Origin of the sequence: Shewanella sp. YQ_9, assembly GCF_043103185.1 — a bacterium.
Classification (GTDB): domain Bacteria; phylum Pseudomonadota; class Gammaproteobacteria; order Enterobacterales; family Shewanellaceae; genus Shewanella; species Shewanella algae.
In genome coordinates this window covers 228,772-284,914 of record NZ_JBICJO010000033.1, presented here as the reverse complement: position 1 = coordinate 284,914, position 56,143 = coordinate 228,772, and the positions used below count along the sequence as shown (strand labels likewise).

The window sequence follows — 56,143 nt, the reverse complement described above, 5'->3', positions numbered from 1 at the left end:
CCTGGGACGCAATGCCTATCTGACCGGAGTGACCCGTTACGACAATAAGCTGGTACAACTGCTGGATGTTGAGTTGCTGCTGTCGAAGATTTTCCCGATTGCGGCCCAGAGTGTGGCCATGCTGACCGATGTGCAAAGGGAAAGGTTGAAACCGCTGCGGATCTTGCTGGTGGACGACTCCAAGGTGGCCAGAAAGCAACTGTCCGATGCGCTGGATTCCATAAATATCCCCTATGAAGTCACCTCAAACGGTGCTCAGGCTTTGGCCATCATGGAAAAGGCCGCGGCCGAAAAACGCCCTGTGGATCTCCTGGTGAGCGACATCGAAATGCCGGGTCTGGATGGTTATGAACTCGCCTTTGAGGTGAGAGACAAACCGGCACTCGCCGGAGCTTATATTATTCTGCATACCTCGCTTTCCAGTGAGATCAGTGTCAGCCAGGCGCACCAGGTAGGTGCCAACGAAGCCCTCACCAAGTTCGATGCCCATGAACTCATCGAAGCTATGCTCAGAGGCGCCCAAATTGCACAAGATAGTCAAAAATGACATCACTGTTGCCAAAATGCGTGCTCAGGGTTATCCAGACGACACAAATAGGCTTCAAAGCTAGACATTAGCGGTTTCATCCGCTAAAAACGTAACTCCTGTGGCACTGGTGCCAGAAAGATAATAACGACAGGTCAGGCAATGAACCAATCTTCTTTACTTTTGGCCCGATTGGCCAAGAGCAGTCTTGTACTGCAAATCCTTTTGGGGATCATCGCGGGCATGGGGCTCGCACACTTTGCTCCGGAATGGGCAAAGAGCGTTTCTTTCCTTGGAGATCTTTTTGTCGGCGCGCTTAAGGCGATAGCGCCGATCCTGGTATTTCTGCTGGTGGCGGCATCGATTGCCAATCAGAAGAAAAATACCAAGAGCAATATGCGGCCAATTATCGCCTTGTACCTGTTCGGTACTTTTGCCTCGGCACTTACAGCTGTGGTAATGAGCTTTATGTTTCCCACCACACTCAAGCTCAGGGCGCCTGAACAGTTATTGTCGCCGCCGCAAGGTATTCTGGAAGTTCTCAATACTCTGTTGTTCAAATTGGTCGACAACCCAGTCAATGCTCTGATGAATGCCAACTATATCGGTATTCTGGCTTGGGGTATTGGTCTTGGATTGGCACTGCATCATTCCAGTGATTCGACCAAACAGGTATTTGCCGATGTCAGTCATGGGATCTCACAGATGGTGCGCTTTATTATCCGCTTGGCGCCGATAGGCATTTTCGGTCTGGTGGCCGTGACCTTTGCCGAGAGCGGTTTTGAGGAAGTGTACAATTATGGCCGTCTGCTCGGCGTCTTGCTGGGAAGCATGGCTATCATAGCCCTGGTCGTGAATCCGCTCTTGGTGTTCTACAAGACAAGACGCAATCCTTACCCGCTGGTGTTCGCTTGTCTGAGAGAGAGCGGCGTAACCGCCTTCTTTACCCGTTCGAGCGCCGCCAATATTCCGGTGAACATGGCCTTGTGTGAGCGCCTCAAACTGCATAAAGACACCTATTCGGTTTCTATTCCTCTGGGGGCCACTATCAACATGGGCGGCGCGGCAATTACCATTACCGTACTGACCCTGGCTGCTGTGCATACCACAGGCACCAGTGTCGACCTGCCTACCGCTTTGCTGTTGAGCCTGGTGGCCGCTGTGTCGGCTTGTGGTGCCTCCGGGGTAGCCGGTGGTTCACTGCTGCTGATCCCTCTGGCTTGTAGCTTGTTTGGCATCAGCGACAGCATCGCCATTCAGGTGGTGGCTGTTGGCTTTGTTATCGGGGTCATTCAGGATGCGGCCGAAACTGCACTGAACTCTTCTACCGATGTGTTGTTTACCGCGGCAGTCTGCCAGGCCGAAGAGCGCAAGCTAAGCTAAGGAAGGTGCGAACAAGCCCCATGTGTGCTCTGCGTCGACTTACAGGCCTGGATGCAAGGCGTGGTTCGCAGCAAATGGCCCTAGTCCTTTGCAAGAAGCACAACACAGCAGGCAGGCCTGTAAGCCACGCCCTTCGGGGCTTTCACAGCAACCGGCTCTCTGCGTTATCCGACTTCGACAGGCCCCGGCATGCCTTCAGTCAGATGCCTTGAACGCCAATTGCTGTGCAAGCCAGAGTGCCACGAGGACTTATTCGCACCTTCCCTAAGAAATATTGTTGAAGATAAAGGGCGGCCTCGGGGCCGCCCTTTGTTTTTGGCCCCATTTGCCATGGTGTGACCGTTTAAACGGCCGACGGGAAGGGCATTGTGTGAGTCATTTCATAAATTGCTTAAATTAGCTGCAATAAGTGATCTTGATCACACTTTTATTTTTTCACTGGGCTACACTGCGCACATTAGAGAGATTTCATTCTAACTTATTGGTTTTTAATGATTTGGAATCAAATTTTTCACTTTTATGTTACTTTTGGCCGGGTAAAGGGGCACTATGAGTTCTATGCTTAATGTCATGCATTTGGGGTCAGCTAAAGAGGCTGGGCTGACATGGTTTAAAGGTATGGATATGTCTGGAGTAGAAAAGCGCAAGCGTCTGCACCGACAGAACGAACAACAGCGAGAATTTCTTGGTTGTTGGCAGGATAGTCGCCCCGGCAGTGGTGAAGAGCTGACTCTGTATCGTGAAGGTGGCAAGCTGTTTCTGGAAACCTGGTTCAGCGATGGTTGCCACAGCGTGGATGAGATGAAGTCCAAACAGACCAATGCCGGTTTATGTCTTGAAGATATGGGTGGTAACCTGTTTGGTGAGTACTTTATTTTAACCGCAGAGGGCAAGCTGCAGTTTTGCACAGAAGGAGGCGATAGCTTCAGTCTGGAACCCAAATCTGTGATGAGTGCCTGATAGCAGTCTGACTAAGTCTTGAAAAGAAAACGCCTGCTTAGCGGGCGTTTTCTTTAGCTGTTTTTTCTAAGGCTGTCTTGTAAGGGTCAGAAAGGTGACAGGCTGACAAAGTGCATCTCGGCGCCCGAGTAAGGGTGGCAAAATGCCAGGCTGGCAGCATGCAGACAGAGCCGCGGACGGGCATTTTCAATCTCACACCCACCATAGAAATCATCCCCTAAAATAGGATGCCCCAATGCGAGCATGTGGACTCTGAGCTGGTGAGTCCGGCCGGTTTCCGGTTGCAATGCCACCAGGCTGGAATCTTCACGGTGCTCAAGTACCTTGTAGTGAGTGACCGCTCTCTTACCTTGCTCCGAGACTTGCTGCAGAGGTGGATTGGCCTTGTCCGCTGCCAGTGGCAAGTCAATGACACCGGCTGGCTGTTCAAGATATCCTGCCACCTCGGCCACATATAGCTTATCGCTTTGCCGCTCCTGAAACTGAGTCTTGAGGCTGGACTCGGCGGCCTTGTTGCGGGCGAAAACCATGATCCCTGAAGTGGCGCAGTCCAGCCTGTGCACCAATATGGTTTCCGGATACAGGCGTTGCAAGCGGGTGAGGGCGCAGTCATGGGTTACGGCGGCGCGACCAGGGTTGGACAATAGCCCGGATGGCTTGTTGATGATAATAATATCGCGATCCAGATAGCGGATATCGAGCCAGGGCAGGGCCGGTGGGCGGTACTCAAAAACTTGCATGAACTCTCCTTCGTGAAGGCGCAATTCTAACAAAGCCATAGGCCCGGCAAAAGTGGCTTTGTGGGTTCACCGAACGTGGCAGTTGGCACTTTGCCTCAATCAGAGAAATTCTGCCGGGGTCTTTCTGGCCCATATCCGGCTGTAAGCCATCAATTGTGGGTAAAAGGTTCGAAAGGCGATTTCAATTTCGGTATCGAGTTTTTGCAGCGCCTGTTGGGCGCCGTTGAACAGCTCAGGTTTTGAAAGGCGACGACTCACACCTGTCACCGCACTGTTGAGTCCCTGGCGGCTTTGATAACTCAATAGCCAATTCTGCTGTTCCATCACAGGCGCCAGTTTGGTTAAGCCTTCGGGTAGGGAGGGAGTTTGCCTTAGGCTCTCGTACGCCTTGTTGCAAAAGGCAGCTAAAGGTTGATGATGATATTCCTCCCAGTATTTGGCCAGCATATGGTCAAAGGCCAAATCCATCAGTACAGGCGCCACTCTGGCAAGCGGCTTGGGGAAAGTACGCACTAACTCGCGGGTTAACTCGTGGCTATCGGTCAACTTGTCTATCTGTCTGTGGAGCCAGAGCCCTTGTTGCAAATGTTTGGGAAACTGTTGGATATTGCCTTTGGCAAAGTCGCCGGCGAGATTGGCGCCGAGAGAGGTTTGGCTGATATCGGCCAGATGCAGGTGTGCAAGGAAGTTCATATTGGCTACTGGGTGTCGAATTCGCCCTCAAGTTACCATGACAAGCCGGCAAATGAAAACAGTCTCTGGCGCCTCGATGAATGTTCTCTTTTTGCTCAGTGAAATAAGATGCTACGCTTAGCGTTCGGTGACGCAGAGGATCAAGGATGATTTGGGACTGGTTCAATAAACTTATCAACAAAACGCCACGGCCCCAGAGACGCAGGGTCGAGGTGGACATTCCGTTCGAGCAACTCGAATATCGGCGCGAGCCCTTCGATGACAACAAGCCCCTTGCCGAAACGGCAAACGAACCGCTGGAGCCTTGATCTTAACGCCTCAAATCCCTAGACTAGCCGCCGTTTCCAGCTAAGCCGAGGCCCATTCATGCGTGTAGCAGACTTTTCTTTCGATCTTCCAGAGGAACTGATTGCCAAGTTCCCTATGGAGAAACGCAGTGCGTCCAGATTATTGACTCTGGATGGTAACAGCGGGGCCCTTAGCGACTGCCGCTTCACCGAATTGTTGAACCTGGTTCAGCCCGGCGATCTCATGGTCTTCAACAATACCCGGGTTATTCCGGCGCGCCTGTTCGGGCAGAAGGCAACCGGCGGTAAGCTGGAAATCCTGGTGGAGCGGATGCTGGATGATAAGCGGGTGCTTGCCCATGTGCGCAGCTCCAAGTCGCCGAAAGAAGGCAGTGAAATTTCACTCGATGGCGGCTTCAAGATGTTGATGAGAGCGCGTCACGATGCGCTGTTTGAACTTGAACTGGTATCCGGTTCGAGTGTGCTCGAAGTGCTTGAGCAGGTGGGCCATATGCCGTTGCCACCCTATATCGACCGTCCCGATGAAGATGCCGACAAAGAGCGCTATCAAACAGTTTATAACCAAACCCCGGGCGCGGTTGCGGCGCCGACAGCCGGTTTGCACTTTGATGACAATATGTTGGCCGAGCTGAAAGCCAAAGGCGTGGATATTGCCTTTGTGACCCTGCATGTTGGCGCCGGTACTTTTCAGCCGGTGAGGGTCGATAACGTACTGGAACACAAGATGCATTCTGAGTGGGCCGAAGTGCCGGCCGAGGTGGTGACAAAAATCCACAACACCAAGGCGGCAGGGAAACGGGTGATCGCGGTTGGCACCACTTCGGTGCGCTCGCTCGAGAGCGCAGCCCGCGCCAGTGAAGGCGAACTGCAGGCCTTCAAAGGGGATACAGATATTTTCATCTATCCCGGATATGAGTTTCAGGTAGTGGATGCCATGGTCACCAATTTCCACCTGCCGGAGTCGACGCTCATCATGTTGGTCAGTGCTTTTGCCGGCTTTGATGAGGTGATGAACGCCTATCGGCACGCTATTGCCGAAAAATACCGCTTTTTCAGTTACGGTGATGCCATGTTTGTGACTAAAAAAGCTCACTGATTACGACTTTTGTTTTAAAATACCCGCCTCAATGAGCGGGTATTTTGTCTTAAGGGTGAACCTTTTGCCTTTTTGACCCTCTGTTGTCTATACGCTGCGGCCTAAGTCCGCGTAATTAAGGTCAGACTGTTTCTCTGACGAGGTAAATCATGAAATTTGAATTGGATACTACTGATGGCCGCGCACGCCGGGGCCGATTGATTTTTGACCGTGGCACAGTCGAGACCCCGGCTTTTATGCCGGTTGGAACTTACGGCACTGTGAAGGGGATGACTCCGGAAGAAGTGCGCGCCACCGGAGCCGATATTCTACTGGGAAACACTTTCCACCTCTGGCTGCGCCCAGGTGAAGAGATCATGCGTAAGCATGGTGACCTGCACGATTTCATGAACTGGCAGCGGCCGATTCTCACCGACTCGGGTGGTTTCCAGGTTTTCAGCCTCGGTGATATCCGCAAGATCACCGAAGAAGGAGTGCATTTCCGCTCGCCCATTAACGGCGAAAAGATTTTCATGGATGCCGAGAAGTCGATGCAGATCCAATATTCGCTCGGCTCGGATGTGGTGATGATTTTCGATGAGTGCACGCCGTATCCGGCCACTCATGACGAAGCCCGCAAGTCGATGCAGATGTCACTGCGCTGGGCAAAACGTTCACGGGACGAGTTCGACCGCCTGGAAAACCCCAACTCACTGTTCGGGATTATCCAGGGCAGTGTCTATGAAGATCTGCGTGATGAAAGCCTCAAGGGCTTGTTGGAAATAGGTTTTGACGGTTATGCCGTCGGCGGCTTGGCTGTAGGGGAACCCAAGGCGGACATGCACAGAGTACTGGAGCATGTTTGTCCGCAGATCCCAACAGACAAGCCCCGTTATTTGATGGGGGTAGGCAAACCGGAGGATCTGGTTGAAGGCGTACGTCGCGGTATCGACATGTTTGACTGTGTGATGCCAACCCGTAATGCCCGCAACGGCCACCTGTTTGTCACAGAAGGTGTTATCAAGATCCGCAACGCGCGGCATCGTGACGACACATCACCGCTGGATCCGGAATGTGACTGCTATACCTGTAAGAACTACTCACGGGCGTATCTGTACCATCTGGACCGCTGTAATGAAATTCTCGGGGCCCGTCTCAATACCATACATAACCTGCGTTACTACCAAAGGTTAATGGAAGGTTTGCGCGGCGCCATTGAGACAGGTACATTAGACGCCTTTGTGAAGGACTTCTATGGTCGTCAAGGCCGTGAAGTACCTGAATTGGTGGATTGATTTTATTTGCTGATAAGAAGAGAAAAATATGTTTATTTCAAATGCTTACGCTAGTGCGGCCGGTGCTCCTCAGTCTGGCGGCACCATGGAATTGGTGTTCATGCTGGTGATCTTCGGTCTGATCTTCTATTTCATGATCTTCCGTCCTCAGTCCAAGCGTGTTAAAGAGCACAAAAATCTGATGGCGTCCCTGGGTAAGGGCGACGAAGTCCTGACCAGCGGTGGCATCATAGGCAAAATTGCCAAGATCAGCGACGAGAATGATTATGTTCTGCTGAGCCTGAACGACAGCACCCAGATCACCATCAAAAAAGATTATATCGCGGCGGTATTGCCAAAAGGCTCTATCCAGTCGCTATAAGCCAAGGGGGCTGAGGCGTGTTAAATAAGTATCCTTTATGGAAGAACCTGATGGTGGTGATTATCATCGCCATCGGGGCTTTCTATGCCGTACCTAACCTCTTTGGTGAGGATCACGCGGTACAAGTGGTGGGCACCCGCGGTGCGGATGTGACTGTCACTACCCAGACACAGGTTAACGACTTGCTGCAAAGCAAGGGGATAGGTGTCAAGCGTTCCGAGTTGGAAAACGGTCAGTTACTCGTCAGAGTCAACAATGCCGAACAGCAGTTGTTGGCCAAAGAAGCGATAGCCGAAGCCTTGGGTGACAAGTTCAGCGTGGCGTTGAACCTGGCACCGGCCACACCGGCTTGGCTCGAGTCTCTCGGTGGTTCACCGATGAAACTGGGTCTTGACCTTCGTGGTGGTGTGCACTTCCTGATGGAAGTGGACATGGGCGAAGCCATTCGCAAGATGGAAGAAGCCAAGATCGCCGATTTCCGCAGTCAGCTGCGGGAAGAGGGGATCCGCTACTCGGGTGTCAAGGCTACGGCCAAAGGTATTGAGATCAAGTTCCGCGATGCCGAGAACCTGGCCAAGGCCGAGAGTTTCCTCAAAAGTCGCTCCAACGATATGGTATTCAGCGATGCCAGCGAGGGCAGCAACTTTGCCCTGATGGCCACCATGAGCGAAGTCTACCTCAAGCAGGTGAAAGAAGACGCTCTGTCGCAGAACATCACCACTATTCGTAACCGGGTGAACGAACTTGGGGTTGCTGAACCCGTAGTACAACGTCAAGGCGCCGAGCGCATTATCGTTGAACTGCCTGGGGTACAGGATACGGCTCGCGCCAAAGAGATCCTCGGGGCGACCGCTTCCATTGAATTCCATATGGTCGATGAGAAAGCCGACATGAACGCGGCGCAATCGGGACGGGTACCACCCGGTTCCGAGGTGTATCCTCGTCGTGAAGGCGGTATTGCCGTATTGAAGAAAGAAGTGATGCTGACCGGTGATCATATTACCGGCGCTCAGCCAAGCTTTGACCAATACAGCCGGCCTCAGGTGAGTATCAGCCTAGACGCCAAGGGCGGCAGTATCTTCTCCAACGTGACCAAGGACAACATCGGCAAACCGATGGCGACCCTGTTCATCGAGTATAAGGACAGCGGCAAGCGTAACCCTGACGGAAGCGTGAAGATGGATAAGATAGAGGAAGTGATCTCTGTCGCAACCATTCAGGCTCGCCTCGGCCGTAACTTTGTTATCACGGGTCTGTCTCATGGTGAAGCCCAGAACCTGGCGTTGCTGCTGCGTGCCGGCGCGCTGATTGCACCTGTATCCATAGTGGAAGAACGCACCATAGGCCCAAGCCTGGGTGCCGAAAACATTGAAAATGGGATGCAGGCGATGCTCTGGGGTATGGCAGTGGTATTGATCTTCATGCTGATCTACTACCGCGCCTTTGGTGTTATTGCCAACCTGGCGCTGTGTGCCAACCTGATCATGGTTGTTGGTGTGATGTCGATGATCCCGGGCGCAGTACTGACTCTGCCGGGTATCGCCGGTATGGTGCTGACAGTGGGTATGGCGGTGGATGGCAACGTGCTTATCTATGAGCGTATCCGTGAGGAGCTTCGCGCAGGTCGCAGTGTTCAGCAGGCTATTCATGAAGGTTATGGCAACGCGTTCTCCACCATTGCCGATGCCAACATTACCACCTTCATCACCGCACTTATCCTGTTCGCAGTGGGCAGCGGCGCCATCAAAGGCTTCGCCGTGACCCTGATGATAGGTATCGCGACATCCATGTTTACCGCTATTGTCGGCACCCGGGCGATTGTAAACGCCATGTGGGGCGGCAAGCGCGTGAAGAAACTGTCGATCTGAGGAAGCTGATTATGTTGCAGATTTTATCATTTAAAGGCTCTATCAACTTCCTGCGTCACGCTCTGCCCATCAGTATTATGTCGGCAGTGCTGGTAGTGGCTTCCCTGGCTTCCCTGGCAACCAAGGGGATCAACTGGGGACTGGATTTCACCGGTGGCACCTCTGTCATCATGGAATTCAGTAAACCCGCTAACCTGGACGAGCTGCGTCTTGCCTTGGACACTGAGCTGACCTCGGGCGCCGTGGTACAGAACTTCGGTTCCAGCCGCGATGTGGTAGTGCGCCTGCAGGTGCGAGAAGGCATCAAGAGCGACCTTCAGGTCAAGGAAGTCTTCGCCGCTGCAGCCAAACAAGACCCGGCTGTGCAGCAAAAGAGCGTAGAGTTTGTTGGCCCTCAGGTCGGTAAGGAATTGGCTGAGCAGGGTGGCCTGGCGGTATTGGTTGCGCTTATCTGTATTCTTATCTACGTCTCTTTCCGGTTCGAGTGGCGTCTGGCCATGGGCTCGGTTGCCGCGCTGGCGCACGACGTGATAGTGACACTGGGCTTGTTCTCCTTCCTGCAGTTGGAGTTTGACCTGACGGTACTGGCAGGCTTGCTGACCGTGGTGGGTTACTCGCTCAACGATACTATCGTGGTGTTTGACCGTATCCGTGAGAACTTCCTCAAGATGCGTAAGGCAACACCTGTGGAAGTGGTGAATACCTCAATCACCCAGACCATGAGCCGTACCATTATCACCACCGGAACCACGCTTATTACTGTGGTTGCGCTGTTCCTCAAGGGCGGCACTCTGATCCACGGCTTTGCCACGGCATTGCTGATGGGGATTTTGGTGGGTACTTACTCCTCCATCTATGTGGCGAGCTTCCTGGCAATTAAGCTTGGGATCAATCGTGAGCATATGATGCCGGTGGAAGTAGAGAAAGAAGGCGCCGATCAGCCCTCGCTGATGCCCTGATAAACCCAAGTTGAAAAAGCCACCTGCGGGTGGCTTTTTTGTGTCTGGATAGCTGGAAACGATTTTGAAGTCAGGCTCCCCAATCAGTTTTTGGTGTAGATTTGCGGTTTTGTTATCAAAAAGTAAATTCACTTAATTCTGTCACTCGACAGTCCAGGCGTTTATCAGTAGCATGGGCAGCGGATCCTTCCACAGGATCCATTCCTTAATTTCTCTGCTGCGGTAGAGCCTAAAGTTGTAGGAAGAAACATGGAAGAACGAAAAGTCATGGTAGCCGGTGGTAATCTGCTGCAGGCTCATACCTGGAAGGGAATGCTTGAGACCTCAGGATTGAGGGTCGAACTGCGTGGTGAAGCTCTGCTGGGCGGTGTGGGAGAGTTGCCGGTTGATATGCAAACCGTTGAACTTTGGGTCCCGGAATCTCAGCGGGAACAGGCTCAATCGCAGCTGGCCAGTCTCAATGCCGATAGACCCCAGTGGCAGTGTCTGCAATGTCATGAATTCAACGACGCCAGTTTTGAGCTCTGTTGGCAGTGCAGCGCCGAACGCAGCGAGTGCCATAATTAAGTTATCGCTGGCACAGCCGGAGAGTGGCAAATGACAAACAGCCTTGATTTTATGGTCTTGGTCGAACAGGCAAGAGGTCAGGTCCGTGAGCTGAGCATTGAAGAGTATCAGCTGGACGACGGTTGGCAACTCATCGATGTACGTGAAGATCATGAGTGGCTCAAAGATCGTCTGCCGCTGGCCAAACACTTGTCCCGCGGCATACTGGAGCGTGATATTGCCAAGCGATTTCCCGACAAGTCGGCCGTACTGTTACTCTATAGTGCCGGTGGGCAACGCGCCTTATTGGCAGCACTGAGCCTGCAACAGCTGGGATACCGAAATGTGGCCTCGCTTGCCGGTGGTTATCGAGCCTGGTGCGCCCACGAACTGCCTTTGGTACAGGATTAATGCAATATTTTCCCCTTTTTGTTGATACATCGCGGATAAGAGTGCTGCTGGTCGGTGCCGGTGAAGTGGCCAGCCGCAAACTGGATCTCTTGGCCAGAACCGAAGCCGAAATTCACGTTGTGGCGCCCAAGGTGAGCGCCGAGGTGGAAGCCTATGCGGCCAGTGGCCGAATTTGGCTGTCGCGCCGATGCGCAGAGGAGCGGGATCTTGCCGAGCGGGAGCTGGTTTATCTGGCTACAGCCGACAGTCATCTGAACCAAACACTGGCGTCCAAGGCGCGCGAGCTTGGTGTATGGGTCAATGTGGTCGATACCCCATCCGAGTGTGATTTTATCACCCCCTCAATCGTCGATAGAGGGCGACTGGTAATGGCTATCAGCACAGCAGGCGCCGCGCCTGTGTTTGCAAGAGACTTGCGAGCCAAACTTGAAACTCTGCTGCCACCAAGCCTTAGCCCTTTGCTGGATTTTATCGCCGAGCACAGAGAGGAAGTGCAGCAGCGCCTGCCTTCGGTGGATGCCAGGCGGCGCTTCTGGGAGCATTTCTTTAAGCTCAATGGTGACAGGTTTGACGCCAGCACCCGGGAGAATTTCGAGCTGAGCTTTGCCTCAGGTGAAGCCCAAGGGGAGTTACTGCTGTTGGCAGATGATTGTCATCTGCAGTTGTTGCCGCTGGCCGCGATGCCTATGCTGCAACGGATAGACAGCCTGATAACAGATGCTGCCCCTACGGCTGAGTTGCTGGAGCTTATCCGCCGGGACGCGTCACGTACTGCGCCCATGGCAGACAGCGGCCTGTTGGCATCCTATCAAGCCGGTATGCGGATGTTGCGTCTTGCCGACGCAAACGAAGTCGCCAGGCTCAAGGCGGCGTTTCCGTTCGCCAAACATTTGCGCCCCGGCGCTATTTAACCCCTTTATTTCCTTATTGAGGCAGCATCAGCCTCCTTATCACAGAGAAGTTATCATGGCCTTGAAGGCGAGTATTTTTAAAGTTCAGCTCAGTATTGCTGACATGGACAGGCATTATTATCAGGATCATCAACTGACCATTGCCCAGCATCCGTCGGAAACCGACGAGCGTATGATGGTGCGCTTGCTGGCTTTTGCGCTCAATGCCACTGACAGTTTGGCCTTCAGCAAGGGCTTGTGTGTCGATGATGAGCCTGAACTGTGGGATCGCGAGCTCAACGGTGATATTCGTTTGTGGGTCGAGTTTGGCCAGAGCGATGAAAAATGGCTGCGCAAGGCCAGCGGCCGCGCCGGCGAAGTGCAGCTGTTTACCTATGGTGGCCGTAGCGTGCCTATATGGTGGCAACAGAATCAGCATGCCTTTAACCGTTATGGCAACCTCAAGGTTTGGGAGATACCCGAAGAGCAGGTGAAGGAGATGGCGCAATTGGTCAGCCGCTCAATGAAACTGGGCTGCAATATCAGCGATGGGATTATTTACCTGAGCAGCGACAGTGCCAGTGTGATGGTGGAGCCCAAGGTGTTGAAGCCCTTGGCGCTGTGATTGTTTCGGTTGCTGCGAGTTGTTTTAAATAACAAGAGCCGCCTCAAAAGGGCGGCTCTTGGGTTATGCAGGTTTCCTGAGCTTAACCCTCTTCAGGGATCACCTCATCGACCTCGTTACGGCCTTTGGTCTTTATTATCACCAGGGCGGTTACCAGCAGGGTCACCACTATGCCGCTGATGGTGGATACTGTCATTGGCAGACCGGCACCCAGGGTACTGGAGTTGAGCAGGAAGCTTATCACTACCGTGGTCATAAACATCGCCGGAATGGTACAGATCCAGTGCAGCTTGTTGTGGCGCAACAGGTAGGCCGAGGCTGTCCACAGCATCATTACCGCTGTTGCCTGGTTGGCGACCCCGAAGTAGCGCCAAATTACACCGAAGTCCACCTGGGTCAGTATCGCCCCTATGACGAACAGCGGAATTGCCAGCATCAATCGCTTGGGCATCTCTGTTTGAGGCATATTGAAGTACTCAGACAAGATCAGCCTGGCGGAGCGGAAGGCAGTATCGCCGGAAGTGATAGGCAGAATGATGACTCCAAGCACCGCCATAAAACCACCGACAGCACCGAGAAGACCGGTTGAAGCACCGTAAACCACGTTGGCAGGGTTGCCGTCCATACCGGCTTTAAGCCCTTCGACGCCGTCGAAGAAAGACAGGGCCACCGCACACCAGATAAGGGCAATGATACCTTCGCCTATCATGGCGCCGTAGAACACGAAGCGACCATTGGATTCATTTTCAACGCAGCGGGCCATCAAGGGAGACTGGGTTGCATGGAAACCTGAAACGGCACCACAGGCGATGGTGATGAAGAGCGCCGGCCACAGTGGGGCATTGTCCGGATTCAGGTTCTGCAGGAAGTCACCGGCTTCAAAGCCCGGCAGCAGAGTATGCTCACTGGACAGCACTATGGCTATGGTCAAACCGACAGACATGAACAGCAGCAAGGCGCCGAAGAAGGGATAAAGGCGACCGATAATTTTGTCTACCGGCACTATGGTGGCAATCAGGTAGTAAACAAAGATGATGCCGACAAACAGGCCGACGCTGCCGCCGGTGAGTTTACCGAGCAAGCCGGCCGGAGCTGAGATAAACACCACACCCACCAACAACAGCAGTATGATGGCGAAGATGTTCATAAAATTCTTGGCACCTTTGCCAAGGTATTTACCCGCCAGGTTAGGCACTGACTGACCGCCGTTACGTACCGACAGCATGCCGGAGAAGTAGTCATGCACGGCACCGGCAAAGATACAGCCGATAACAATCCACAACATGGCCGCCGGGCCGTAAAGGGCCCCCAGAATAGGGCCGAAAATAGGGCCCACACCGGCTATGTTCAGCAGTTGGATAAGGTAGACTTTGCCCTTGGACATGGGCACATAGTCGACACCATCTGTTTGGGCGTAGGCGGGTGTTTGTCTTTTATTGTTAATCCCGAATATTTTTTCTACAAAAGTACCGTAGATGAAGTAGCCGCCGATCAACAGACCGACACACAGCAAAAACCACATCATAGTTGTTATCTCCCCGATTTGAGTTGACGCAATTGTAAACACTTTGGTTACAAGGCCCAGCGGGAACTGGGTTAGCGGTCAAAAGTCGGGGGTGAGCGGTTATCTAGGGTGCCGAGCGGTTGTTAGCTTGTGCTTTACTGGTAACCAAACAGCTGTTTCAGCGGCTTGAGAAAGCGTCTCGATACCGGGATCTTGGCGCCGCTGCGAGTGGTGACCTCGGCGCCTGTTTCCAACAGTTCTATCTCGGCAATGGCGGTGGGCGCCACTAGATACTGGCGATGGCATCTGAGCAGCGGGGTTTTTTCTTCCAGCCGCTTCAGTGTTAACTGGGTATGAACCTTCTCCCTGGCGGTCGCTACATGCACCCCACCGAGATCGCTGAAGACAAACTCCACCTCGGTGACAGGGACCACCTTGAGACGGTTGCCGCTGAAGCAGGGCAGGTGTTGCAGTTGTTGCGGCGCTATGGCCGACAGCGACTGAGGCCTGAGATCCCGGCGAAGCTTATCCAGGGTCTGGCTGAGGCGCTTCTCATCCAGGGGTTTGAGCAGATAGTCGAAGGCATGGTTATCGAAGGCCTTGACGGCAAATTCATCGTAGGCGGTAACAAACACTACTCTGGGCATATTATCGGGATCCAGCATGGCGATAAGCTCCATGCCGCTGATCCTTGGCATTTGAATATCCAGGAACAGCAATTGAGGCTTGAGCTTGGCTATCGCTTGCATGGCCTCTATGGCGTTGCCACATTGGCCGAGAATTTCAATGTCGCCGGCCTGAAGCAGCAGCTCTGCCAACTCTTCTCGGGCAAAAGGTTCGTCATCGACAATAAGACAAGTGATCACAGGGCTGTTTCCGTTATGGGTAAATGTATGCTGACTCTAGTGTAACTGTCGCGCCGGCATTCGACACTGACACCGTAATCTGTGCCGAAGAGATTCTGTATTCTTTTGTGCACCAGGTTCATCCCCAGGCCGTCAGATTCTTCGGCGGGTTGATAGAGCCCTGCGTTATCCGTGACTTCCAGTATGAGCCTGTCATCGGTGCAGCGGCCTTCTACCTGAATACGGCCAGTGTCTATCAGATGCGAAGTGCCGTGTTTGACCGCGTTTTCTATGATGGGTTGCAGGGTAAAGGCCGGCACTCTGATCGCCAGCAGAGATTCGGGAATGGCGATATCTACCTCGAGCTTATCAATGAAGCGGGCCTTTTCTATGGTGAGATAGGCTTCGATATGCTCGAGTTCATCTCCCAGGGTCACCAGGCCCGCAGTACGCTTGAGGTTAATCCGTAAAAACTGACTCAGCTGTTGCAGCAAGGTTCTGGCCATGGGCGGATCGCGACGAATGATTGCCCCTATGGTATTGAGCGCGTTGAACAGGAAATGCGGGTTGACCTGAGCTTGCAACAGTTTGAGCTCAGCCTGGGTCAGCAGGTTTTGCTGCTGCTCGAAACGGCCGTAGAGAATCTGATTCGACAGCAGGCGGGCGATACCTTCCCCCAGAGTACGGTTGATATTGAGAAACAGCTTGTTCTTGGGTTCATACAGTTTAATGGTCCCTATGACCTCGTTGTCGCTGCGAAGCGGGATCACCAAACTGGAGCCCAATTTACAACCGGGGGAGATGGAGCAGGCATAGGGAACCTCTACTCCGTCGGCAAACATCACCTTATTCTGCTGTATGGCATCCAGGGTTATTTGGGACGATATCAGGGTGCCGGGCAAGTGGTGATCGGCTCCAATGCCGATAAAGGCCAGGAGTTTTTCCCTGTCTGTGATGGCCACGGCGCCAACACTGGTTTCCTCTATGACTATCTTGGCAACCTGGGTGCTGGTTTCCTCGTTGAAGCCGGAGCTCAAGAGGCCCACACTGCGCTCGGCGATTTTCAGTGCCTTGGTAGAGAAACTGGACGAGAGCTTATCGAACATGGTTTTTTGGTCCCGCACCATGCTCATAAACAGGGCTGCGCCTATGGAGTTGACCAGCAACATAGGCGGGGCTATTTGGCGCACCAAATCCCAGGCTTCATCAAAAGGCTCTGCCAGTAGCAGGATAATGCTCATCTGCATCATCTCGGCATAAAAGGTGATAAGACACACCAGAATGGGATTGAATACCAACTCGGCCTTGCCCTGACGGCGCAGATAATAGCTGATCATCCCGGCGGATAAACCTTCCAGGGTGGTGGAAACCGCGCAGGCCAGATCGGTAAAACCACCCAAGCTATACCTGTGTAAACCTCCCGTCAGGCCGACCAGCAAACCTGTTGTCGGGCCGCCGAGCAGGCCACCGAGTACGGCGCCCATGGCGCGGGTATTGGCGATGGCACCATGGGTCTGCTCACCAAAGTAAGTGGCCATGATGCAAAAGCTGGAAAATACCAGATAGAGAAAGATCTTATGGGGCAGCCGGGTCGATGCCTCAGTAAACAGCTTGAACAAAGGGGTCTTGCTGACCAGATAAACAATCACCAAATACAGGCTCATCTGTTGTGTCAGCAATAGAATAAGGGACATGAAAACTCCTCTTGCACAAGCAAACCGCCGCCATAATGACAAACAAGTTGCGCAAAATCAGGGAATGCTGCAGCAAAATCCGTTAAAAATCGGCAGCGACTCATTATTTTGTGGAGGATACATGAATTCTTCGGTACATGGCCATCAGGTGCTGCAGTTGTTGCTGGAACAAACCGCTCCCATTCAGAGGAACAATCTCAAGGCACTGATGCAGGAGCGTTTCGGTAAAGACGCCCGTTATCATACCTGCAGCGCAGAGGGAATGGATGCCGACGCCTTGCTCAACTTCCTGGCCGCCAAGGGCAAATTTATCGAATCACCTCAGGGGCTGCGCACCCTTGAGAGCAAAATTTGCCGTCACTGAGTTTCGCCTGCCTCATCTCGGGCGATCATTTCGGCCTGGGCTTTATCGCTCAGGTTATGAAAGTCGCGAATGAAGATCCGCAGTAGCCTGGATTTGGCAATACCTGTCTTACGGGCGATGCTGTCCAGCTGGCTGATGCTGGCTTCGGTCAAGGTAAAAGTGGCATGGCGATAGAGACGGGTGGATTTTTTATCCAGACCCGTTTGGGATTTGGCGGCCGCTATCCCGGTTAAGCGGCTGGGTTTCCCATGAGCATAGTTGTTGGCATCTTCGATAAAATCCTCGACAGAGACCTTCTTTGCCTTGGGTTTGATCTTTTGGCGTTTGAGATCAGTTAAGCTCATAAGAGTTTTCCGGCGGAATGGCTAACAGCTCGTCGGCGATATTGCGAATTTCCTCGGCGGCTTTTCCATCGGGCTCAATTTCGATGACCGAGGAGCCTTTTTCTTCGCTGTCATCATAAATGTTACGGCTGAAGGTCACTGAATCCAGCACCCTGAGACCGAATGAGTTGACCACATCCTTGGCTTCAAGAATGCGTTTGAACTGTGAGGGCAGGGCCGGGCATTGGGTCAGTACAATTGTCGCCACCATCTTGGGATTGACCATCTTACAGGTGCTGAGCATATCTTCCATATGGGGCAAGGTCTTCAAATCGCGCCGCTTGGGCCTCAAGGGGATCACCACATAGCTGGCAACCGACATGGCGGCGCGCATTGCCAGGTTGTCCTGACCGCCACAGTCGACTATCACATAGTCGAAACGTTCATCGAGACTCAGGAGATCGTTGCGGATCTTGCCGTAGAGCTGAATACAGTTGATGGCCGGCAGGGAAGGGTCATTGTTACGGGCCTGGATCCAGTCGGATGTGGTGCGCTGTGGGTCACAGTCGACCATCAGTACATTGGCCTGATATTTCTGGGTAATGTGTACAGCCAAATTCTGGGCCAGGCAGCTCTTGCCACTACCACCTTTCTCCCCACCTACGAGCAGTATCATGAATTTTCTCCCCGTGTCCTCGGTACTTATGTTGAATTAAAGTATAGAACACCCCGGATACTGCGTCGGAGTCTAGATAAGTTGCATAGCGATGTGAAAACTCTTTGGATGACTCTCGCTGCAACGGCACACCTGTCCTTTTACAGTGTTTTGGGCATCGGTTCCGGCATGGAAGGTCACGGATACCAGTTCTCCCAAGGCAAAAGGCTGACTGTATTCAAACAAAATTCCCCGTCTGGACAGATCGATACAGACACCATCGTCATTGTGCTCATTGCCCGCTTTATCCAACCAATGAAGCCTGATCCGCTCCGCCTCCAGATCGACCCGCAGTGACCTGCGTCTTTCGATAAAGTCATCCAGATTTTCATCCATGTCGGTCCCCTTTAATTCAATGGATAGTCGGCAGTTTCCCATGCATTATCTAAGTTAGAGTCACTCGTTGCCGTGTATGCATCCAAGGCCAAGGTCGAACTACCCTGATAAACCTTCCTTGCCCTATTTGCCACCACAGCTTTTATTCTTGCTGAGTGAGTCAACTCTCATGTGCAATGGTATAAGTGTTTTAAAAATAGCATAGATTTGTCGGTAACTGCGGCCGGTTATCTCGAGCCGATAAAAAAGAACCCGGCGTTTGCCGGGCTCATCGAATTCAGTTGTCATACTCTTGATTCTTGGGGTAGGGCATCTTCAACTGCCCCCAGCGGATCACTATTACGGTTGCCGCCAGTACCAGGGTCGAGATTGAAATGGCGACTATGCGCCAATCCTCCATCGACTTCATATCCAAAATTAAGTAACGGGCCAAAGCTACAATCGCGATATAGAGTGGCATACGTACAGGCAACTTGCCGGACTCGGCATAATTGGCCACCATTGCCAACACTTCCAGATAGATAAACAGCAACAGCAGATCGGCAAGGGCCACAGCCCCCATTTTGAAGATATGCACTATCTCCTGGCCAATGGCGACGACTGTGGCAATGGCAATAACAATCAACACCAGATGTTCGACGGCTTTAAGGCTCTTAGAGCCGTATTTGCGATACAGTTCCATGAAAACTCCCTGAAATCATTTCCTAAATAGTATCAGCAAATTTTCTGCCTGCCGCGAAATCTGTGTGATAGCTTTCACAGAACCTTTAACCGGGGCGGCCATCCAGCCTCGCTCGGCAAAGGATTGGTGCGTAAAGCAAAACAAAAGTGGCAAATGCCATCAGCCAGCAGATAATCGCGCCCATCAGCAAGATTTGGCTTACCTGGGGCACAATAGCTGCCGTAACCCGCAATATTGCAGCCAGTAATATCAAGCTAAAGGCGGGTATCATGGGCCAAGCAATCTGCAGCGGTCTGCCGGAATGCCCCAAAGATACCCTCGCCATCATAGCCAGGATCATTCCGCCCATACCGCCAACGGTCAGGGCATGAAACCCCAACATCATCTGGCCACTGACACCGATAATCAACAGTCCGAGCGGAATAAACAAATAACTTAAATGCAGTGACCACAGCAGTGGTACCTTGAGACTGGCGCGCCAGCCCCAACGCGCCCAGCGCAGTAGCAATGAGACACCTGCCAGCAAGGCCAATGCTTGTGTTAGCCAAGGGTAGGGTAAAAATAGACTGATAAGCATCAGGGGTAAGGAGGCGAAGCTGAGCGCTTCGAGTAAAGGGTTTGGCGCCTTGCGGTTAAAGTCGGTGGCGCGCTCGGTAAAGAAGGGGATCACCCTGCCACCGAGTAATGCTACCAGGAGAACGATCAGCAGCGCCGCGGCTTGCAGTGCTTTTTGTGCCAATCCGGGCTGTTCAAGGCCGATATAAGAGAGGAGGTTGGCACCGAAGAGCAATAGCAGCAGAGGCACAAACACCAGGTTGCGCCACTGTTTGACCCGAATAACGGCTAAACCGAGCAACAGCGCCGTGACTGGGAAGAAGGCCAGATCCAGCAGCATGACCAAAGTAAAAGGGGCTATGCCGGCATCGAGCAAGAGTAGTCTGGGAGCCAGCCATAGACACCAGAGCAGCAGCAATGGCCAGCCTCTTATACCTGGAACCCCTGTCCAGTTTTGAACTGCTGTTAACAAAAAGCCCGCGATAACAGCGCCTGTGAAGCCGAACAGCATTTCGTGACCATGCCACCACAGAGGATTGGCGTGGGGCGTCAGTGGTACTTGACCACTGAGTAACGCTCCCCAAAGTAAGAGTGACAACAAGCCGAACAGGCTGGCGCCGAGAAAAAAAGGTCTGAAGCCCAAACGAAAGAGCGCCAGCGGAAACTGCTTGTTGGACGGTTCATCGATGTTGAGGATGCCGCCCCGGGTGTTGCGAGTGCCGGATTTGCTCATAATCTTGCCTTAAATACCCAAACAAAATACTCGGGTATTTTAAGGTGCAATATAAATGCATGTAAATATATCCAAAGAGTTATCTGTATGAGAGGCAGAGCGAAGAGCCCTCATCCTTGGTTATTCCGGCCTGGCTCGGCCAGAGCCTTATTGATTTAATCCTGTTTGATTCAATCTGATTTACTCGAACGGATTGAAGTCCGCTCTATCTTCTTGGCGTTCAGGCATAAAAAAACCGCCATAAGGCGGTTTTTACCAACTGACTTCAGTACTTTAGTAGGTTATTTCAATGTTTACTCAAGTACTTGTCTGATAACTTACTTCAGAGCGTCGCTCAACAGGGGACGGAAGCGTTTGACCAGCAGGCTGGTGGCTTTAGGCGCACCGGCAACGATATGGCCAGAGAGCAGATAGTTGTGACCACCACTGAAGTCGGTAACTGTACCACCGGCTTCACGAACAATCAGATCGCCGGCAGCGATATCCCAAGGCTTGAGGCCCAGTTCGAAGAAGGCGTCTACACGACCGGCGGCCACATAGGCCAGATCCAGCGCAGCTGAGCCGGCGCGGCGCAAGTCAGCACACAGAGAGAAAGTCTCGCCGAACAGCTTCATATAAGTTTCAGTATGCTGGCGGGCCTTGAAAGGGAAGCCAGTGGCAACCAGACTAGCGCCCAGATCGCTGACATTGTTTACACGGATACGGAAATCATTCAGCTTGGCCCCTTTACCACGTGCGGCGCTGAACAGTTCATCGCGAACAGGATCATAAACAACGGCAACTTCAGTCTTGCCTTTGTACTGCATGGCGATGGAAACGGCGAAGTGAGGTACACCATTAACAAAGTTATTGGTGCCGTCCAGAGGATCAACAATCCACAGATAATCTTGGTTGGTGCCGCGGTTTTCGCCATTTTCCTCACCCACTATGCTGTGGTCGGGATAGGACTTGCGGATCTGATAGATAATTGCTGCTTCTGCTTCCTTGTCTACACTGGTCACAAAATCGTTGACACCTTTGGCATCGACTTCAATACGGTCGAGTTCGGTGTAGGCACGCATAATAGTTTGGCCCGCAGCGCGAGCAGCGCGCACGGCAATAGTCAGCATCGGATGCATTGCAATCCCCTGGATGTTAAAGAACGGACAAAAATTCGGCGCAGATTATACCCTAGTTGTCAGTTATATCAAATGGCGATTTTTCTATAAGCAAAAAAATGTGCCTGTGGTACCATCCGCCTCCTGATTTTTTTATTTTTGAAGTTGTTCCATGCTCTCCAATATTCGTGTCGTCCTGGTAGGTACCACGCATCCCGGAAATATAGGTTCTGTGGCCAGGGCCATGAAAACAATGGGATTATCCAACCTTTATCTGGCGGAGCCCAAAGTTGAGCCAGATGGCCAGTCCATTGCGCTTGCCGCCGGTGCCTCCGACATTCTCAAACATCTGGTCAAGGTCGATAGCCTGGAAGAGGCGATTAAAGACTGCAGCTTGGTGATTGCCACCAGTGCCCGCAGCCGCACTCTCGACTGGCCCGTGCTCGAACCTCGTGAAGCGGGCAGTAAATTGGCGCTTGAGAGCAGTCAGGGCCCGGTCGCCATTGTCTTTGGCCGTGAAAGCCATGGCCTGAGCAACGAAGAGTTGCAGAAATGCCACTATCATGTGTGTATCCCCGCCAACCCGGAATACAGCTCACTCAACCTGGCCCAGGCGGTGCAGCTTATCTGTTATGAAACGCGGGTGGCTTGGCTCGAGAAGCATCAGCAGGCCGAGCAGGAGCTGGTTGAGTATCCCAGCAGTGAAGATCATGAGCGTTTCTTTGAACATCTGGAACGGACACTGCAAAAAACCGGCTTTATTATCAAGAATCATCCGGGACAGGTGATGATCAAGCTGCGGCGCCTGTTCACCCGTGCCAGAATCGAAACGCAGGAGATGAACATACTGCGCGGGATCCTGACATCGGTAGAGAAAAAGGTCGACAGTAAAGAAGAGTAATCCGAGGAATCAAGATGGGTGTGATAGCCAGACTGAAAGAGGACATAGGGTCCATTTACCATAGGGATCCGGCGGCGCGCGGTGCGCTGGAAATATTGCTCAACTACCCGGGTATGCAGGCCATTTGGCTGCACCGTATCAGTCATAAGCTGTGGAAGGCCAATTGGTGTTTTCTGGCGCGCTGTTTGTCCACCTTTTCCCGTTGGCTTACCGGGGTGGAAATACACCCGGGCGCAACCATAGGCCGGCGATTCTTTATCGACCACGGCATGGGGGTTGTAATAGGGGAAACCGCCGAGATTGGCGATGATTGTACCCTTTATCACGGCGTGACTCTGGGCGGCACCACCTGGCAAGCCGGTAAACGTCATCCGACCCTTGGCAATAACGTGGTCATAGGAGCGGGGGCCAAGGTGCTGGGCCCCATTACCATGCATGATGGTGCCCGGGTTGGTTCCAACTCTGTGGTGGTCAAAGACGTGCCCAAGGACACTACCGTTGTGGGTATTCCTGGCCGGGCTGTCACAGTGGCGTCGGCTCAGTCCAAGGAAACCAGCGAGCGTCGCAGCGCCATGGCCAAGAAATATGGTTTTGACGCCTACGCCGTGTCACCCGACAACCCCGACCCTGTTGCCAATGCCATAGGCCAGATGCTGGACCATATGCATCTGATGGACTCCAAAGTACAGGAAGTCTGTCAGGCGGTTCAGAAAATGGGCGGTAGTGTTTGCACCGAGCGCCTGCCTGAGTTGGATGTGGGCGAGTTCAGCGAGGCCGAAACCGCTGCGGCGGAAAAGCGCCAGCAGGCAATGGATGAGTTTGATCCCATAATCTGATACTTAATGGCTATTTTGTGGGCTTTTGCCATTGAATAATCGCGGCGAAAAAGGTTAAATACCCCACCAAGCAGACAGGGTATTCAACCTGATTTATGAACCACTAATACCCGAGTAAACAAGTAGGATTTATACTTGACTAAATTGCTCGGGTATGTTGAAATTCCCACATACCTGTTTGGGAGCCGTGGTCGTTTTATGAAACTTACATCTAAGGGTCGCTACGCAGTGACAGCCATGCTGGACGTGGCCATACATTCGGCGCAGGGGCCGGTACCGCTGGCAGATATTTCCGAGCGCCAGGGGATTTCCCTTTCTTACCTAGAACAACTCTTTGCCAAACTGAGAAAACAAGGCTTGGTCGCCAGTGTGCGCGGTCCCGGTGGTGGTTATCGCCTCGGACTGGAAGCCAACGATATCTCGGTGGGCATGGTGGTACATGCGGTGGATGAATCTGTCGATGCCACCCGTTGTCAGGGACAGGGGAATTGCCAGAGTGGCACCCGCTGTCTGACGCATTCGCTCTGGGGTGACCTGAGCAAACAGATTTCTGACTTTTTAAATGGCATCAGCCTTGCTGCACTGATGCAGAAACGGGATGTACAGTTCATCTCGGTAAAGCAAGATAAGATGCAGCAGGAGCAGAGAGTCAGCGCTTGAGCTGATCCTCTGGTGGATATAAAAACGAATAATGTACGTTGTATGTAGCCTCGGCCGAGACTGCGAAGTACGGAGTGTGTAATGAAGCTTCCTATCTATTTGGATTATGCCGCAACAACGCCTGTAGACCCCCGGGTTGCAGACAAAATGGTACAGTACATGACAATGGACGGTGTATTCGGTAACCCCGCATCCCGTTCACACCGCTACGGCTGGCAGGCCGAAGAAGCAGTGGATATTGCCCGCAACCAGGTCGCGGAGCTGATCAATGCCGATCCCCGTGAAATCGTGTTCACTTCCGGCGCCACTGAATCTGACAACCTGGCTATCAAAGGTGTTGCCCACTTCTACCAGAAGAAGGGTAAGCACATCATCACCAGCAAGACAGAGCATAAGGCCGTACTGGATACCTGCCGTCAGCTGGAGCGTGAAGGTTTTGAGGTCACTTACCTGGAACCTGCGGCCAACGGTATTATTCCCATGGAGCGCCTGGAAGCGGCCATGCGCGACGACACCATTCTTGTCAGCATCATGCATGTCAACAACGAGATTGGCGTGATCCACGATATTGATGCCATCGGCGAACTGTGTCGTAGCAAAGGCATCATCTTCCATGTGGATGCTGCCCAGAGTGCCGGTAAACTGCCTATCGATATTCAAAAGACCAAGGTCGACCTCATGTCTATCTCGGGTCACAAGATGTATGGCCCCAAAGGCATAGGTGCCCTGTATGTGCGCCGTAAGCCTCGTATTCGTCTGGAAGCCCAGATGCACGGCGGTGGTCATGAGCGTGGTATGCGCAGCGGCACCCTGGCGACTCACCAAATTGTGGGTATGGGCGAAGCGGCAGCCATTGCCAAAGCCGATATGGAAAAAGATAACGAACGTATTCGCTATCTGCGCGACAAGCTGTGGAACGGTATCAAAGATATCGAAGAAACCTATCTCAATGGCGATATGGAGCAACGTGCCTGCGGCAGCTTGAACGTCAGCTTTAACTATGTGGAAGGCGAGTCACTGATGATGGCGCTCAAGGACTTGGCCGTATCTTCCGGCTCGGCCTGTACTTCTGCCAGTCTGGAGCCCAGCTATGTGCTGCGTGCTCTGGGGCTGAACGACGAGATGGCGCACAGCTCAATTCGTTTCTCCATCGGTCGTTTCACTTCCGAGGAAGAGATCGACTACGCAATCGAAACCATTAAAAACTCTATTGGCAAACTGAGAGAAATGTCACCACTTTGGGAAATGTTCAAAGATGGTGTGGACCTCAACCAGGTGCAGTGGGCACACCACTGATCCCCGCGGATAGATGAATTTGGAGCAGTATCATGGCTTACAGTGAAAAAGTGATAGATCATTACGAGAACCCGCGTAACGTAGGTTCTTTCGACAAGAACGACCCCTCCGTAGTGACCGGCATGGTGGGTGCGCCTGCCTGTGGTGACGTGATGAAACTGCAGCTCAAGATTGACGACCAGGGCATCATTGAAGATGCTCGCTTCAAGACTTACGGCTGTGGCAGCGCCATCGCATCAAGCTCTTTGGTGACCGAATGGGTTAAAGGTAAGTCCATCGAGGAAGCGGCTGCCATCAAGAACACGGATATTGCAGAAGAGCTGGCTCTGCCACCTGTGAAGATCCACTGTTCTATTCTGGCCGAAGACGCCATCAAGGCGGCTCTGGAAGAGTACAAGTCCAAGCAAGCTAAATAACGCCAGGAGTTAAGATGGCTATTACTATGACGCCTGCCGCCGCCGAGCGTGTCCGTGCCTTTCTGAGCAACAGAGGAAAAGGCATAGGTTTGCGCTTGGGGCTTAAGACTTCAGGCTGCAGCGGGATGGCTTACGTTCTGGAATTTGTCGACGAACTCAATGAAGATGATGAGGTTTACAACATAGATGGTGTCAACATCATCATAGATGCCAAGAGCTTCATCTATCTTCAGGGGATCGAGCTGGACTTTGTCAAGGAAGGACTCAACGAAGGCTTTAAATTCAATAACCCTAACGCCAAAGGTGAGTGTGGTTGCGGTGAGAGCTTCACGGTTTGAGTTTCACCGCTGCCTGAGAGTATATGAATTATTTCGAGCTGTTTGATTTAACTCCCTCCTTTGATGTGGACACCGCCGAGCTGGCCAGTCGCTATCGCGATCTGCAGCGGGCGGTGCATCCTGACAAGTTTGCCAACGCCAGTGAACAGCAAAAACTGCTGGCCATTTCCCGCACTGCCCAGATAAACGACGCCTTTCAGACCCTGAAAGATCCTATCCGTCGGGCCGAACATATGTTGGCGCTCAAAGGTGTGGATATCAGTCACGAGACCACCACGGTTAAAGACACCGCCTTTTTGATGCAGCAGATGGAATGGCGTGAAGCGCTGGAAGAGATAGGCCAGAGCGGCGATGCCCAGAGCGATATCGATGAGCTCGATGTTTCATTTGCGGCTTACCGTAAGCAGGTGACAGAGCTGCTGCGTAACCAACTTCACAGTTCCAAAGAGGCCGACGCAATAGCCGCGGCAGATCAAGTCCGCAAGTTGAAGTTTATGGCAAAATTGCAGGATGAACTGCAGCGGGCCCAGGATGCGCTGTTCGACTGACGTCGCCTTCGGCCTTCAAGCATATTCCTACGGTTGGCTCAATTTTTGATTGGGCCAACTTTTTAAACACAAGATGGAAGACTATGGCACTTTTGCAGATTGCTGAACCCGGCCAAATGGCCGCTCCTCACCAACACAGATTGGCCGCAGGGATAGATTTGGGTACTACCAACTCCCTGGTTGCTGCGGTTCGCAGCGGCGAGGCGAGCACGCTGGCCGACGAGCAAGGCCGGCATTCATTACCATCTGTGGTGCACTATGGCGAGCAGGGTGTTCGTGTGGGTCACGATGCCCTGGCCGATTCGGCCAAGGATCCTGAAAACACCATAGTGTCGGTGAAGCGTTTCATGGGCCGCTCTTTGGCCGATGTGCAAAGCGGTGAGCAAGCTTTCCCCTATCAGTTTGAAGCCAGTGAAAACGGTCTGCCTCTGTTTGTGACCCGCGCCGGTAAAATGAATCCGGTTCAGGTGTCTGCAGAGGTATTGCGCCCCCTGATTGCCCGCGCCGAGTCTACCCTGGGCGGGCCTTTGGAAGGCGTGGTTATCACAGTGCCTGCTTATTTTGATGATGCCCAGCGTCAGGGAACCAAAGATGCGGCAGCTTTGCTTGGTATCAAGGTGTTACGCCTGCTCAACGAGCCGACTGCGGCCGCGATTGCCTATGGCCTGGACTCGGGTCAGGAAGGCGTCATTGCCGTCTATGACTTGGGCGGCGGCACCTTTGATATCTCTATTTTGCGCCTCAACCGCGGCGTGTTTGAGGTACTTGCAACCGGTGGCGATTCTCGCCTTGGTGGTGATGACTTTGATGAACTGCTGCAAGGCTTACTGCGTGAACGCATGGCGCTGAAGTCGCTTTCAAGCCAGGAAGCGCGGCAGTTGCTGATGGAAGCCCGGCGGGTAAAAGAAGCGTTGACCGATAGCGACAGCACTATTGCTAAGCTGACACTGAAAGATGGCAGTGAGTGTGAAGCCGAGGTGAGTCGCAGTGAGTTTGACCAGTTGATAAACACGCTGGTGAAGAAAACCATTCAGGGTTGCCGCAAGGCCCTACGTGATGCCGGAGTGGATACTGATGAGGTACTGGAAACCGTGATGGTTGGCGGCTCTACCCGGGTGCCTCTGGTGCGGGAAATGGTCGGTGACTTCTTTGGCAAGACGCCGCTGACGTCCATCGACCCTGATCGAGTGGTCGCCATAGGCGCTGCGGTACAGGCCGATATCCTGGTGGGTAACAAGCCTGACTCGGATCTCTTGCTGCTGGATGTGATCCCGTTGTCGCTCGGCATTGAAACCATGGGCGGTTTGGTGGAGAAGGTGATCCCGCGCAATACCACCATTCCGGTGGCCAGAGCCCAGGAATTCACCACCTTCAAAGACGGTCAGAGCGCCATGGCGTTTCATGTGGTGCAAGGTGAACGTGAACTGGTGGCCGATTGCCGCTCTCTGGCACGCTTTACCCTCAAGGGCATTCCACCATTGGCCGCTGGTGCAGCGCATATTCGGGTGACCTTCCAGGTCGATGCCGATGGTTTGCTCAGCGTCACCGCCATGGAGAAGTCGACCGGGGTGCAATCCAGCATCCAGGTTAAACCTTCCTTCGGTCTGAGTGATACTGAAATTGCCGGAATGCTCAAAGATTCGATGCAGAACGCCAAAGAGGATATTGAGCTGAGAATGCTCACAGAGCAGCGAGTGGAAGCGGCCAGGGTACTGGAATCGCTGCACTCGGCGCTGGCGAAAGATGGCGAGCTGCTCAGCCAGGAGGAGCGCGCTCTGGTTGACCGCGCCATGGCTGACTTGAGTGAAACCGCTGCCAATGGCGATGTTGATGCCATCAAGGCGGCGATAGAAGCGGTGGATGCGCAGACCCAGGAGTTTGCCGCCAGACGCATGGACAATTCGATTCGGGCCGCACTGAAGGGTCAGTCGGTCGATAACATATAGGTGAGACTATGCCACAGATAGTATTTTTGCCCCATGAAGAACTGTGTCCTGAAGGCGCCGTGGTGGAGGCAGAGGTGGGTGAATCCATTTTGGATGTCGCGCTGAAAAACGGCATCAACATAGAGCATGCCTGCGAGAAATCCTGTGCCTGTACCACCTGCCATGTGATAGTGCGTGAAGGCTTCGATGAGCTTGAGCCAAGCGATGATCTGGAAGACGACATGCTGGACAAAGCTTGGGGCCTGGAGCCTGAAAGTCGTCTGTCCTGTCAGGCCAAGGTGGTTGAAGGTGATATGGTTGTTGAAATCCCTAAATACACAGTCAACATGGTCAGTGAAGGTTAAGTGCTGACATCTTTTGAAAACCGGCCCCAAGTGGCCGGTTTTTTATTGCTATGCTTGGCGTGCAGAGATTGATTTCCAACACGGCAGGCGTATGATGCGCTGTCTTTTTCACTCTTAGGGACACTGACCTGGATGCAGATTGCAATTTTGTCACAGAACAAAACCTTATATTCCACACGCCGTTTGGTGGAGGCCGCCCAGGAACGGGGTTATCAGGTGCAGGTGATCAATCCGCTGGAATGCTATATGAATATCAGTATGCAGCAGTCCAGTATTCATATCGGGGGCGTCGAGTTGCCGTCCTTCGATGCGGTGATCCCGAGAATAGGTGCCGGCATTACTTTCTACGGCACGGCTGTGGTGCGTCAGTTTGAGATGATGGCTACCTATACACTCAATAGCTCCATGGGGATCTCCCGCTCAAGGGATAAGCTGCGCTCCATGCAGTTACTGTCCCGCAAAGGCATAGGATTGCCAGTGACAGGTTTTGCCAATAAGCCCAGCGATATTCCGGATCTTATCGACATGGTCGGTGGCGCTCCCTTGGTGATTAAACTCTTGGAGGGCACTCAGGGGATAGGTGTGGTGCTGGCTGAAACCCGTAAGGCGGCCGAGAGTGTGATTGAGGCCTTTATGGGCCTCAAGGCCAACATCATGGTACAGGAATATATCAAGGAGGCCCAAGGGGCCGATATCCGCTGTTTTGTGCTCGGCGACAAGGTCATTGCCGCCATGAAACGCCAGGCTCTGCCGGGAGAGTTTCGCTCCAATCTGCATCGGGGCGGCACGGCAACCTTGGTGAAGTTGTCTCCGGAAGAGCGTTCAATCGCGGTGCGCGCCGCCAAAACCATGGGGTTGAATGTTGCCGGCGTGGATATTTTACGCTCCAACCATGGACCCGTGGTGATGGAGGTCAATTCATCACCCGGACTCGAAGGGATTGAAGCCGCCACCGGCAAAGATGTTGCCGGCGCTATCATAGAGTTTATTGCCAAGCAGAGGCGTAAGGGCAAGACACCAAGCGAAGCCTGATCTTGGTCTCAATCAAGGCTATTAAGGCTTCAACTGCGGCGCTATACTCAAAGTCAGTACTTATCTGAAGCAGGAGTAACCATGGGACTCAAGTGGATAGATTCATTGGACTTGGCTTTGGAGTTGCTGGAGGCACATCCTGATGTGGATCCAGAGCAACTGCATTTTCCTGAGCTTTACGAGTGGATATTGGCGTTGGAAGCCTTCGATGATGACCCTAAACGCTGCAGCGAGAAAATTCTCGAAGCCGTGCAGCAATGCTGGATCGAGGAAAAGTAACCCCCTCTGGCGGAAAACTGATCCCGGTCAAATTATCACCATCACGAGTCAACTATATTAACTTGGTTAATAAATTGTTGTGCTGGTTTCGGAGGTTTGTCATGTCACGTTTCTTCGCCTGTAGTTTTGGATTATTTGCTCCGGCCGTGCTGGCACATTCGGGGCATGGTGGTGTTGGCTTGTTTCATCATTTTCCTCAGTTTATGCCTTTGTTATTACTTTTGGTTTGTCTCTGCGGCGGTTACCTTTGGCTCAAGCGTCGGCATTGAGTCTTTGTGTACCTCCTCCCGGTAGATTTTGCCAGGCGCTTTGCGAGATAGGATTAGGATCTGGCGCATTTATTTCGTATAATCCGCGCGAAATTTAAAAACTCGCTGATTAAGGAAGCTAGTCATGGCGATCGAACGTACTTTTTCTATCATTAAGCCTGATGCGGTAGCCAAGAACCACATTGGTGCTATCTACAACCGTTTTGAAACTGCCGGCCTGAAAATTGTTGCCGCCAAAATGGTTCACTTGACCAAAGAACAAGCCGAAGGTTTCTACGCTGAGCACAGCGAGCGTCCTTTCTTTGGTGCTCTGGTTTCTTTCATGACTTCTGGTCCTATCATGGTTCAGGTTCTGGAAGGTGAAAACGCCGTTCTGGCCAACCGTGAAATCATGGGTGCGACCAATCCTGCTGAAGCTGCCCGTGGAACTCTGCGTGCTGACTTTGCTGACAGCATCGATGAGAACGCTGTTCACGGCTCTGATGCTCTGGCATCAGCCGAGCGCGAAATCGCATACTTCTTTGCTGCTGATGAGCTGTGCCCTCGCACTCGTTAATTAACAGCAAATAGACAAAAAGGAGCCGAATGGCTCCTTTTTTGTTTGATTTTTGTGTGCAGTAGAAATTCTACCTACATCACATTTTTCATCAAAAGCGTTGCATTAACAGTGGGTTGAAAAGTAAGCGTTGTAAATAAAATGTTTTGATACCTAATGATACATCTTGGCTGTAGCCGGCATTTGTTCTGTAAAAATATCATTAGTTTTTGATTGATAAGGTGCTTGAGTTTTACAAATTAAACCGTGTGTCAACAATTCGTTATCATTTAAGTGATTGATAATGTTGCTGTTATTGGTATGTTTCTCGTTTGGGGGGCTGAGTATTACATAGAATAAGAACACGGTGTTCCCTCCCTGTCACCGTGCTTGAAAAAGGAATGAGAATATGTCAACGCAGACTGCAGTCGCTAAGGCCATCCGCTTTAGTCTGTTTGCTTTTGTTTCCACATCAATCCCTACAATGGTTTATGCCGCCGATGATGCTCAGGCTACAGAACAAGTAGAACGTATTGAAGTCACTGGCTCCCGTATCAAACGCACAGATATGGAGAATGCTTCTCCTGTTGTTGTGATGAGTGCTGCCGATATTGAGAAAGGTGGTTTCAACTCGGTTCAGGATGTACTGGGTAACCTGTCGCAGAACTCAGGCGGCTCCATGACCCAACAGGAAGTACATGGTTTTACCCCTGCCGCTTCCTCTGTCAACCTTCGTGGCGTGGGCGCCGGTCGGGTACTGACCCTGATCAATGGTAAGCGGGTGCCCAAGTATCCCTTTGGTGCCGGTGGTACCGACAGCTTCGTGGATACTGCCAATATTCCTTTGGGTGCGATCGAGCGTATCGAGATCCTGACTACAGGTGCCTCGGCTATTTACGGCTCTGACGCCATGGGTGGTGTTATCAACATCATTCTCAAGAAAGATGTCGAACAGACAACTTTCAAGTACCGTTTCTCCGACACGGATGAAGGTGGTCTGCGCAACAATCAGTTCTCTTTCATGACAGGTGTCAGCAGTGATACGGCTAACCTGACTTTCTTTGCCGAATATGAAGACAGAACGGCACTGAAAGGGACAGATCGCCCAGAGTGGGGTACAGATATTGTCGACGGTCAGCCATACTCAGGTTACAGCTCTTACGGTGCCAACCTGGTACAGGACCTCGGCAACAACAAAACTTCGCTGACCAAGACCTTGTCACCGGCAGAATGTGAGGCCCGTGGCTATGTGGTGATGGAAAATGGCCGCTGTGGTTTTGACCGCTCCAAGCAGCGTGATTTCCTGCCGGAGCAGAAGCGCTACTCGACCATGATCAACCTCACCAAGGAGCTGAATGCGGATCATCAGTTGTATTCCCGCATCGATTACACTCATTCCTCGACCTTTACCGAGATTGAGTCTGCGACAGTGGGCACTGATTTCAAGTTCAAAGTGGCGGGTAATGCGGTCACTATTTTTAATGAAGACAAAGGTTTTTCCCAGACTTTCGACAACAAAGATGTTGCATTCGGTGGTGACTTTGCCAATGCTGCAGACGGCGACTACTACTACACCCGCCGTATGAGTGAGCTGGGGCCACGTACCTCTGACTTTGAAACCAATAACTTCTCTTTCATCATAGGTTCCAAGGGGTTCCTGACCGACAGTATCGAGTATGATACTTCCTGGTCTATTGCGCGTCAGACAGTGGAATCCCGCAGCAACGGTTCTCCAACTTACCAGAGCACCTTCGACTACCTGACCTCTGGCGACAGCGGCAAGTCTCTGCTGGATGTGATCTCTCCTGAAGATGCGGCACTGCTGAACTACGAAGGTAACAAGAAGGGACAATCTACTCTGTCCAGCTTTAGTGCCGGTATCAATGGTGATGCGTTCGAACTTGCCGGAGGCACTGCTGCCTACGCTGTGGGTATCGAATACAGCAAGGAGTGGTTCTACGATAAGTCTGACAGCTTCACCTCCAACGGTGGCGTCATAGGCAAGGGGGGCAGCAGCGCCGAAGGTGAACGTGAGCAGTATGCTGCCTATGCCGAGCTGGCCTTGCCATTGCTGGATCAGTTGACCATGACACTGGCCGGACGTTATGACTACTATGATGATGAGTCTGATGTTGGTGGCCAGTTTACTCCGCAAGTGTCACTGGAATACCGTCCAATCGACAGCCTGATGCTGCGTGCTTTGTATGCCGAGACTTTCCGCGCACCGGATATGCAGCGTTTGTTTGGCGATCCTACCACTGGCTACAGTACAGTTATCGACACTCCGCGCTGTGAAGCCTATGGTGAATGTGACAAGATTGAGTCTTTGCCGATTGCCATCGGTGCCAACCCAGAGTTGGAAGCCGAAGAGGGTAAAAACTACAACCTGGGTCTAGTCTGGGACTATGAAGGTATCAACCTGACGGTGGACTACTGGATGGTTGAAATCGACAATCTGGTGAATGACCCGAGTGCGCAGTATATTCTGGATCACGCCGATGCCTTTGCCGACAAGATTGAACGTGACAGCAATGGCAAGTTGCTGAAAGTGAACACTCAGGCGATGAATATGTCTTCTCGTGAGACTGCCGGTATCGATTTCTCTCTGGGCTATCGCTATGAAACCGAGAGCTATGGTGAATTCAGCAGCCGCCTGGAAGGGACTTACCTGACCCGTTGGAAGGAAAAGCTGACTCCGGATTCAGAGGAGCTGGACCTTATCGATGGTGAGGGATCTGCGCCTCAGCTGCGTGCCAACTTGAACCTGGGATGGTCTTACAACGACTTCTCCACCAACATTCTGTTCAAGTATATCGACAGCATGAATGGTGAGCGGATGGATTACTTTGTCAGCGAAGGTCTGGACAGCACTTATCCGGTGAAAATCGATAGCCATGTCGAGGTTAACCTGGCTGCCAGTTACTTCATCTACGACAATCTGAAGGTTTCTGCCGGTATCAACAACCTGTTTGATTCAGGACCGGAGATCGATTACACCCAGTCCAGCTGGCCTCATTACCCACGAGCCTACTATAACGTTATTGGACGTGAATATTATGCAGGGGTAGAGTTTACTTTCTAATAGTATTCAAACCTTGAAAACCGGCTTAATAAGCCGGTTTTTTTATGCCTAAAATAAACAAAGGGGAAAATAATATTAGATACATATTGATTCAGGTGTTTGCTAAATGTTTATTCTGGTTCGGTGTGATTTTTTTTGCCACGAGATAGTTGTTTCTTAAATATTAAATTTATGGAACATTTAAACTTAATAAAAACATATTTTTCAATATGTATCACTTGTGTGTTTTTGTTTTAAAATTTTGATTTATAGGTGTTTTTAAGTTTCATTGGCAGTTTCGCTCTATTTGTTTGTATCAATTAGTTACCCAATGGTTGTTTTTGTGTTTTGTTTGTTGACCATATTGTTTTATTTGTGGAGTATCTTTGTGAGTGTTGCAATTTGTTTGCAATGTTTAAAACAAAAATAATCAGATATTTCTTGCAGAAAGAAACATCAGGGAGACAAGTATGAGTTCCATCAGTTTAACTGCAAAGGCAGTTCGTCGCGGTTTACTTGCTGCGGCAGTTACGGGAATAGCTTTCAGCGGATATGCAACCGCTGAAGAAGCAAAAGAAGGCAAAGTCGAGCGTATTGAAGTAACTGGTTCACGTATCAAACAAGTGGATATGGAAACCGCTTCACCTGTTACTGTTATCACAGCAGCCGATCTTAAGGTTACCGGGGAAACCTCGGTTGCCGATGTATTGAATAACTCCAGTATCAACAGCTTTGGTTCCTGGCGTGGCATGTCCGGCTATGGTGCCGGGGCCAGTGCCACCAGTGATGTGGATTTACGTGGTCTGGGTTCTCAGGCAACCTTGATCCTGCTCGATGGTCGCCGTATGCCGGGTACCAGCTCAAGCTCAGGAACCGTTGCCGATACTTCCAGCATCCCAATGGCGATTGTTGAGCGAATCGAAATTCTGCGTGACGGCGCCTCTGCAGTTTACGGCTCGGATGCGGTTGCCGGGGTAATTAACATCATTACCAAGAAAGACTTTGAAGGGGTTGAGCTGAACTACACCGGTGAATCACCTGATGTGGAAGGCGGCGATTCTTCACGTTTCTCTGTCGCGGCCGGTTTTAGCACAGATAAGGGCAATATCACCCTGACGTTCGAGCATTACGATACTACCTCTGTGTACGATAAAGATGTTTGGCGCTTTGATGATCCTAGCTGGAACGGCATCAGCTCCTATAGTGTGATCCCAAGAGCTACCTATATTGGCGCCGATGGTAAATCGGCCAATTATACCAATAGCGAGCTTTGCTCCCAGGCACCGAATGTTATTGATGGTACCGACGGCGCCAATGCCGGAACCTGTTACTATGACTTTGGTAAGGTGACCAAGCTGTTTGGTAATGTGAACCGCAACAGTATTCTGTCTAACTTCAATTACCAGCTGACTGACGACATACAGTTCCGTGGCCGCGCTTCTGCCAGTCTGAGTGAAACCAATACCCGTTACGCGGGCACCCCGGTATCAACCAACGCCCCAACCATGGCTGCGGACAACCCAATGAACCCATTGGGCACAGATATCACTGAGATCCGTATGCGTTCGGTACAGATTGGTGAGCGTGACACTACCACTGAAACCAACTCAATCGACTTCCTGGCCGGGTTGGTAGGTTATTGGGATGTGGGTAACGGTATCGATTGGGAAATCAATGCCCAGCATACACGTTCAACCACTGACTCATTCAACTACAACCTGATCAACGACAATATCGTTCAGGACCTGATCAACACAGGCAACTATGATGTCTTCAACACCACAGGCATGAGCTATGAAGATTGGGATGCGCAGATGGCTGATCTCTATGGTCAAGCGGCCCATACCGGTGTGTATCAGGCGCAATTTAACAGCACCCAATTTGATGGTCTGTTGTCCGGCATGCTGTATGAAGGCAACGGTATTACTTTGGCCGCTGTTGTCGGTGCCGAGTATGAGATGATTGAGTTTGTGCAGCTGAGTGACCCGCAATCTGCTGCCGGTATTATCTCCGGTGGTTCGGGTGGCGACGATGTTGATGCAACCCGGGATCGCAGTTCTGGCTATTTGGAACTGCAATCTTCGCTGCCATACAATGTGGATCTGTCCGCTGCAGTTCGTTATGAGCGCTATGAGCAGGAAGGTAACATAGCTTCCGGCTTTGCCTCTTCAACCTTCGATTCAGTTGTGCCCAAGTTCTCTGCGAGCTGGCGTCCGGTTGACTCTCTGTTGCTGCGTGCCAGCTGGGGTGAGTCTTTCCGTGCCCCTAATATGGGTGAGATGTTCTCCGGTGAAGCGCTGAGTTTTGAACGTACCCTGGATACTGTCTGGTGTAGTGCCAACCCCGGGGCCGATGAAAACTACTGTAGCCCAAGTAACCAATATAAGACCTTCTATGGCGGTAACCCGGATCTGAAAGCGGAAGAGGGTGAGTCCTTGACCCTGGGCTTCGTCTGGAACGTGACTGACGATTGGAGTATTGAAACCTCTTACTATGACATCAGCTACGACAGCAAGATTGAAGTGGTCGATGTTGCGGATCTGATCCGTGAAGAAGAAGCCAATGGTGGTTCGCCTTATATCATTCGTGGCAGCGATGGCAAGATTGAGACCATTCACAGCCAGTATCGTAACTTGAGCGCGCTGGAAACTTCCGGGATTGACTTTGTCACCAGCTACAACCAGGAAACTGATTTCGGTGATTTCCGTCTGAAGTTGGAAATGACTCATGTACTGGAATATAAGACCAAGGCCGATGCCGAGTCTGACTTCTTCGATGAAGCAGGTCTGCAGGACAAGCCTGAATGGCGTGGCAGTGCGTCAATCAACTGGAGTCGTGATAACTGGAGTGCAGCTTGGACTACCTACTATATAGGTGGCCAGGATTCAGGAGCTGTTGAATACAACAACGAATACCTAATCAACGTACCAAGCTACTTCAAGCACAACGTCCAGGTAAGCTACGCCCACGACTGGAATGGTTCCATCACCTTGGGTGTGAATAACGCCTTCGATGAGGAAGCACCAACCTGGTACAACTATGCTGACTATCGTGATGTCAACACAGGTCTGTACGACGTACTGGGTCGCACCTGGTTTGTAACCATTAATCAGAAGTTCTGATAAAACGCCGATTCTCCCTTACGGCTCAGCCCCGCCATTTTGGCGGGGCTTTTTTGTATAGAGCCCCCCAACTAGGCTGGGGGTTCCGTTTATCCGAATAAAAGCTTGTCTGTCAGGAGCCGAGGACATACGCGCAAAGAAAGAGCGGAGTTTTACGATAGTCATAAAAAAAGCAACCCTTGAGGTTGCCTTCATCGCTCTTGATTGATCAATCAGTGATTCAATCGCAATTCTTGTCTGTGTTCGTGTTTATATTGCTCATGGCAACGTTCACAACGCTGCTCGGTCGGATCTCTGTCGAGCCGATATGCTTCGATTTCAGCCTCACAGTCTGCACAAAGGCCATAAAGCCCTAAATCCAGTTGGCAGAGGGCGGCATCCAGTCTCAATAGTCTGTGGTAGAGAGGATGTTTGCAAAGATCGGCCTGAATCATGGTTTCAATCAGATCACTGAGTGACATCTGGGGATCCCAGTGGGGTCCGAGCACCATTATCTCTTTCCTGAGATCGATTTCTAACGCCGACAATGCTTGTCTGATATGGGAGCTGCTCACTGATAATTGCCTGTAAAGATTGAGTCTACGGTCATTTAGTCTAAACAGCCGGGTCAATGTCACTATGATAAAGATCAAATCTGGGTGACATTTTCTGTCGTTAAGGCGCTAATTTGTCAGAATTGCTCACATCTTGTCATCTATTTCGCGATGAGCTCGGCTGAGAGTGGCCACTATGTCGTCGGTTTGCTTGTGTACCCTGAGCTCCCTGAACAGGGTATCGGCCTGTGGATACTGGCGATTGAGGTAGCTGAACCACTGTTTGATCCGTGCCGGGTAGTAGCAACTCTTGCGGCCGCTGAGCTCTTTCTGGCTGTAACTCATCAGCAGTGCCAGGGTCTGTTGCCAGCTGTATTGCATGGCGCCGTTTTTGATGTGATCCGCCAAATTGGGCAGAGAGATGGCGCCGCGGCCCACCATGATACTGTCGCAACCCGTTACTTCCATGCAGCGCAGGGCATCTTCCCGGTTCCAAATCTCGCCGTTGGCGATCACGGGAATGGCCAGTTTTTCACGGATCTCAGTGATATATTCCCAATAGGCGGGTGGACGGTAACCGTCTTTTTTACTGCGGGCATGGACAGCCAACTCAGTGGCGCCGGCTTCATAAATCGCCAGCGCGTTTTCCATAAACAGGCTCTTGTCTTCGAACCCCAGGCGAATTTTGGCGGTCACCGCATGAGGTTCAGGAACTGCCTGCCGCATGGCTTTGACTATCTTATGGATCTGCTCCGGATACTGGAGTAACACGGCACCGCCTTTGCTGCGGTTGACCATCTTGGCCGGACAACCAAAGTTGGCATCTACCCCTTGGGAGCCGAGTTCTATTGCCCTCAAGGCGTTTTCAGCCATCCAACCAGGTTCCTGCCCTAAAAGCTGTACCCTGACCGGCGTACCACTGAGAGTCATGCCGCCCTGCAGCAGTTCGGGGCAGAGGCGATGGAAGACTTTTTCAGGCAAAAGTTGATCCACCACACGTACAAACTCTGTGACCATCAGATCATAAGGATTAATTGCAGAGAGCAGTTCCCGCATCAGATTGTCAACAACCCCCTCCATAGGGGCGAGAATAATACGCACGTGTTTAAGGCCTGGCTGAAATAGAAAGTGGCGCATTCTACCTTAAATCCCATCCGGCACCAATCGACAGCTTAAAAGGCACAGGCTTATTCGAGAGATCTAACTGTTAACAGCTTGATCTTATCGGCATTTGCTATTTTACTCATGTATCCCTACATGGGGTTTTAGGTAAAAACTGTGATCCGTGGTTGAAAATGTGAAATAGATTCTGCTGTCCCCGGGTCTGATATTGCAAGCCGGCAATCGAGGCCGGTCACTCGTAACAACTCTATGAGCAACAGGCAGGAAAGACAATGAAGACAGTCAAGACAACTACAGTAGCAGCCGCTTTGGGTATGGTTATCGCAGGTTCCACCGTCGCGGCAGAGGCCCAGGCCAGTGCTTTCGGTTTTCAGGCAATGGAAGCCGGTTATCAATTGGTTGGTAATGAAGGCAAGTGCGGCGAAGGTAAATGTGGTGATAAGAAAGCCAAAGAAGCCGAGCACAAGGGCCGTGAGGGTAAATGCGGCGAAGGCAAGTGTGGCGAAGGGATGAAGAAAGCTGCCGAAGGCAAATGTGGTGAGGGCATGAATAAGGCCGCCGAGGGCAAGTGTGGTGAAGGCATGAAAAAAGCCGCAGAAGGAAAGTGCGGTGAAGGCAAGTGTGGCGAAGGAATGAAGCATTCCGCCGAGGGTAAAGCCAAAGCCGAAGCCAATAAGGTCAAGGAAGGCAAGTGTGGTGAAGCCAAGTGCGGTAGTAACCACTGAAGCTGAATAGTGCAGGGCGCATTGCGCCCTGTCTGAAACCACAAAGGCGGTAATTATTTATGAATAACTGTGTCGGTTTGGGGCTTAGGCGGGAGATGCTGGCCGAGTTTTGTCAGGCAGCACCCAAGGAGGCCGATTTTTTCGAGGTCGCGCCGGAAAATTGGATGCGCCTGGGGGGTAAGTTTGGAAAGCAGTTTCGACAACTGACCGAGAAGCATTCATTTTACTGCCATGGGCTCAGTCTTTCTATCGGTAGCCCAGCTCCGCTGGATCTGGCGTTTATCAAGGAGATTAAGCGCTTTCTCGATTTGCACCAGATAGATGTCTATTCAGAACACTTAAGCTATTGCTCTGCCGATGGGCATATGTACGATCTTATGCCTATCCCTTTTACTTATGAGGCTGTACGGCATGTCAGTGCCAGGGTCAAACAGGTGGAGGCGATTCTGGAGCGGCCATTGATTCTGGAAAATGTGTCCTTTTATGCCGCGCCTGGTGCCGAGATGACAGAGCAAGAGTTTGTCTGCGCCGTGCTGGAAGAGGCTGACTGTCGTCTGCTGCTGGATGTCAACAACATCTATGTCAACTCGGTTAATCATGGCTATGATCCTGCAGCTTTTCTGGCGGCCATGCCCAGTGAGCGCATCGCTTACCTGCATATTGCCGGTCATTATCAGCAGGATGAAGATCTGATTATCGATACCCATGGCGCCGATATTATCGACCCTGTCTGGCAACTGCTGGCAGAGTGCTATCGATTGCACGGGGTGCATCCCACCTTGCTGGAGCGGGACTTTAATATTCCCGAAACCCAAGTCTTGTGTCAGGAGTTGAAGCAGATAGACACGCTGCAACACCGGGCCTTGGGTGCATTTGCACAAGAGAGGAGAGCTTGATGGCCTTGGCCCAATTACAACAGGCTTTTGTTGCCTATTTGCGGCGGGATGATATGCCTTTGCCGGCCGGCACCGATGAACGGCACATGCGGGTATATCGCGAGCTTTTTTTCAATAATGTCAATGGCTTTGTTTCCAATGCCTATCCGGTTCTTAAGTCGTTGCATACAGAGGCGCAGTGGTTGGCGTTGGTAAAGGATTTCTTTGCCCGCCATGATTGTCAAAGCCCGTTGTTTATCGATATTGCCGCCGAGTTTCTCGACTATCTGTGCCGGGAACAGGCAAGCGCTTTGGATGCCATGCCTTTTATGCTGGAGCTGGCACATTATGAACTCTTGGAACTGCAGGTATCTGTGGCAGTGGACAATTCGGCGTCTTGGCTGGAGCCGACCGAACTCCAGGCGCTGGAGCAACTGGCTGCAAAACTGCAATTGGCCGTCACCACCAGAGTGGCGCAATATCAGTTCGAAGTTGACCGAATTAGCCCAGATTTCCGCCCGGATTCGGTGGCGGCCACCCCGGTATTTTTCTGTGTCTATCGTGACCGGGAAGAGGAGGTGCGCTTTTTAAGGCTCAATCCCATGACGGCGCAGCTGTTGGCCAAACTGCAGCAAACGCCGCTGAGTTTTACCCGGTTACTAGCTTGGCTGGCAGAGACATTTCCCCAGTTTCCAGAGCAGCAGCTTTGTCAGGGTGCGCTCACTACTTTGGCGGAGCTGGCGGTCTTGGGCATTATCCGTAAGCAACCCACAGCCACCATCCAAGCCACAACACCTTGTCAGGCATGAGTTTATTTTAGCTGTACTTGCCTTGGGCTGACCCTTTGGCTGACATTGATGCCTGAGTACGGCCTGAATGCAAGGGAGTGGCTAATCCCATTGAAAAAACATGGTTTTTATCGGCATGAGAAAGGGCTAGAATAGCGCGGTTTTGTGATTGAGATCACTCCCACACTGGCCCTAGAAGTAGAGGAGCTGTCATGAGTCAGCCGTTTAAAGACCCATTCAATATTTTGTATTTTCTTGGTTTTATTCTGGTAATGCTGTTACCTACACTGCCTGCCAGTCTGTCTTGGCTGAAACACGCGGGATTGATCTGAAGCAGCAAGATCCAGCTTTTGCTACAATGGCCACCCTCAGCGGTGGCTTTTGTTTAGGCGCGACCGGTTTTCCAGAGGAAATTGGATGGTTATCAAAAGAGGCTTCTTTTTAATCTCGGGTATCTTGAGCCTGGCTATGGGATTACTCGGCATCGTCTTGCCTGTGCTGCCCACGGTTCCCTTTATTTTGTTGGCCGCTTTTTGTTTTGCCCGCTCCAGCGAAAGGCTACATGATTGGCTGCACAGTCATCCTTGGTTTGCCCAGCCTCTTGCCGATTGGCATTCCCGTAAAGCGATGCGTAAAGGATTAAAGCGAAGGGCTTTTTTGGTCAGTGGTGCCAGTTTTGCCCTCAGCATTGCCTTGGTGCCACTTTGGTGGGTGAAACTCTTACTTGCCGTTTGCTGTGTCTGTCTGTTGTTGTTCCTGTGGCAGATCCCCGAGCTGGAAGATAGTGAGTGATCCTGTAGACAAAAACGCCGACTTGTCGTGATTTTGTCATTCAGTTGGGGTAGCCTTGGCGCGCCTTGAAACCACCAGGGAAATTTAATGAGTTTCAACATTTTGCTTGTTGATGATAATAACATCAGCCAACAGGCTTTGGCCGAACTGTTCCAGAGCCAAGGTTGGCACTGTACGTTGGCCACCAATGGCATGCAGGGGCTGGCGTGCGCCGAGCGGCAAAACTTCGATGCCGTGATTAGTGGCTTTTTCATGCCTTTGCTCGACGGGCCGCACTTCATCCCGCTACTCAGGCAACTCGACGGTTATGCCAACCTGCCTGTCGTGGTGCTAAGTACTCACAGCCAAGAGGAAGTGGCCGCCAGTATGGATATGTCCCAGGTTAATGGCTTTTGGAGAAAACCATTGAACTGTGACACAAAGCAACAACTCCTGGATCACTTATCGACAGAGATTGTTGCATGGCGGATTAAAGCGGCTTAAGCTTTAGCCGGATTTTTGAAATGCAGTCCACCTCAGTGTGGACTTTTTTGTTGTAAAGAGCCGGGCCCAGTGTCTGGAAATGAAGTATTGAGACTATGGCAATGAACTCCGACAGCTTAAGCCTGATTAAGCAAAGCATTAAAACCATTCCGGATTATCCTAAAGCCGGGATCCTGTTCCGCGACGTAACCAGTCTGCTTGAAGACCCGGTTGCCTACCAGTTAAGTATTCGTTTGCTGGTGGATCATTATAAAGATCATGGTTTTACCAAGGTTGTCGGTACCGAAGCCCGTGGTTTCCTCTTTGGTGCCCCTCTGGCGTTGGAGTTGGGTGTGGGCTTTATTCCCGTGCGTAAGCCCGGCAAGTTGCCAAGAGAAACCATAGCCGAAAGCTATGAGCTGGAATATGGCCACGACACCCTGGAAATGCATGTTGATGCCATAGTGCCGGGTGACAAGGTACTGGTTATCGATGACTTGCTGGCAACCGGTGGCACCATTGAAGCCACAGTTAAGCTTATCCGTCGCTTAGGCGGTGAGGTGAAGGACGCCGCATTTGTGATCTCTCTGCCGGACCTGGGCGGTGAACAGCGCCTGACCGAGCAAGGGCTCGAACTGGTTAAGCTGTGTGAGTTTGACGGCGAATAAAAGCTCAGCCCTGCTGCTTTGCGGGTCGTCTCGGTAGCGTGAAGTCATACCTCATGTTATTGTTTTACGATCCGCGGAGCTTGCTCCCGCAAAGATACTTTTATGGATTTTGGGGAGTTTCATGTCCTATCAGGTACTAGCCAGAAAATGGCGACCTGCCAGTTTTGATCAGGTAGTCGGTCAATCTCATGTCTTGCATGCATTGACCAATGCCCTGAGTCAGCAACGACTGCACCATGCCTATCTGTTTACCGGTACCCGCGGCGTCGGCAAGACCAGTTTGGCGCGCCTGTTTGCCAAAGGGCTCAACTGCGAAACCGGGATCACCGCTAAGCCATGTGGCCAATGCAGTGCCTGTCAGGAAATTGCCCAGGGGCGTTTTGTCGACCTTATCGAAGTCGATGCGGCTTCCCGTACCAAGGTAGATGATACCCGCGAACTGCTGGATAATGTTCAGTATCGCCCGACCCGGGGGCGTTTCAAGGTTTACCTGATAGACGAAGTTCACATGCTGTCCCGCAGCAGTTTCAATGCGCTGCTCAAGACACTGGAAGAACCCCCAGAGCACGTCAAATTCCTGCTGGCCACCACAGATCCGCAAAAGCTGCCGGTGACTGTACTGTCCCGCTGTCTGCAATTTAACCTAAAGAGTCTGGATCAGACGGAGATGGCCGGCCAGTTGCAGCATATTTTGCAAAGCGAAGGTCTCAAGTTTGAAACTTCTGCGCTGACGCTTCTGGCGCGAGCCGCCAACGGCAGTATGCGAGATGCCCTGAGCCTGACAGATCAGGCTATCGCCTTTGGAGCCGGGCAAGTGATGCTGGAGCAGGTACAAACCATGCTCGGCGCCATAGATGAGCGCCAGGTGCTGGCGCTGTTTGATGCGCTCCTCACAGGTGACATAACCAAAATGATGCAGGAGGTGGCCAAGGTGCTGGCATTTGGCGCCGATGCTGCCGAAGTGCTGCGCAGCCTGCTGGAGCTCTTGCATCAGATAACCCTGAGCCAGTTTGCGCCGGCGGCGGCCAATCTGTCGCTGTTCGGCCCCAGAATTACCCACTACGGTGAAAACCTCACCCCCGAGCAGGTGCAGCTCTATTACCAGTTGCTGCTCAGCGGTCGCAAGGAGCTGCCTTATGCACCGGATCCCAAGTCAGGGCTGGAGATGGCGTTACTCAGAGCCGTTGCCTTTGTGCCGGAAACGCCGCCCAAACGCTGGCAAAGGGGAGAAGTCGCCGATTTATCTGCCTTGGATAACAGCAGCAGTGCCGCTGCGCCTGCGACGGTCGGGGCGCCGAATCAACACCTGGCAAGCAATAACGTTGATGAGATAAAACCTCAAGCCGCCTCTGCTCAATCTGTTACAAGCCAGGCTGTCGAAGCGCAAGCCGAAAAGACGCAAGCTGCCAAGATGCCAACACAGGTAAGCCCGGCGGCTGAGATGCAGGCGAGCAGTGTTGACTCACAGATGGCTGCCGATGAGGGCGAAGATGCAGACGAACAGGCCTTATTGGCCGAACAAGCGCTGCTGTTATCCCAGGCCGGTAGCATGGGGTTCCGGAATGAGGCCTCTGAGTCTGCTAAAGTGGCCGAGTCTCTGCCGGCTCGGCAACCGGCTGCAGCTCAGCCTCATGAGCCTGTGTCACAAGCTAAAACCTCGACTATTGGCGATGAGCAGCAATCCCAGGATGACTTCTATGCTGCCATGGGCTATTCACTGCAAGGTGAAGGGCTGGATAGCAGCCTGGATTTTTATCAGCAGCAGATGTCGATGGACGGCCAAATGCCATCCGCTGCAGACAAGAGTATCTCCGAAGCATCGCTATCAAATAAGCCATCAAGCGAGCCAGTGCCTGCCGATGCCAACATAGACTCGGGCAGCGATGACATCTTGGGTGATGATCTGCTCGATCAGGTGCTTGCCACCCGGGATTTGCTGCTCAGTGATATAGAGGCCGCCAGCCCCAAGGACGGTGAAGAAAAAAAGCCTTTGCTGGAGCGTCGCAGCGCGGCCGTCACACCTGAGTCCGATGCTGTAGCGGCCACTCAGTCTGAAGCGGCAGCAGAGCCAGGAAACAGCCCTGAGCTGAGCAAAAGCCCTGAGCGGGTAGACAGCCTTGAACCAAGCAATAACCCTGAGCCTTCCCAAGCAGAAACGCAAACTCCTGTTGCCGGGGAAGTGCCTTCCGAATCTGGCCCAAGTCATGTTGCGGCGCTCAAGGAAGACCGGCCACCATGGGAAGATGCCCCAGAGGGTGCGGTTGAAGCGGGTCGCGAGGCAATGCAAGACAGTGAAACGGTTCAAAATGTGGCTTTCCCACAAGCCGAACCAGAGTCTGTGCCTGAGTTTTTGCCTGAACCTGAACCTGAGCCACAACATACCGCGCAGCAGACAGCACAGGAAGCTGCACCACAGGCGGTAGACGAGCCGGGACATGAGCTGAAAAATGAGCTTGAGCTGGGATCTGGTCAAAGCACTACAGTAAATACTGTAAACACAGGAGCTCGGCCTGCATCCGAGCCGGGCCAAGCACCAGGCCCGGAGTCCGCCGAGGCCTTCGCCCATGCTCCGCCCTGCGGTCATCCACAGGATCTCTATTGGTATAAATTGATGTCCTCGCTCGAAATAGGCGGCCGGGTAAGGCAACTGGCGGTAAACTCAGTCTGTGAGCGCATAGCTGAACCGCTGCCCTTGCTGCTCAAGCCGGATCAGAAGCACTTGGCGGCAGATTCGGCTATTAAACAGCTCGAAGAGGCGCTTTCCAAACTGTTTGGGAAACCTTGCCGCACAGAGATTGTCGTAGGAGTAGATGACCAAAGGGAAACGCCGTTGGAAATTCGTCATCGTTTTCATCAGGAGCTCCTGAGCGGGGCTCATGCTTCATTGATGAATGATGAAAACATTCAATGGCTTGTCAGTCATATGGGGGCCGAACTGGATCAGGATACTCTCGGATATCCCCCTGAGCTGCTCAGTCAACGGGCTAATTTGATTGCAGACAAGGCGCCCTAGGGCACTGTGGATGTTACCCGCTTCATAAGATTGCCGCTCAAAGCGACTCTTGGATTGCCAAGCGGGTTTATTTCAGTAAGATTAGCCAACTTTGACCTGTTACTCACAACTTGAATTGAAGAGATAAAGCTATGTTTGGAAAAGGCGGTATGGGCAACCTGATGAAGCAAGCCCAGATGATGCAAGAAAAAATGGCCAAAATGCAGGAAGAGATTGCCCGCATGGAAGTCACTGGTGAGTCAGGCGCAGGATTGGTGAAAGTCACCATGACCGGCAGCCACAATGTTCGCAAAGTCGAGATAGATCCCAGCTTGCTGGAAGACGACAAAGAGATGCTGGAAGATCTGATCGCCGCGGCATGCAACGATGCGGCTCGCCGTGTTGAAGAGAACCAAAAGTCCAAGATGGCCGAAGTGACAGGTGGCATGCAACTGCCTCCTGGCATGAAGATGCCATTCTGAGTCGGAATAACAGATGAAATTCAGCCCACTGGTGGATGAATTGATCCAGTCGCTGCGTTGTCTGCCAGGTGTCGGCCCTAAATCGGCACAGCGGATGGCGTTTCAACTGCTTGAGCGCGAGCGTAAAGCCGGGCTCAAGTTGGCTGAAGCGTTGGAGCGAGCCATGAAGGAGGTGGGGCATTGCCAGTCTTGCCGCACCTTCACCGAGGAAACGCTGTGTCCCATCTGCGCCAGTCCTCGGCGCGGCAACGCCGATACCATCTGCGTGGTTGAAACGCCGGCTGATGTGTTGGCTATCGAAGCCGGTGGGCATTTCAGTGGCCGTTATTTTGTGTTGCTGGGGCATCTGTCGCCGCTCGATGGTGTCGGACCCGAAGAGTTGGGGCTGGCGCTGCTGGAAGAGCATCTGGCCAAAGGCGAGATTGCCGAGCTGATCCTGGCCACGAACCCGACGGTTGAAGGTGATGCCACGGCGCATTTTATTGCCGATATCGCCCATCGCTACCAAGTCAAGGTGAGCCGAATCGCTCATGGGGTTCCGGTAGGCGGTGAGCTGGAATATGTCGACAGCACAACCTTGGCATTGTCGTTCAACGGGCGAATGCCGCTCTGAAACTTGGGTTAATGTGCCTTCTGTGAATACCGGCCCCGCTTATGCGGGGCTATTTTTTAACTGTGACAGGTGTGCCTGCCTTTGGGAGAATAGTTTGCCGTCCATGGGTAACCCGAGTCATTGGGGCTGGTAGCTGCCTACCTCGGGTTTAAACACTTTCACTATACGGTTCCAACTATTGATGGCATTGATAGCTATGGTCAAATCTGTCATCGCCTGAGGGCCGAAACAATCCAGCACCTGTTGGTACTCTTCATCGCTGATGCTTAAACCGGCGGTCAGTTTCTCGGCCCAACCGAGGGCGACACCTTCTTCGTAGCTATAGATGGGCATGTCCCGCCAGGCATTGAGGCCAAAAATTCGTTCGGCCTTTTCGCCGTACTTCAGTGCGTCTTTACTGTGCATATCAATACAAAAGGCGCACTGATTGATCTGTGAAACTCTGAGTTTGACCAGCTCCCAGATAGTCACTGACATGGTTTCCGATGCATTGAATTGTTGGTGGAAGTAGCTTTCCTGTTGGTAAAGAATCTTCATTGCCTGTGGTGCGGCGTTCGCGTAATCGAGTCGTTTCATCATGATATCTCCTGAGATAGGGTCTCAGACGATAACCAGGCAAAGAGCGCAAAGATTGGATATTTCCGACATGGATGGAAATCGTCAATCGGCGTCCAGGCGATATTTTGGGCCATGTGAGGGCTATTTTTTCGACGGCTGTTATCGGTCTGTGTCCTTCCGCCCTTGAATTTAAAAATCGCATCCCCATTTAGTTAAGCAACTCAAGTTGGTTTAACCTATTGCGATAAACAAGGGAAGCTATTCATGTCACATCAAGAAACTCATGGTTTTCAAACTGAAGTCAAACAACTTTTGCATTTGATGATCCACTCTTTGTACTCCAACAAAGAGATTTTCTTGCGTGAATTGGTATCCAATGCCGCCGATGCCGCCGACAAACTGCGTTATCTGGCGCTTACCAACGATGCGCTTTATGAAGGTGATGGCGAGCTCAGGGTACGTATCAGTACCGATAAGGAAAAGGGCACTATTACCATTGAAGACAATGGTATTGGTATGACCCGTGAGGGCGTTATCGAGCATCTGGGTACCATTGCCAAGTCAGGCACTTCAGAATTCTTCAAAAACCTCTCCGGCGATGCCGCCAAAGACTCGCAGCTGATTGGTCAGTTCGGTGTGGGTTTCTACTCGGCCTTTATTGTGGCCGACAAGGTAACGGTGAGAACCCGCGCTGCCGGCCACAAGGCCGATGAAGGCGTGCAATGGCAGTCTGCAGGTGAAGGCGACTTTACCGTTGAGAACATAGTCAAAGAAAGCCGTGGTACCGAGATTACTCTGCATCTGCGGGAAGAGGAAAAAGAGTTTGCCGACGACTGGCGTTTGCGTTCTATCATCACCAAGTACTCAGATCATATCTCCATTCCGGTAGAGATGTGGCAGGAAGGTTCGCCCGAGTCTGAAGGCCCGGATGGTGAAAAAGTACCTGCGACTGAAGGTCAATGGCAAGTGATGAACAAGGCCACCGCGCTTTGGACCCGCAACAAGTCTGAGATTTCCGATGAGGAATATCAGGAGTTTTACAAGCATATCTCCCATGACTTCAGCGATCCTCTGCTGTGGAGTCACAACCGGGTCGAAGGTAAGCAGGAATACACCAGCTTGCTGTACATTCCTTCCAAGGCGCCTTGGGACCTTTGGAACCGGGATCGCAAGCAGGGTCTGCAACTCTTTGTTCAGCGTGTATTTATCATGGATGACGCCGAGCAGTTTATGCCCTCTTACCTGCGTTTCGTCAAAGGCCTTATCGACTCAAACGACCTGCCGCTGAACGTCTCCCGTGAGATACTGCAGGACAACAAGGTGACCCAAGCCATGCGCACGGCCATCACCAAGCGGGTGCTGGGCATGCTGGAGAAACTGGCAAAAGACGACAGTGACAAGTACCAGCAGTTCTGGGCCGAGTTCGGCCAGGTACTGAAAGAGGGCCCGGCAGAGGATTGGAGCAACCGCGAGCGTGTGGCCGGCTTGCTGCGTTTTGCCTCGACCCACAATGACACTGCGGCGCAAACGGTATCGCTGGACGACTATATAGGCCGGATGAAAGAAGGTCAGAGCAAGATTTACTATATAGTTGCCGACAGCTATGAGGCGGCGGCCCACAGTCCGCACCTAGAACTGCTGCGTAAGAAGGGCATCGAAGTGCTGTTGATGTCTGATCGCATCGACGAGTGGCTCATCAACCATCTGACCGAGTACAAGGAAAAGGCGCTGCACTCTGTCACCCGCGGCGAGTTGGATCTCGGTGAGCTGGAAGATGAGAATGAAAAGGCCGAACAGGAAAAACTGGCGGCTGAGTCCGAGTCTTTGCTCAAGCGTATCAAAGAAGCACTGGCTGATAAGGTGAAGGATGTGCGGGTGACCACGCGTTTGACCGATACCCCAGCCTGTGTGGTGGCCGGTGAAGGTGAGATGTCGAGCCAGATGATCAAGCTGATGCAGGCCGCCGGCCAACAGGTGCCGGAAGTCAAACCGACATTTGAGCTGAACCCGACGCACCCGCTGGTGGCCAGGCTCAATGAAGAGGCAGACGAAAGCCGCTTTAATGACTGGAGTAACCTGTTGTTGCAACAGGCAATGTTGTCAGAAAAGGGCAGCCTGGCCGACCCATCTGAGTTTATCCGCTTGATGAACCAGATGCTGCTTGCCAATCTTAAGTAAGCCAATCAAAAAAGGGCCTTTATGGCCCTTTTTTACTCGGGAATAGCCCGACCATCCAACAAGGATTGCTATGGAAACACGTATCGAACTGACCCGCGACAATATTCAACAGGTGGTGGAAGCCTCGAAACAACAGTTGGTCGCGTTGGTCTTCTGGGCCCAGCAGAGCCCGGAGAGTCTGGGGCTGCTCGGCACCATGGAAGCATTGGCAAGCCGTTATCAGGGGCAACTGCTGCTGGCGGCCGTTAACTGTGAAACCGAGATGGAAATTGCCTCCTATTTCCAGATCCAGAGCCTGCCGACCACTTTGTTCCTCAGTCAGGGCCAGCCGGTTGACGGATTTGCCGGGGTGCAGGACGAGTCGCAAATTCAGGCCATGCTGGATAAACATCTGCCCGCCGCCTGGGAGTTGCAACTTGCTGACGCCAGAGAATTACTCGCAGGAGGCGATGCCGCGGCAGCCCTGGTGCTGCTGAAGGAGGCCTATGGCGAGCACAACGGCGCCGAGGTGGCCTTGCCCTATGCCGATGCATGCCTGTTAAGCGGTGATATTGCCGGTGCCAAGAGCTTGCTTGCCGGCATCAAGCTTGAAGATCAGGATGCATACTACGCCAGTTTACAAGCCAAACTCAAATTGGCGGAAGAGGCTGCCGATACGCCGGAAATCCGCTCTTTGCAACAAGCGCTTGAAGCGGCTCCGGGTGACCTGAGTTTACTTGGCAAGCTGGCAACAGCACTGCATCAGGCGCACCGGGATGAAGAGGCTCTTGAGCTGCTTTTTGCGCAACTGCAGCAAGATCTCAACGCCGGCAATGGTGAGTTGAAACAACAGTTTCTGACGATACTTTCAGCCCTTGGCCAGGGGAATGCACTGGCGAGCGGCTATCGTCGCAAGCTCTACAGTTTACTCTACTGATAGAGTCAAGCTTGACAGCCCAAGCCTCTGCCTGAGCGGTTTTGACCATTTTCAACAGGTCAGAGCTGTCAGGTTTTTTTGGCGTTTCTGTGGCTAAAGTCGAAGCCAAAAGCCTTCTCATGGGCGGTCAGATGTGCGAAGATCGCCGCCCTAACAAGAATATCAATGCGAAAAGAGGACTCTTGATATGCGCATTATCCTATTGGGCGCCCCTGGTGCCGGTAAAGGTACCCAGGCTCAGTTCATCATGGAAAAGTATGGCATTCCACAGATCTCAACCGGCGATATGCTGCGTGCTGCCGTCAAGGCCGGTACGCCTTTGGGACTGGAAGCCAAGAAGGTGATGGACGCCGGACAATTGGTTTCAGATGAGCTGATCATAGGTCTGGTCAAAGAGCGCATTACTCAGGACGATTGCGCCAAGGGTTTCCTGCTGGACGGTTTCCCGCGCACCATTCCACAGGCTGATGCCATGGTGGCCAACGGTATCCATGTCGATCATGTGATTGAGATCGATGTGCCGGACGAAGAAATCGTCAAGCGTATGAGCGGTCGTCGGGTGCACCCTGGTTCTGGCCGGGTTTACCATGTAGTCTTCAATCCGCCTAAAGAAGAAGGCAAGGATGACGTTACTGGTGAAGAGCTGGTTATCCGTCCCGATGATGAAGAGAGCACAGTACGTAAGCGCCTTGGCATCTACCACGAACAAACCAAACCTCTGGTGGATTACTATGGTGCCATGGCTGCCAAGGGTGATACCAAGTACAGCAAGTTCGATGGTACCCAGAGCGTTGCTTCCGTCAGCGAAGCCATTGTGAAGGCACTGGGCTGATTAATTATCAGAACCGGTTCTCATAATCGAAAAAAGCCCGCAGCTGCGGGCTTTTTTTATGGTTTTAGCGATGTTAACTTGGCGCCATCTTTCTCGGAACAGGAATAATACAGTGCAGGATACCCGTCCTCCATTCGGTGTGCTTTTAGTTAACCTGGGAACTCCCTCTGCGCCAACCAAAGCGGCGGTGCGTGCTTTTTTGAAGCGGTTCCTCAGTGATCAACGTGTGGTGGATCTGTCTCCCTGGCTGTGGCAACCCCTGTTGCAAGGGATTATTCTCAATACCCGCCCGGGCAAAGTCGCCAAGTTGTATCAGTCTATCTGGCAAGTAGAAGGCTCGCCATTAATGGTGGTCAGTAAACAGCAGAGACAATCCCTGGCGGAATTGCTTCGGGAGCAAACTGGCTGCCATATTCCTGTGGAGCTGGGTATGAGCTATGGCAGCCCGTCCTTGAATGATGGCCTGACGGCGCTGAAAAATGCCGGTGTGGACAGGGTGCTGGTGTTGCCTCTCTATCCTCAATATTCCTGCTCCACTGTGGCCAGTGTGTTTGATGGTGTTGCCGTTGCACTGAAACTGGAGCGTAATTTGCCTGAGCTGAGGTTTGTGCGGGATTACCACGACAAGCCAGGTTATATTCAGGCCCTGGCAGGCAGCGTCCGTACCCATTGGCAGCGAGAAGGGCGGGGACAAAGGCTGCTTATGTCGTTTCATGGGGTGCCTGAGCGCTACATCAAGGAGGGCGATCCTTATCGCAGTCAATGCGAAACCACGGCCAAGTTGCTGGCCGCCGAACTTGGCCTGGGTGAAGGCGAATGGCAGCTGTGTTTTCAATCCCGTTTCGGCAAAGAGCCTTGGTTAACCCCTTATACCGATGAGCTGCTCGAATCTTTGCCGGGGCAGGGAATCACAGCGGTCGATATCATGAGTCCCGCCTTCGCCGCCGACTGCCTGGAAACACTGGAAGAGATAGCCCAAGGAGGCCGCGAGAGCTTCCTTGAAGCCGGTGGGAAACAATATCAATTTATCCCTTGTCTCAATGCACAATCGGCTCATATGCGTTTTCTTGCTGATTTGGTGAAGTTTCACACTGAAAACTGGCATTAAGCCGGCGAGCGCGCACTGGTGCGGCGGTGGATTTGTGATAGAATCTGCCGCCATTCGGTGTGGTCGCTGGCAGCCCAGTCAGCCTGGCCTAAGATCATTATCAGGAAAGTCTGTACTCAAGCAGTGCAGCTACTCAGGGACGAAGACAACGAGAGCCCAATATGAAATTTCCCGGTCAGCGTAAATCCAAACACTATTTCCCGGTCAAAACCCGTGATCCTCTGCTGGCGCAGTTGACTCAACAGCCGCAACCTTTCAGTACCTGGATTTCAGGTATAGATCAAACTCTGGTGGATATCGAAGCCAAGGTCGAAGATGAACTGCTGCAGCGTTACGGCTTACCCAAAGGCAACTCGACTCTGATTGATGATGCCAGTGCCCACCAGTTGTATCATGAGCTCAAAAGCCGTGAGTTGGTCAGCGATGAGTTTGCCGGCGGTACTATCGGCAATACCATTCACAACTACTCAATTCTCGCCGATGACAGATCTGTGCTCTTTGGCGTGATGAGCAAGAATATTGAAGTAGGCAGTTATGCCTACCGCTATCTCTGCAACACCTCGTCCAAGGTAGATCTTAACTACCTGCAACCGGTTGAAGGCCCTATAGGTCGCTGTTTTACCCTGATCTCCGATGGCGGTGAGCGCACTTTTGCCATCAGCAAAGGCTCAATGGACAAGTTAAGCCCGGAGTTTATCGATAAAGAAGTGATTCAGGGCAGTTCTGCTTTGGTGTTGACTGCCTACCTGATGCGAGCCAGCGATGGCGATCAGATTGGTGAAGCGGCGTTGACCGCCATTCGCTACGCCCAGGAAGCCGAAGTGCCGGTAGTACTGACCTTGGGAACCCGCTTCCTGATTGCCGAAGATCCCAAGTGGTGGCAGGAGTTTATTCGCCAGCACGTTACTGTGCTGGCGATGAATGAAGATGAAGGTGAGGCGCTGACCGGATTTGCCGATCCTTTGCTGGCCAGTGAAGCAGCACTTGAGTGGTGTGACATGGTACTGACCACAGCGGGTGCTTCAGGACTTTACACCGCCGGTTATACCAACGATGCCGAGAAACGCGAGACGGCTCATACTCTGCTTCCCGGTGCTATTCCTGAGTTCAACCGTTATGAGTTCTCCCGCCCGAAACTGAAAAAAGACTGTGACAAGCCCATCAAGGTGTATGCCCATATTTCGCCTTACATGGGCGGGCCGGAGAAGATTCACAATACCAATGGCGCCGGTGATGGCGCTCTGTCTGCCCTCTTGCATGACTTGGCGGCCAATACTTTCCATAAGACCAACGTGCCGGGCTCCAGCAAGCATAAACGCGATGGTTTGTGTTACTCCTCATTCTCGCAAATCTGTAAGTACGCCAACCGGGTGGCTTATGAAGTGCTGGCGCAGCATAGCCCGCGCCTCTCCAGAGGTTTGCCTGAGCGGGAAGATAGCCTGGAAGAAGCCTACTGGGAGCGTTAAGCTCGTTTCCACAAGTAGATTAAAAGACAAATAGATTAAAAGAAGAGGGCGCTCAAATGAGCGCCCTCTTTGTATTTCCACTCTTTTTGTTTTTGGTATCTGAAAGCCAAGCAGCAAGGGCTAACTTGGCTTTGATACCCAAATCCGGATTATCCCTTACATGGGAGTGTGGTGTTCCTTGTGAAAGCTGACATTGTTTTTGCCGGCTTTAGGGTCATTGAAGGTCTCTTCATTGAACTCATTTTCCGACTTGGCAATCACCACGGTTGCGACTGTATCACCTGTGACGTTAACAGCAGTGCGCACCATATCCAGCAATCTGTCTACGCCGATAATCAGTGCTATACCATCTACCGGCAGGCCCACTTGATTGAGCACCATGGCCAGCATCACCAGACCCACTCCGGGTACCCCGGCTGTGCCGATTGAGGCCAAGGTGGCCGTGACAACCACAGTGATATAGTCGGTAATCGTCAGGTCGATACCGTAAACCTGAGCAATAAACACAGTCGCCACACCCTGCATGATGGCGGTGCCATCCATGTTGATGGTCGCGCCCAAGGGTAAGGTGAACGAGGCTATCTTGTTATCTACGCCCAGGCGATGCTCGGCCGTTTCGATAGTGACCGGCAGGGTAGCGTTGGAACTGGCGGTACTGAAGGCAAATAGCTGCACGTCGCGCATTTTACGGATAAAGGTGAGGGGATTCAGCCCTGAAAGCAGATTGAGCAGCACTGGGTAGGTGACAAAGGCATGTACCAGCAGTACGCCCAGTACCACAAAGAAGTAAGCGACTACGCTGCTGAAGGTCTCCATACCGAGCGTCAACGCCAGTTTACCCATAAGGGCAAATACGCCATAGGGGGCCAGATGCATGATCAGGGTTACCACCTTCATGATCACCTCATTGAGGTCCTCAAACAGGGCGGCAACCCGCTTGCCCTTGTCGCCCACATGAGAGATGGCGAAACCAAAGATCACGGCAAAGATGATGATCTGCAGCATATTGCCTTCGCTCATCGCCTGCATCGGATTGGTGGGCACTATGTTGATTAACACTTCTGCCAGGCTGGGGGCATCTTTGGCCTCAAAGCTGTTACCTGCGGTAGGCATACTGCTATGTCCAGGATGCAGCAATACCGCTGCCATTATCGACAGTGTCAGGGCAACGGCTGTGGTAAACAGATAGAAAGCCAAGGTTTTACCCCCAAGGCGTCCCAGTTTTGAAGGCTCACTGAGTGAGCTGGTACCGCAGACGAGAGAGATAAATACCAGTGGCACCACCAGCATTTTCAAGCTGGAGATAAAGATGGTACCGACAACGTTGAGAAAACCTTCGGTGATGTAATCCTCAACAAAGATGAAGTAGGGGTCTTGCCGAACTTGTTCTGAGTTCAGGTCACCATCGGGGAAAAAATGTCTCAGAAGAAGGCCGAATAAAATACCGGCCGCCATCCCGATAAGGATCTTGCCGGTCAGGCCTATTTTCTTGGTTGGAGTGAATGCCATAAATCTTCCTGTTTAATTCTTGTACTTTTGTTATTTGGCGCACTAAAGCCTAGCAAGAAAGCTCTCTCGAGGAAATGATACGTGAGTTAAAGTTTTTGGCAAATAATGAGTCGTATAGCGCATTTGTGCTGGAAATGTTTAAGGAAAATTGTGTAATGTTGCTCTATAAGTAATACACAAGCAGATTGTTCGTATTTATTGAGTAACAGGGAGTCTGACAATGAGGTCAGCGTTTAAGTTTTGCTTCACTTTATTATGTAGTTTTCTTTTATTTGCCTGTGGCGGTGGGGGCAGTATTTCAGATACCGGAGATGGCTCGACGCCGCCAACGGGAACAACAACCGTCACTCTGAATATTTCAGATCCCAATATTTCCGCAGAAAACCCTGCGACCTTGACTGCGACTGTCAGCAATAGCTTAACGGGAGCGTTGGCGGGGCAACTGGTGACTTT

58 protein-coding genes (2 of these 58 running past the window's edge) are annotated in these 56,143 nt (G+C 52.1%); 43 read left to right on the top strand and 15 right to left on the bottom strand.

Annotated features, from left to right (window positions below):
- From ACF8D4_RS10720 to ACF8D4_RS10710, 3 genes are all read left to right on the top strand, one after another.
- On the top strand, window positions 1-547 hold the 3' portion of the coding sequence (locus tag ACF8D4_RS10720) for a chemotaxis protein (RefSeq protein ID WP_028781045.1). 350 nt of this gene lie to the left of the window's left edge; the window shows 547 of its 897 coding nt (coding positions 351-897); the start codon falls outside the window, past its left edge; the stop codon is at window positions 545-547.
- A gap of 141 nt (window positions 548-688) precedes the next feature.
- Complete coding sequence (sstT, locus tag ACF8D4_RS10715) at window positions 689-1,909, top strand: serine/threonine transporter SstT (protein ID WP_025012087.1); 1,221 nt, start codon at window positions 689-691, stop codon at window positions 1,907-1,909.
- A 624-nt stretch (window positions 1,910-2,533) separates the two neighbouring features.
- Entirely contained in the window at window positions 2,534-2,869 is a 336-nt protein-coding gene (locus ACF8D4_RS10710; protein WP_224866361.1) for a hypothetical protein, read from the top strand.
- Window positions 2,870-2,955: 86 nt separating this feature from the next.
- On the opposite strand, the gene ACF8D4_RS10705 is transcribed toward ACF8D4_RS10710, so the two are convergent.
- A complete protein-coding gene (locus tag ACF8D4_RS10705; RefSeq protein ID WP_044734802.1) occupies window positions 2,956-3,609 on the bottom strand; it encodes an RluA family pseudouridine synthase in 654 nt (217 codons plus the stop codon).
- Between the two features lie 99 nt (window positions 3,610-3,708).
- Window positions 3,709-4,302 carry an ACP phosphodiesterase gene (locus tag ACF8D4_RS10700; protein ID WP_028781043.1) on the bottom strand — a complete coding sequence of 198 codons (594 nt, stop codon included), beginning with the start codon at window positions 4,300-4,302 and terminating at the stop codon, window positions 3,709-3,711.
- A 146-nt stretch (window positions 4,303-4,448) separates the two neighbouring features.
- On the opposite strand from ACF8D4_RS10700, the gene ACF8D4_RS10695 reads away from it, so the two are divergent.
- The 10 genes from ACF8D4_RS10695 (at window position 4,449) to ACF8D4_RS10650 (ending at window position 12,640) form a co-directional block, all read left to right on the top strand.
- Window positions 4,449-4,610 (top strand): hypothetical protein, encoded by a 162-nt coding sequence (locus tag ACF8D4_RS10695; protein ID WP_156030645.1) that lies wholly within the window; start codon window positions 4,449-4,451, stop codon window positions 4,608-4,610.
- Between the two features lie 58 nt (window positions 4,611-4,668).
- Window positions 4,669-5,706 (top strand): tRNA preQ1(34) S-adenosylmethionine ribosyltransferase-isomerase QueA, encoded by a 1,038-nt coding sequence (gene queA, locus ACF8D4_RS10690; RefSeq protein ID WP_025011472.1) that lies wholly within the window; start codon window positions 4,669-4,671, stop codon window positions 5,704-5,706.
- 149 nt (window positions 5,707-5,855) lie between these two features.
- Window positions 5,856-6,980: a tRNA guanosine(34) transglycosylase Tgt gene (gene tgt / locus ACF8D4_RS10685; protein ID WP_028781041.1), complete on the top strand. Its 1,125-nt coding sequence runs from the start codon at window positions 5,856-5,858 to the stop codon at window positions 6,978-6,980.
- 28 nt (window positions 6,981-7,008) lie between these two features.
- Entirely contained in the window at window positions 7,009-7,341 is a 333-nt protein-coding gene (gene yajC, locus ACF8D4_RS10680; protein ID WP_025011473.1) for a preprotein translocase subunit YajC, read from the top strand.
- 17 nt (window positions 7,342-7,358) lie between these two features.
- Window positions 7,359-9,209, top strand: coding sequence for a protein translocase subunit SecD (gene secD, locus ACF8D4_RS10675; protein ID WP_044734800.1), 1,851 nt, complete (start codon window positions 7,359-7,361; stop codon window positions 9,207-9,209).
- An 11-nt stretch (window positions 9,210-9,220) separates the two neighbouring features.
- Window positions 9,221-10,168 carry a protein translocase subunit SecF gene (secF, locus tag ACF8D4_RS10670; RefSeq protein WP_028781039.1) on the top strand — a complete coding sequence of 316 codons (948 nt, stop codon included), beginning with the start codon at window positions 9,221-9,223 and terminating at the stop codon, window positions 10,166-10,168.
- Between the two features lie 249 nt (window positions 10,169-10,417).
- Window positions 10,418-10,735, top strand: a complete 318-nt coding sequence (locus ACF8D4_RS10665) for a putative signal transducing protein (protein ID WP_025889448.1) — start codon at window positions 10,418-10,420, stop codon at window positions 10,733-10,735.
- Between the two features lie 30 nt (window positions 10,736-10,765).
- Window positions 10,766-11,125, top strand: a complete 360-nt coding sequence (locus ACF8D4_RS10660) for a rhodanese-like domain-containing protein (protein WP_392464375.1) — start codon at window positions 10,766-10,768, stop codon at window positions 11,123-11,125.
- Window positions 11,125-12,036 carry a bifunctional precorrin-2 dehydrogenase/sirohydrochlorin ferrochelatase gene (locus ACF8D4_RS10655; RefSeq protein WP_025889451.1) on the top strand — a complete coding sequence of 304 codons (912 nt, stop codon included), beginning with the start codon at window positions 11,125-11,127 and terminating at the stop codon, window positions 12,034-12,036. Before ACF8D4_RS10660 ends, ACF8D4_RS10655 begins: the two co-directional genes overlap by 1 nt.
- Window positions 12,037-12,091: 55 nt before the next feature.
- Entirely contained in the window at window positions 12,092-12,640 is a 549-nt protein-coding gene (locus ACF8D4_RS10650) for a YaeQ family protein (protein WP_208161176.1), read from the top strand.
- A gap of 82 nt (window positions 12,641-12,722) precedes the next feature.
- Here ACF8D4_RS10650 and ACF8D4_RS10645 read toward each other — a convergent pair whose 3' ends face one another.
- The 3 genes from ACF8D4_RS10645 to ACF8D4_RS10635 form a co-directional block, all read right to left on the bottom strand.
- Window positions 12,723-14,165 (bottom strand): carbon starvation protein A, encoded by a 1,443-nt coding sequence (locus ACF8D4_RS10645; protein ID WP_044734796.1) that lies wholly within the window; start codon window positions 14,163-14,165, stop codon window positions 12,723-12,725.
- Window positions 14,166-14,299: 134 nt separating this feature from the next.
- Window positions 14,300-15,010, bottom strand: coding sequence for a two-component system response regulator BtsR (gene btsR / locus ACF8D4_RS10640; protein ID WP_392468686.1), 711 nt, complete (start codon window positions 15,008-15,010; stop codon window positions 14,300-14,302).
- Window positions 15,007-16,683 carry a LytS/YhcK type 5TM receptor domain-containing protein gene (locus ACF8D4_RS10635; protein WP_392468683.1) on the bottom strand — a complete coding sequence of 559 codons (1,677 nt, stop codon included), beginning with the start codon at window positions 16,681-16,683 and terminating at the stop codon, window positions 15,007-15,009. The genes btsR and ACF8D4_RS10635 overlap by 4 nt, the downstream gene beginning before the upstream one ends.
- A 121-nt stretch (window positions 16,684-16,804) precedes the next feature.
- Between ACF8D4_RS10635 and ACF8D4_RS10630 the strand changes: the two genes are divergently transcribed.
- Complete coding sequence (locus ACF8D4_RS10630; protein WP_025011482.1) at window positions 16,805-17,047, top strand: YecH family metal-binding protein; 243 nt, start codon at window positions 16,805-16,807, stop codon at window positions 17,045-17,047.
- Here ACF8D4_RS10630 and ACF8D4_RS10625 read toward each other — a convergent pair.
- From ACF8D4_RS10625 to suhB, 6 genes are all read right to left on the bottom strand, one after another.
- Window positions 17,041-17,391 carry a hypothetical protein gene (locus ACF8D4_RS10625; RefSeq protein WP_025011483.1) on the bottom strand — a complete coding sequence of 117 codons (351 nt, stop codon included), beginning with the start codon at window positions 17,389-17,391 and terminating at the stop codon, window positions 17,041-17,043. The two genes, ACF8D4_RS10630 and ACF8D4_RS10625, sit on opposite strands and share 7 nt — an antisense overlap.
- Window positions 17,378-18,046 carry an AAA family ATPase gene (locus tag ACF8D4_RS10620; RefSeq protein WP_025011484.1) on the bottom strand — a complete coding sequence of 223 codons (669 nt, stop codon included), beginning with the start codon at window positions 18,044-18,046 and terminating at the stop codon, window positions 17,378-17,380. Before ACF8D4_RS10620 ends, ACF8D4_RS10625 begins: the two co-directional genes overlap by 14 nt.
- Window positions 18,047-18,118: 72 nt before the next feature.
- Window positions 18,119-18,421, bottom strand: coding sequence for a PilZ domain-containing protein (locus tag ACF8D4_RS10615; RefSeq protein WP_054745529.1), 303 nt, complete (start codon window positions 18,419-18,421; stop codon window positions 18,119-18,121).
- A gap of 277 nt (window positions 18,422-18,698) precedes the next feature.
- A complete protein-coding gene (locus ACF8D4_RS10610) occupies window positions 18,699-19,103 on the bottom strand; it encodes a phosphate-starvation-inducible protein PsiE (protein WP_028781034.1) in 405 nt (134 codons plus the stop codon).
- Window positions 19,104-19,188: 85 nt separating this feature from the next.
- Window positions 19,189-20,355, bottom strand: coding sequence for an NnrS family protein (locus ACF8D4_RS10605; protein ID WP_208222177.1), 1,167 nt, complete (start codon window positions 20,353-20,355; stop codon window positions 19,189-19,191).
- 353 nt (window positions 20,356-20,708) lie between these two features.
- A complete protein-coding gene (suhB, locus tag ACF8D4_RS10600) occupies window positions 20,709-21,509 on the bottom strand; it encodes an inositol-1-monophosphatase (protein ID WP_208145209.1) in 801 nt (266 codons plus the stop codon).
- A gap of 151 nt (window positions 21,510-21,660) precedes the next feature.
- On the opposite strand from suhB, the gene trmJ reads away from it, so the two are divergent.
- The 14 genes from trmJ (at window position 21,661) to ACF8D4_RS10530 (ending at window position 37,071) form a co-directional block, all read left to right on the top strand.
- Entirely contained in the window at window positions 21,661-22,389 is a 729-nt protein-coding gene (gene trmJ / locus ACF8D4_RS10595) for a tRNA (cytosine(32)/uridine(32)-2'-O)-methyltransferase TrmJ (RefSeq protein ID WP_025889458.1), read from the top strand.
- Window positions 22,390-22,403: 14 nt separating this feature from the next.
- Complete coding sequence (gene cysE / locus ACF8D4_RS10590; protein WP_025011488.1) at window positions 22,404-23,225, top strand: serine O-acetyltransferase; 822 nt, start codon at window positions 22,404-22,406, stop codon at window positions 23,223-23,225.
- 198 nt (window positions 23,226-23,423) lie between these two features.
- Complete coding sequence (gene iscR / locus ACF8D4_RS10585) at window positions 23,424-23,885, top strand: Fe-S cluster assembly transcriptional regulator IscR (protein ID WP_025011489.1); 462 nt, start codon at window positions 23,424-23,426, stop codon at window positions 23,883-23,885.
- Between the two features lie 81 nt (window positions 23,886-23,966).
- Complete coding sequence (locus tag ACF8D4_RS10580) at window positions 23,967-25,181, top strand: IscS subfamily cysteine desulfurase (protein WP_025011490.1); 1,215 nt, start codon at window positions 23,967-23,969, stop codon at window positions 25,179-25,181.
- A gap of 32 nt (window positions 25,182-25,213) precedes the next feature.
- Window positions 25,214-25,597 (top strand): Fe-S cluster assembly scaffold IscU, encoded by a 384-nt coding sequence (gene iscU / locus ACF8D4_RS10575; RefSeq protein ID WP_025011491.1) that lies wholly within the window; start codon window positions 25,214-25,216, stop codon window positions 25,595-25,597.
- Between the two features lie 14 nt (window positions 25,598-25,611).
- Window positions 25,612-25,935, top strand: coding sequence for an iron-sulfur cluster assembly protein IscA (gene iscA, locus ACF8D4_RS10570; RefSeq protein WP_025011492.1), 324 nt, complete (start codon window positions 25,612-25,614; stop codon window positions 25,933-25,935).
- 23 nt (window positions 25,936-25,958) lie between these two features.
- Entirely contained in the window at window positions 25,959-26,483 is a 525-nt protein-coding gene (gene hscB / locus ACF8D4_RS10565; protein WP_025011493.1) for a co-chaperone HscB, read from the top strand.
- A gap of 83 nt (window positions 26,484-26,566) precedes the next feature.
- A complete protein-coding gene (gene hscA / locus ACF8D4_RS10560) occupies window positions 26,567-28,429 on the top strand; it encodes a Fe-S protein assembly chaperone HscA (protein ID WP_028781031.1) in 1,863 nt (620 codons plus the stop codon).
- 8 nt (window positions 28,430-28,437) lie between these two features.
- Entirely contained in the window at window positions 28,438-28,773 is a 336-nt protein-coding gene (gene fdx, locus ACF8D4_RS10555; RefSeq protein WP_025011494.1) for an ISC system 2Fe-2S type ferredoxin, read from the top strand.
- A 132-nt stretch (window positions 28,774-28,905) separates the two neighbouring features.
- Window positions 28,906-29,805 (top strand): 30S ribosomal protein S6--L-glutamate ligase, encoded by a 900-nt coding sequence (gene rimK / locus ACF8D4_RS10550; RefSeq protein WP_025011495.1) that lies wholly within the window; start codon window positions 28,906-28,908, stop codon window positions 29,803-29,805.
- A gap of 81 nt (window positions 29,806-29,886) precedes the next feature.
- The gene (iscX, locus tag ACF8D4_RS10545) at window positions 29,887-30,084 is read left to right on the top strand and encodes a Fe-S cluster assembly protein IscX (RefSeq protein ID WP_025011496.1); all 198 of its coding nucleotides are present in this window, start codon (window positions 29,887-29,889) and stop codon (window positions 30,082-30,084) included.
- 393 nt (window positions 30,085-30,477) lie between these two features.
- Window positions 30,478-30,909, top strand: coding sequence for a nucleoside-diphosphate kinase (ndk, locus tag ACF8D4_RS10540; RefSeq protein WP_025011497.1), 432 nt, complete (start codon window positions 30,478-30,480; stop codon window positions 30,907-30,909).
- A 388-nt stretch (window positions 30,910-31,297) separates the two neighbouring features.
- Entirely contained in the window at window positions 31,298-33,970 is a 2,673-nt protein-coding gene (locus tag ACF8D4_RS10535; protein WP_144190713.1) for a TonB-dependent receptor, read from the top strand.
- Between the two features lie 449 nt (window positions 33,971-34,419).
- Window positions 34,420-37,071 carry a TonB-dependent receptor gene (locus tag ACF8D4_RS10530; RefSeq protein WP_025011498.1) on the top strand — a complete coding sequence of 884 codons (2,652 nt, stop codon included), beginning with the start codon at window positions 34,420-34,422 and terminating at the stop codon, window positions 37,069-37,071.
- Window positions 37,072-37,283: 212 nt separating this feature from the next.
- Here ACF8D4_RS10530 and ACF8D4_RS10525 read toward each other — a convergent pair whose 3' ends face one another.
- A complete protein-coding gene (locus ACF8D4_RS10525) occupies window positions 37,284-37,625 on the bottom strand; it encodes a TraR/DksA C4-type zinc finger protein (protein ID WP_025011499.1) in 342 nt (113 codons plus the stop codon).
- Between the two features lie 126 nt (window positions 37,626-37,751).
- The gene (locus tag ACF8D4_RS10520) at window positions 37,752-38,705 is read right to left on the bottom strand and encodes a tRNA-dihydrouridine synthase (RefSeq protein WP_025890163.1); all 954 of its coding nucleotides are present in this window, start codon (window positions 38,703-38,705) and stop codon (window positions 37,752-37,754) included.
- A gap of 293 nt (window positions 38,706-38,998) precedes the next feature.
- Between ACF8D4_RS10520 and ACF8D4_RS10515 the strand changes: the two genes are divergently transcribed.
- The 9 genes from ACF8D4_RS10515 (at window position 38,999) to recR (ending at window position 47,123) form a co-directional block, all read left to right on the top strand.
- Window positions 38,999-39,451 (top strand): hypothetical protein, encoded by a 453-nt coding sequence (locus ACF8D4_RS10515; RefSeq protein ID WP_025011501.1) that lies wholly within the window; start codon window positions 38,999-39,001, stop codon window positions 39,449-39,451.
- A gap of 59 nt (window positions 39,452-39,510) precedes the next feature.
- Window positions 39,511-40,347, top strand: a complete 837-nt coding sequence (locus ACF8D4_RS10510; protein WP_028781029.1) for a DUF692 domain-containing protein — start codon at window positions 39,511-39,513, stop codon at window positions 40,345-40,347.
- Window positions 40,347-41,135 (top strand): DUF2063 domain-containing protein, encoded by a 789-nt coding sequence (locus ACF8D4_RS10505; protein WP_144132352.1) that lies wholly within the window; start codon window positions 40,347-40,349, stop codon window positions 41,133-41,135. Before ACF8D4_RS10510 ends, ACF8D4_RS10505 begins: the two co-directional genes overlap by 1 nt.
- A gap of 396 nt (window positions 41,136-41,531) precedes the next feature.
- Window positions 41,532-41,906 (top strand): YbaN family protein, encoded by a 375-nt coding sequence (locus ACF8D4_RS10500; protein WP_025888748.1) that lies wholly within the window; start codon window positions 41,532-41,534, stop codon window positions 41,904-41,906.
- Window positions 41,907-41,993: 87 nt separating this feature from the next.
- Window positions 41,994-42,389 (top strand): response regulator, encoded by a 396-nt coding sequence (locus ACF8D4_RS10495; protein WP_025011503.1) that lies wholly within the window; start codon window positions 41,994-41,996, stop codon window positions 42,387-42,389.
- A gap of 95 nt (window positions 42,390-42,484) precedes the next feature.
- Window positions 42,485-43,036 (top strand): adenine phosphoribosyltransferase, encoded by a 552-nt coding sequence (gene apt, locus ACF8D4_RS10490; RefSeq protein ID WP_025011504.1) that lies wholly within the window; start codon window positions 42,485-42,487, stop codon window positions 43,034-43,036.
- A gap of 121 nt (window positions 43,037-43,157) precedes the next feature.
- Window positions 43,158-46,049, top strand: a complete 2,892-nt coding sequence (dnaX, locus tag ACF8D4_RS10485) for a DNA polymerase III subunit gamma/tau (protein ID WP_392464367.1) — start codon at window positions 43,158-43,160, stop codon at window positions 46,047-46,049.
- Between the two features lie 131 nt (window positions 46,050-46,180).
- Window positions 46,181-46,510, top strand: a complete 330-nt coding sequence (locus ACF8D4_RS10480) for a YbaB/EbfC family nucleoid-associated protein (protein ID WP_025011505.1) — start codon at window positions 46,181-46,183, stop codon at window positions 46,508-46,510.
- Window positions 46,511-46,523: 13 nt separating this feature from the next.
- The gene (recR, locus tag ACF8D4_RS10475) at window positions 46,524-47,123 is read left to right on the top strand and encodes a recombination mediator RecR (protein ID WP_025011506.1); all 600 of its coding nucleotides are present in this window, start codon (window positions 46,524-46,526) and stop codon (window positions 47,121-47,123) included.
- Window positions 47,124-47,240: 117 nt separating this feature from the next.
- Here the strand turns inward: recR and ACF8D4_RS10470 are convergent, their stop codons facing one another.
- Entirely contained in the window at window positions 47,241-47,702 is a 462-nt protein-coding gene (locus ACF8D4_RS10470; protein ID WP_045282655.1) for a carboxymuconolactone decarboxylase family protein, read from the bottom strand.
- Window positions 47,703-47,945: 243 nt separating this feature from the next.
- Here ACF8D4_RS10470 and htpG point away from each other — a divergent pair, with 243 nt between their 5' ends.
- From htpG to ACF8D4_RS10445, 5 genes are all read left to right on the top strand, one after another.
- On the top strand, window positions 47,946-49,859 hold the full coding sequence (gene htpG / locus ACF8D4_RS10465) for a molecular chaperone HtpG (RefSeq protein ID WP_392464365.1): 1,914 nt from the start codon (window positions 47,946-47,948) through the stop codon (window positions 49,857-49,859).
- Window positions 49,860-49,929: 70 nt separating this feature from the next.
- Window positions 49,930-50,775 carry a tetratricopeptide repeat protein gene (locus ACF8D4_RS10460; RefSeq protein ID WP_028781268.1) on the top strand — a complete coding sequence of 282 codons (846 nt, stop codon included), beginning with the start codon at window positions 49,930-49,932 and terminating at the stop codon, window positions 50,773-50,775.
- A gap of 187 nt (window positions 50,776-50,962) precedes the next feature.
- A complete protein-coding gene (adk, locus tag ACF8D4_RS10455) occupies window positions 50,963-51,607 on the top strand; it encodes an adenylate kinase (protein ID WP_025888745.1) in 645 nt (214 codons plus the stop codon).
- A 70-nt stretch (window positions 51,608-51,677) separates the two neighbouring features.
- Window positions 51,678-52,715, top strand: a complete 1,038-nt coding sequence (hemH, locus tag ACF8D4_RS10450; RefSeq protein WP_392464363.1) for a ferrochelatase — start codon at window positions 51,678-51,680, stop codon at window positions 52,713-52,715.
- A gap of 161 nt (window positions 52,716-52,876) precedes the next feature.
- Window positions 52,877-54,181, top strand: coding sequence for an inosine/guanosine kinase (locus ACF8D4_RS10445; protein ID WP_025011037.1), 1,305 nt, complete (start codon window positions 52,877-52,879; stop codon window positions 54,179-54,181).
- Between the two features lie 156 nt (window positions 54,182-54,337).
- On the opposite strand, the gene ACF8D4_RS10440 is transcribed toward ACF8D4_RS10445, so the two are convergent.
- Complete coding sequence (locus tag ACF8D4_RS10440; protein WP_028781266.1) at window positions 54,338-55,690, bottom strand: dicarboxylate/amino acid:cation symporter; 1,353 nt, start codon at window positions 55,688-55,690, stop codon at window positions 54,338-54,340.
- 220 nt (window positions 55,691-55,910) lie between these two features.
- On the opposite strand from ACF8D4_RS10440, the gene ACF8D4_RS10435 reads away from it, so the two are divergent.
- Window positions 55,911-56,143 carry the 5' portion of an Ig-like domain-containing protein gene (locus ACF8D4_RS10435; RefSeq protein ID WP_028781265.1) on the top strand. It continues 2,200 nt past the right edge of the window, so the window shows 233 of its 2,433 coding nt (coding positions 1-233); its start codon is at window positions 55,911-55,913; its stop codon lies beyond the right edge, outside the window.

Coding starts and splice junctions, on each gene's coding strand:
- sstT (WP_025012087.1), top strand. CDS start 689: ATGAACCAATCTTCTTTACTTTTGGCCCGATTGGCCAAGAGCAGTCTT.
- ACF8D4_RS10710 (WP_224866361.1), top strand. CDS start 2,534: ATGTCTGGAGTAGAAAAGCGCAAGCGTCTGCACCGACAGAACGAACAA.
- ACF8D4_RS10705 (WP_044734802.1), bottom strand. CDS start 3,609: ATGCAAGTTTTTGAGTACCGCCCACCGGCCCTGCCCTGGCTCGATATC.
- ACF8D4_RS10700 (WP_028781043.1), bottom strand. CDS start 4,302: ATGAACTTCCTTGCACACCTGCATCTGGCCGATATCAGCCAAACCTCT.
- ACF8D4_RS10695 (WP_156030645.1), top strand. CDS start 4,449: ATGATTTGGGACTGGTTCAATAAACTTATCAACAAAACGCCACGGCCC.
- queA (WP_025011472.1), top strand. CDS start 4,669: ATGCGTGTAGCAGACTTTTCTTTCGATCTTCCAGAGGAACTGATTGCC.
- tgt (WP_028781041.1), top strand. CDS start 5,856: ATGAAATTTGAATTGGATACTACTGATGGCCGCGCACGCCGGGGCCGA.
- yajC (WP_025011473.1), top strand. CDS start 7,009: ATGTTTATTTCAAATGCTTACGCTAGTGCGGCCGGTGCTCCTCAGTCT.
- secF (WP_028781039.1), top strand. CDS start 9,221: ATGTTGCAGATTTTATCATTTAAAGGCTCTATCAACTTCCTGCGTCAC.
- ACF8D4_RS10665 (WP_025889448.1), top strand. CDS start 10,418: ATGGAAGAACGAAAAGTCATGGTAGCCGGTGGTAATCTGCTGCAGGCT.
- ACF8D4_RS10660 (WP_392464375.1), top strand. CDS start 10,766: ATGACAAACAGCCTTGATTTTATGGTCTTGGTCGAACAGGCAAGAGGT.
- ACF8D4_RS10655 (WP_025889451.1), top strand. CDS start 11,125: ATGCAATATTTTCCCCTTTTTGTTGATACATCGCGGATAAGAGTGCTG.
- ACF8D4_RS10650 (WP_208161176.1), top strand. CDS start 12,092: ATGGCCTTGAAGGCGAGTATTTTTAAAGTTCAGCTCAGTATTGCTGAC.
- ACF8D4_RS10645 (WP_044734796.1), bottom strand. CDS start 14,165: ATGATGTGGTTTTTGCTGTGTGTCGGTCTGTTGATCGGCGGCTACTTC.
- ACF8D4_RS10635 (WP_392468683.1), bottom strand. CDS start 16,683: ATGTCCCTTATTCTATTGCTGACACAACAGATGAGCCTGTATTTGGTG.
- ACF8D4_RS10630 (WP_025011482.1), top strand. CDS start 16,805: ATGAATTCTTCGGTACATGGCCATCAGGTGCTGCAGTTGTTGCTGGAA.
- ACF8D4_RS10625 (WP_025011483.1), bottom strand. CDS start 17,391: ATGAGCTTAACTGATCTCAAACGCCAAAAGATCAAACCCAAGGCAAAG.
- ACF8D4_RS10620 (WP_025011484.1), bottom strand. CDS start 18,046: ATGATACTGCTCGTAGGTGGGGAGAAAGGTGGTAGTGGCAAGAGCTGC.
- ACF8D4_RS10615 (WP_054745529.1), bottom strand. CDS start 18,421: ATGGATGAAAATCTGGATGACTTTATCGAAAGACGCAGGTCACTGCGG.
- ACF8D4_RS10610 (WP_028781034.1), bottom strand. CDS start 19,103: ATGGAACTGTATCGCAAATACGGCTCTAAGAGCCTTAAAGCCGTCGAA.
- suhB (WP_208145209.1), bottom strand. CDS start 21,509: ATGCATCCGATGCTGACTATTGCCGTGCGCGCTGCTCGCGCTGCGGGC.
- trmJ (WP_025889458.1), top strand. CDS start 21,661: ATGCTCTCCAATATTCGTGTCGTCCTGGTAGGTACCACGCATCCCGGA.
- cysE (WP_025011488.1), top strand. CDS start 22,404: ATGGGTGTGATAGCCAGACTGAAAGAGGACATAGGGTCCATTTACCAT.
- iscR (WP_025011489.1), top strand. CDS start 23,424: ATGAAACTTACATCTAAGGGTCGCTACGCAGTGACAGCCATGCTGGAC.
- ACF8D4_RS10580 (WP_025011490.1), top strand. CDS start 23,967: ATGAAGCTTCCTATCTATTTGGATTATGCCGCAACAACGCCTGTAGAC.
- iscU (WP_025011491.1), top strand. CDS start 25,214: ATGGCTTACAGTGAAAAAGTGATAGATCATTACGAGAACCCGCGTAAC.
- iscA (WP_025011492.1), top strand. CDS start 25,612: ATGGCTATTACTATGACGCCTGCCGCCGCCGAGCGTGTCCGTGCCTTT.
- hscB (WP_025011493.1), top strand. CDS start 25,959: ATGAATTATTTCGAGCTGTTTGATTTAACTCCCTCCTTTGATGTGGAC.
- hscA (WP_028781031.1), top strand. CDS start 26,567: ATGGCACTTTTGCAGATTGCTGAACCCGGCCAAATGGCCGCTCCTCAC.
- fdx (WP_025011494.1), top strand. CDS start 28,438: ATGCCACAGATAGTATTTTTGCCCCATGAAGAACTGTGTCCTGAAGGC.
- rimK (WP_025011495.1), top strand. CDS start 28,906: ATGCAGATTGCAATTTTGTCACAGAACAAAACCTTATATTCCACACGC.
- iscX (WP_025011496.1), top strand. CDS start 29,887: ATGGGACTCAAGTGGATAGATTCATTGGACTTGGCTTTGGAGTTGCTG.
- ndk (WP_025011497.1), top strand. CDS start 30,478: ATGGCGATCGAACGTACTTTTTCTATCATTAAGCCTGATGCGGTAGCC.
- ACF8D4_RS10535 (WP_144190713.1), top strand. CDS start 31,298: ATGTCAACGCAGACTGCAGTCGCTAAGGCCATCCGCTTTAGTCTGTTT.
- ACF8D4_RS10530 (WP_025011498.1), top strand. CDS start 34,420: ATGAGTTCCATCAGTTTAACTGCAAAGGCAGTTCGTCGCGGTTTACTT.
- ACF8D4_RS10515 (WP_025011501.1), top strand. CDS start 38,999: ATGAAGACAGTCAAGACAACTACAGTAGCAGCCGCTTTGGGTATGGTT.
- ACF8D4_RS10510 (WP_028781029.1), top strand. CDS start 39,511: ATGAATAACTGTGTCGGTTTGGGGCTTAGGCGGGAGATGCTGGCCGAG.
- ACF8D4_RS10505 (WP_144132352.1), top strand. CDS start 40,347: ATGGCCTTGGCCCAATTACAACAGGCTTTTGTTGCCTATTTGCGGCGG.
- ACF8D4_RS10500 (WP_025888748.1), top strand. CDS start 41,532: ATGGTTATCAAAAGAGGCTTCTTTTTAATCTCGGGTATCTTGAGCCTG.
- ACF8D4_RS10495 (WP_025011503.1), top strand. CDS start 41,994: ATGAGTTTCAACATTTTGCTTGTTGATGATAATAACATCAGCCAACAG.
- apt (WP_025011504.1), top strand. CDS start 42,485: ATGGCAATGAACTCCGACAGCTTAAGCCTGATTAAGCAAAGCATTAAA.
- dnaX (WP_392464367.1), top strand. CDS start 43,158: ATGTCCTATCAGGTACTAGCCAGAAAATGGCGACCTGCCAGTTTTGAT.
- ACF8D4_RS10480 (WP_025011505.1), top strand. CDS start 46,181: ATGTTTGGAAAAGGCGGTATGGGCAACCTGATGAAGCAAGCCCAGATG.
- recR (WP_025011506.1), top strand. CDS start 46,524: ATGAAATTCAGCCCACTGGTGGATGAATTGATCCAGTCGCTGCGTTGT.
- ACF8D4_RS10470 (WP_045282655.1), bottom strand. CDS start 47,702: ATGATGAAACGACTCGATTACGCGAACGCCGCACCACAGGCAATGAAG.
- htpG (WP_392464365.1), top strand. CDS start 47,946: ATGTCACATCAAGAAACTCATGGTTTTCAAACTGAAGTCAAACAACTT.
- ACF8D4_RS10460 (WP_028781268.1), top strand. CDS start 49,930: ATGGAAACACGTATCGAACTGACCCGCGACAATATTCAACAGGTGGTG.
- adk (WP_025888745.1), top strand. CDS start 50,963: ATGCGCATTATCCTATTGGGCGCCCCTGGTGCCGGTAAAGGTACCCAG.
- hemH (WP_392464363.1), top strand. CDS start 51,678: ATGTTAACTTGGCGCCATCTTTCTCGGAACAGGAATAATACAGTGCAG.
- ACF8D4_RS10445 (WP_025011037.1), top strand. CDS start 52,877: ATGAAATTTCCCGGTCAGCGTAAATCCAAACACTATTTCCCGGTCAAA.
- ACF8D4_RS10440 (WP_028781266.1), bottom strand. CDS start 55,690: ATGGCATTCACTCCAACCAAGAAAATAGGCCTGACCGGCAAGATCCTT.